This window comes from Allobosea sp. RIT-PG3_2 (genome assembly GCF_057321085.1).
Genome location: NZ_JBXWCA010000009.1, coordinates 171,021 through 227,692, shown reverse-complemented (window position 1 = coordinate 227,692; position 56,672 = coordinate 171,021). Strand labels below are relative to the sequence as shown.

General features: G+C 65.4%; 52 protein-coding genes (2 of these 52 cut by a window edge). 19 read left to right on the top strand and 33 right to left on the bottom strand.

Translation table 11 applies throughout. The features are described from left to right. From AC2FAN_RS22660 to AC2FAN_RS22635, 6 genes are all read right to left on the bottom strand, one after another. Positions 1-538 carry the 5' portion of a carbohydrate ABC transporter permease gene (locus AC2FAN_RS22660; protein ID WP_265054400.1) on the bottom strand. 329 nt of this gene lie to the left of the window's left edge, so only the first 538 of its 867 coding nucleotides appear in the window; it begins with the start codon at positions 536-538; its stop codon lies beyond the left edge, outside the window. Next, positions 535-1,413: a carbohydrate ABC transporter permease gene (locus AC2FAN_RS22655; RefSeq protein WP_485176419.1), complete on the bottom strand. Its 879-nt coding sequence runs from the start codon at positions 1,411-1,413 to the stop codon at positions 535-537. Before AC2FAN_RS22655 ends, AC2FAN_RS22660 begins: the two co-directional genes overlap by 4 nt. An 18-nt stretch (positions 1,414-1,431) precedes the next feature. After that, positions 1,432-2,724, bottom strand: a complete 1,293-nt coding sequence (locus tag AC2FAN_RS22650; RefSeq protein ID WP_485176418.1) for an ABC transporter substrate-binding protein — start codon at positions 2,722-2,724, stop codon at positions 1,432-1,434. 52 nt (positions 2,725-2,776) lie between these two features. Beyond that, positions 2,777-3,820: an ABC transporter ATP-binding protein gene (locus tag AC2FAN_RS22645; protein ID WP_485176417.1), complete on the bottom strand. Its 1,044-nt coding sequence runs from the start codon at positions 3,818-3,820 to the stop codon at positions 2,777-2,779. A 475-nt stretch (positions 3,821-4,295) separates the two neighbouring features. Further along, entirely contained in the window at positions 4,296-4,715 is a 420-nt protein-coding gene (locus tag AC2FAN_RS22640; RefSeq protein WP_485176416.1) for an MOSC domain-containing protein, read from the bottom strand. A gap of 374 nt (positions 4,716-5,089) precedes the next feature. Continuing rightward, positions 5,090-5,251 carry a hypothetical protein gene (locus AC2FAN_RS22635; RefSeq protein WP_320109567.1) on the bottom strand — a complete coding sequence of 54 codons (162 nt, stop codon included), beginning with the start codon at positions 5,249-5,251 and terminating at the stop codon, positions 5,090-5,092. 1,204 nt (positions 5,252-6,455) lie between these two features. On the opposite strand from AC2FAN_RS22635, the gene AC2FAN_RS22630 reads away from it, so the two are divergent. From AC2FAN_RS22630 to mddA, 8 genes are all read left to right on the top strand, one after another. Continuing rightward, positions 6,456-6,845: a c-type cytochrome gene (locus AC2FAN_RS22630; protein WP_265054886.1), complete on the top strand. Its 390-nt coding sequence runs from the start codon at positions 6,456-6,458 to the stop codon at positions 6,843-6,845. A 435-nt stretch (positions 6,846-7,280) separates the two neighbouring features. Then, the gene (locus AC2FAN_RS22625; protein WP_265054405.1) at positions 7,281-8,096 is read left to right on the top strand and encodes a cytochrome c oxidase subunit II; all 816 of its coding nucleotides are present in this window, start codon (positions 7,281-7,283) and stop codon (positions 8,094-8,096) included. Between the two features lie 62 nt (positions 8,097-8,158). Further along, positions 8,159-9,919, top strand: a complete 1,761-nt coding sequence (gene ctaD / locus AC2FAN_RS22620; RefSeq protein ID WP_485176415.1) for a cytochrome c oxidase subunit I — start codon at positions 8,159-8,161, stop codon at positions 9,917-9,919. A gap of 11 nt (positions 9,920-9,930) precedes the next feature. Next, positions 9,931-10,647, top strand: coding sequence for a cytochrome c oxidase subunit 3 family protein (locus tag AC2FAN_RS22615; protein WP_265054407.1), 717 nt, complete (start codon positions 9,931-9,933; stop codon positions 10,645-10,647). 13 nt (positions 10,648-10,660) lie between these two features. Beyond that, positions 10,661-11,383, top strand: a complete 723-nt coding sequence (locus tag AC2FAN_RS22610) for a heme-copper oxidase subunit III family protein (protein WP_476807368.1) — start codon at positions 10,661-10,663, stop codon at positions 11,381-11,383. 9 nt (positions 11,384-11,392) lie between these two features. Then, positions 11,393-11,728, top strand: a complete 336-nt coding sequence (locus AC2FAN_RS22605) for a cytochrome C oxidase subunit IV family protein (RefSeq protein WP_265054409.1) — start codon at positions 11,393-11,395, stop codon at positions 11,726-11,728. Between the two features lie 89 nt (positions 11,729-11,817). Continuing rightward, a complete protein-coding gene (locus tag AC2FAN_RS22600) occupies positions 11,818-12,381 on the top strand; it encodes a PRC-barrel domain-containing protein (RefSeq protein ID WP_485176414.1) in 564 nt (187 codons plus the stop codon). A 773-nt stretch (positions 12,382-13,154) separates the two neighbouring features. Beyond that, positions 13,155-13,949, top strand: a complete 795-nt coding sequence (gene mddA, locus AC2FAN_RS22595) for a methanethiol S-methyltransferase (RefSeq protein ID WP_265054411.1) — start codon at positions 13,155-13,157, stop codon at positions 13,947-13,949. Positions 13,950-14,045: 96 nt separating this feature from the next. Here the strand turns inward: mddA and AC2FAN_RS22590 are convergent, their stop codons facing one another. Beyond that, the gene (locus AC2FAN_RS22590) at positions 14,046-15,206 is read right to left on the bottom strand and encodes an MFS transporter (RefSeq protein WP_265054412.1); all 1,161 of its coding nucleotides are present in this window, start codon (positions 15,204-15,206) and stop codon (positions 14,046-14,048) included. A gap of 461 nt (positions 15,207-15,667) precedes the next feature. Here AC2FAN_RS22590 and AC2FAN_RS22585 point away from each other — a divergent pair, with 461 nt between their 5' ends. Beyond that, positions 15,668-16,480: a nickel-binding protein gene (locus AC2FAN_RS22585; protein ID WP_485176413.1), complete on the top strand. Its 813-nt coding sequence runs from the start codon at positions 15,668-15,670 to the stop codon at positions 16,478-16,480. Positions 16,481-17,015: 535 nt separating this feature from the next. Beyond that, positions 17,016-17,969, top strand: coding sequence for a LysR family transcriptional regulator (locus AC2FAN_RS22580; RefSeq protein ID WP_485176412.1), 954 nt, complete (start codon positions 17,016-17,018; stop codon positions 17,967-17,969). A gap of 16 nt (positions 17,970-17,985) precedes the next feature. Here AC2FAN_RS22580 and AC2FAN_RS22575 read toward each other — a convergent pair whose 3' ends face one another. From AC2FAN_RS22575 to AC2FAN_RS22510, 14 genes are all read right to left on the bottom strand, one after another. After that, positions 17,986-18,660, bottom strand: coding sequence for a DUF1028 domain-containing protein (locus tag AC2FAN_RS22575; RefSeq protein WP_485176411.1), 675 nt, complete (start codon positions 18,658-18,660; stop codon positions 17,986-17,988). A 14-nt stretch (positions 18,661-18,674) separates the two neighbouring features. Further along, the gene (locus AC2FAN_RS22570; protein ID WP_265054415.1) at positions 18,675-19,091 is read right to left on the bottom strand and encodes a RidA family protein; all 417 of its coding nucleotides are present in this window, start codon (positions 19,089-19,091) and stop codon (positions 18,675-18,677) included. A 76-nt stretch (positions 19,092-19,167) separates the two neighbouring features. Then, entirely contained in the window at positions 19,168-20,454 is a 1,287-nt protein-coding gene (locus AC2FAN_RS22565) for a flavin-containing monooxygenase (protein ID WP_485176410.1), read from the bottom strand. Between the two features lie 192 nt (positions 20,455-20,646). Further along, a complete protein-coding gene (locus AC2FAN_RS22560; RefSeq protein ID WP_485176409.1) occupies positions 20,647-22,335 on the bottom strand; it encodes a hypothetical protein in 1,689 nt (562 codons plus the stop codon). A 62-nt stretch (positions 22,336-22,397) separates the two neighbouring features. Next, on the bottom strand, positions 22,398-23,210 hold the full coding sequence (locus AC2FAN_RS22555; protein ID WP_485176408.1) for a phosphate/phosphite/phosphonate ABC transporter substrate-binding protein: 813 nt from the start codon (positions 23,208-23,210) through the stop codon (positions 22,398-22,400). Between the two features lies 1 nt (position 23,211). Further along, complete coding sequence (locus AC2FAN_RS22550) at positions 23,212-24,069, bottom strand: ABC transporter ATP-binding protein (RefSeq protein WP_485176407.1); 858 nt, start codon at positions 24,067-24,069, stop codon at positions 23,212-23,214. Then, the gene (locus AC2FAN_RS22545; protein WP_485176406.1) at positions 24,048-24,959 is read right to left on the bottom strand and encodes an ABC transporter ATP-binding protein; all 912 of its coding nucleotides are present in this window, start codon (positions 24,957-24,959) and stop codon (positions 24,048-24,050) included. The genes AC2FAN_RS22550 and AC2FAN_RS22545 overlap by 22 nt, the downstream gene beginning before the upstream one ends. After that, on the bottom strand, positions 24,959-25,801 hold the full coding sequence (locus tag AC2FAN_RS22540; RefSeq protein WP_485176405.1) for an ABC transporter permease: 843 nt from the start codon (positions 25,799-25,801) through the stop codon (positions 24,959-24,961). The genes AC2FAN_RS22545 and AC2FAN_RS22540 overlap by 1 nt, the downstream gene beginning before the upstream one ends. Before the next feature lie 3 nt (positions 25,802-25,804). Further along, entirely contained in the window at positions 25,805-26,818 is a 1,014-nt protein-coding gene (locus AC2FAN_RS22535; RefSeq protein WP_485176430.1) for an ABC transporter permease, read from the bottom strand. A 12-nt stretch (positions 26,819-26,830) separates the two neighbouring features. Beyond that, positions 26,831-28,984 (bottom strand): ABC transporter substrate-binding protein, encoded by a 2,154-nt coding sequence (locus tag AC2FAN_RS22530; protein WP_485176403.1) that lies wholly within the window; start codon positions 28,982-28,984, stop codon positions 26,831-26,833. 352 nt (positions 28,985-29,336) lie between these two features. Next, positions 29,337-29,855 (bottom strand): diacylglycerol kinase family protein, encoded by a 519-nt coding sequence (locus AC2FAN_RS22525; protein WP_485176402.1) that lies wholly within the window; start codon positions 29,853-29,855, stop codon positions 29,337-29,339. Between the two features lie 9 nt (positions 29,856-29,864). After that, positions 29,865-31,772: a linalool dehydratase/isomerase domain-containing protein gene (locus AC2FAN_RS22520; protein WP_485176401.1), complete on the bottom strand. Its 1,908-nt coding sequence runs from the start codon at positions 31,770-31,772 to the stop codon at positions 29,865-29,867. Further along, on the bottom strand, positions 31,769-32,137 hold the full coding sequence (locus tag AC2FAN_RS22515) for a winged helix-turn-helix domain-containing protein (RefSeq protein WP_485176400.1): 369 nt from the start codon (positions 32,135-32,137) through the stop codon (positions 31,769-31,771). Before AC2FAN_RS22515 ends, AC2FAN_RS22520 begins: the two co-directional genes overlap by 4 nt. Next, positions 32,121-32,612 (bottom strand): hypothetical protein, encoded by a 492-nt coding sequence (locus AC2FAN_RS22510; protein ID WP_485176399.1) that lies wholly within the window; start codon positions 32,610-32,612, stop codon positions 32,121-32,123. The genes AC2FAN_RS22515 and AC2FAN_RS22510 overlap by 17 nt, the downstream gene beginning before the upstream one ends. A gap of 279 nt (positions 32,613-32,891) precedes the next feature. Between AC2FAN_RS22510 and AC2FAN_RS22505 the strand changes: the two genes are divergently transcribed. Beyond that, the gene (locus tag AC2FAN_RS22505) at positions 32,892-33,104 is read left to right on the top strand and encodes a helix-turn-helix domain-containing protein (protein WP_485176398.1); all 213 of its coding nucleotides are present in this window, start codon (positions 32,892-32,894) and stop codon (positions 33,102-33,104) included. A gap of 326 nt (positions 33,105-33,430) precedes the next feature. Here the strand turns inward: AC2FAN_RS22505 and AC2FAN_RS22500 are convergent, their stop codons facing one another. The 4 genes from AC2FAN_RS22500 to AC2FAN_RS22485 form a co-directional block, all read right to left on the bottom strand. Then, complete coding sequence (locus AC2FAN_RS22500; RefSeq protein ID WP_265054417.1) at positions 33,431-34,312, bottom strand: cytochrome c1; 882 nt, start codon at positions 34,310-34,312, stop codon at positions 33,431-33,433. A gap of 7 nt (positions 34,313-34,319) precedes the next feature. Beyond that, positions 34,320-35,603, bottom strand: a complete 1,284-nt coding sequence (locus AC2FAN_RS22495) for a cytochrome b (RefSeq protein ID WP_265054418.1) — start codon at positions 35,601-35,603, stop codon at positions 34,320-34,322. Positions 35,604-35,656: 53 nt separating this feature from the next. Continuing rightward, positions 35,657-36,205, bottom strand: coding sequence for a ubiquinol-cytochrome c reductase iron-sulfur subunit (gene petA / locus AC2FAN_RS22490; protein WP_265054419.1), 549 nt, complete (start codon positions 36,203-36,205; stop codon positions 35,657-35,659). A 191-nt stretch (positions 36,206-36,396) separates the two neighbouring features. After that, a complete protein-coding gene (locus AC2FAN_RS22485) occupies positions 36,397-38,262 on the bottom strand; it encodes an ABC transporter ATP-binding protein (protein ID WP_265054420.1) in 1,866 nt (621 codons plus the stop codon). A gap of 116 nt (positions 38,263-38,378) precedes the next feature. On the opposite strand from AC2FAN_RS22485, the gene AC2FAN_RS22480 reads away from it, so the two are divergent. Together AC2FAN_RS22480 and hemF are read left to right on the top strand one after the other, a co-directional pair. Beyond that, the gene (locus AC2FAN_RS22480) at positions 38,379-38,876 is read left to right on the top strand and encodes a tRNA (cytidine(34)-2'-O)-methyltransferase (protein ID WP_485176397.1); all 498 of its coding nucleotides are present in this window, start codon (positions 38,379-38,381) and stop codon (positions 38,874-38,876) included. Continuing rightward, positions 38,854-39,780 carry an oxygen-dependent coproporphyrinogen oxidase gene (hemF, locus tag AC2FAN_RS22475; RefSeq protein ID WP_485176396.1) on the top strand — a complete coding sequence of 309 codons (927 nt, stop codon included), beginning with the start codon at positions 38,854-38,856 and terminating at the stop codon, positions 39,778-39,780. The genes AC2FAN_RS22480 and hemF overlap by 23 nt, the downstream gene beginning before the upstream one ends. Here the strand turns inward: hemF and AC2FAN_RS22470 are convergent. The 4 genes from AC2FAN_RS22470 to AC2FAN_RS22455 are packed head-to-tail and all read right to left on the bottom strand — an operon-like array spanning position 39,777 to position 42,556. Continuing rightward, positions 39,777-41,015 (bottom strand): CCA tRNA nucleotidyltransferase, encoded by a 1,239-nt coding sequence (locus AC2FAN_RS22470; protein WP_485176395.1) that lies wholly within the window; start codon positions 41,013-41,015, stop codon positions 39,777-39,779. The genes hemF and AC2FAN_RS22470 overlap by 4 nt on opposite strands. Further along, entirely contained in the window at positions 41,012-41,269 is a 258-nt protein-coding gene (locus tag AC2FAN_RS22465; RefSeq protein WP_265054424.1) for a DUF6111 family protein, read from the bottom strand. The genes AC2FAN_RS22470 and AC2FAN_RS22465 overlap by 4 nt, the downstream gene beginning before the upstream one ends. 46 nt (positions 41,270-41,315) lie before the next feature. Continuing rightward, positions 41,316-41,951: a CoA pyrophosphatase gene (locus tag AC2FAN_RS22460; RefSeq protein ID WP_485176394.1), complete on the bottom strand. Its 636-nt coding sequence runs from the start codon at positions 41,949-41,951 to the stop codon at positions 41,316-41,318. A 17-nt stretch (positions 41,952-41,968) separates the two neighbouring features. Next, positions 41,969-42,556 (bottom strand): DUF1285 domain-containing protein, encoded by a 588-nt coding sequence (locus tag AC2FAN_RS22455; RefSeq protein WP_485176392.1) that lies wholly within the window; start codon positions 42,554-42,556, stop codon positions 41,969-41,971. Between the two features lie 203 nt (positions 42,557-42,759). Between AC2FAN_RS22455 and AC2FAN_RS22450 the strand changes: the two genes are divergently transcribed. Genes AC2FAN_RS22450 through AC2FAN_RS22435 form a run of 4 tightly spaced genes read left to right on the top strand, consistent with a single transcriptional unit; the run spans position 42,760 to position 49,630 of the window. Next, positions 42,760-43,782, top strand: coding sequence for an AAA family ATPase (locus tag AC2FAN_RS22450; protein WP_265054427.1), 1,023 nt, complete (start codon positions 42,760-42,762; stop codon positions 43,780-43,782). Positions 43,783-43,786: 4 nt separating this feature from the next. Further along, the gene (locus tag AC2FAN_RS22445; RefSeq protein WP_265054428.1) at positions 43,787-44,704 is read left to right on the top strand and encodes a DUF58 domain-containing protein; all 918 of its coding nucleotides are present in this window, start codon (positions 43,787-43,789) and stop codon (positions 44,702-44,704) included. Positions 44,705-44,714: 10 nt separating this feature from the next. Next, complete coding sequence (locus tag AC2FAN_RS22440; RefSeq protein ID WP_485176390.1) at positions 44,715-47,537, top strand: DUF4159 domain-containing protein; 2,823 nt, start codon at positions 44,715-44,717, stop codon at positions 47,535-47,537. Between the two features lie 2 nt (positions 47,538-47,539). Beyond that, a complete protein-coding gene (locus AC2FAN_RS22435) occupies positions 47,540-49,630 on the top strand; it encodes a hypothetical protein (RefSeq protein WP_485176389.1) in 2,091 nt (696 codons plus the stop codon). A gap of 112 nt (positions 49,631-49,742) precedes the next feature. On the opposite strand, the gene AC2FAN_RS22430 is transcribed toward AC2FAN_RS22435, so the two are convergent. Then, complete coding sequence (locus AC2FAN_RS22430) at positions 49,743-50,249, bottom strand: GNAT family N-acetyltransferase (RefSeq protein ID WP_265054431.1); 507 nt, start codon at positions 50,247-50,249, stop codon at positions 49,743-49,745. Between the two features lie 304 nt (positions 50,250-50,553). Between AC2FAN_RS22430 and AC2FAN_RS22425 the strand changes: the two genes are divergently transcribed. Beyond that, positions 50,554-52,074, top strand: a complete 1,521-nt coding sequence (locus AC2FAN_RS22425; RefSeq protein ID WP_485176388.1) for an argininosuccinate lyase — start codon at positions 50,554-50,556, stop codon at positions 52,072-52,074. A gap of 33 nt (positions 52,075-52,107) precedes the next feature. Here the strand turns inward: AC2FAN_RS22425 and AC2FAN_RS22420 are convergent, their stop codons facing one another. Then, a complete protein-coding gene (locus tag AC2FAN_RS22420; RefSeq protein WP_476807218.1) occupies positions 52,108-52,617 on the bottom strand; it encodes an NUDIX domain-containing protein in 510 nt (169 codons plus the stop codon). A 329-nt stretch (positions 52,618-52,946) separates the two neighbouring features. Between AC2FAN_RS22420 and AC2FAN_RS22415 the strand changes: the two genes are divergently transcribed. After that, positions 52,947-53,840 carry a metallophosphoesterase family protein gene (locus AC2FAN_RS22415; protein WP_265054887.1) on the top strand — a complete coding sequence of 298 codons (894 nt, stop codon included), beginning with the start codon at positions 52,947-52,949 and terminating at the stop codon, positions 53,838-53,840. Between the two features lie 110 nt (positions 53,841-53,950). Here the strand turns inward: AC2FAN_RS22415 and AC2FAN_RS22410 are convergent, their stop codons facing one another. Beyond that, positions 53,951-54,697: an SDR family oxidoreductase gene (locus tag AC2FAN_RS22410; protein ID WP_265054888.1), complete on the bottom strand. Its 747-nt coding sequence runs from the start codon at positions 54,695-54,697 to the stop codon at positions 53,951-53,953. 196 nt (positions 54,698-54,893) lie between these two features. Further along, positions 54,894-56,672 carry the 3' portion of an ABC-F family ATP-binding cassette domain-containing protein gene (locus AC2FAN_RS22405; protein WP_265054434.1) on the bottom strand. 33 nt of this gene lie beyond the right edge of the window, so only the last 1,779 of its 1,812 coding nucleotides appear in the window; the start codon falls outside the window, past its right edge; it ends in the stop codon at positions 54,894-54,896.

Below are 56,672 nucleotides of genomic sequence, written 5' to 3'. Positions count from 1 at the left end.
GCTCCTTGGGTACGGTCTTGAACGTCTGCCTGAGCAGAAAGATGCCGAAGGCCGAGGCGATGTAGGGCAGCGCGATCGCGGGAATGGTGTCGATCAGGTTGACTTTGGCGAGCGTGCGGTAGTTCTCGACGATCAGCGCATCCGGCATGATCATCAGCTGGGCCAGGATCAGCGCGAAGGCAACGTCGCGCCCCCAGAAATCCTGCCGCGCTAGCGCATAAGCCGCGAGCGTCCCCAGCACAAGCTGGAAGGCGAGGATCATCGTCACCAGGATGAAGGTGTTGAGGAAATAGCGGGCGAAGGGCGCCGCCGCCCAGGCGCGGGCGAAATTGTCCAGCGTCAGCGGCGCGGTGAGAACGAAGCGCGTCGTATATTCGGCCGGGTGGAAGGCGGCCCAGACTGCATAGGCCAGCGGCAGGACCCAGAGCAGCGCGAGCAGGATCGCCCCGGTCGATTCCAGCGTCAGCGAGAGACCCTTCGGAGCGTAGGGGTCGGTGCGCGCCGCATGCGCGGCCGGCTGCGCGACGGGAGCGCTCATCGATAATGCGTCCTGCGCTCGAGGATGCCGTATTGGGCGAAGGCGACGAGCGCGAGCAGCGCCAGCAGCACACAGGTCAGCGTCGCCGCATAGGCCGTATCCCAGAAGCTGAAGCCGACCTGATAGATGTAGAACAGCAAAAGCGTGGTCGCGTTGTCGGGCCCGCCGCGCGTCATGACGAAGATATGGTCGACCATGCGGAAGGCGTTGATCACGGCGTTGATCAGCACGAACAGCGTCGTCGGCATCAGCAGCGGGAACTGGATCCGCCGAAAGTAAGTCCAGCGCGAGGCGCCCTCAATCGCGGCCGCCTCGCCCAGGCTCGGCGGCAGGGCCTGGAGCGCCGCGAGGTAGAAGATCATGAAGAAGCCGGCTTCCTTCCAGATCGCCACTATGGTGATGGCGGAAAGCGCCGTGTCCTGGGAACCCAGCCAGTTGGTGTTGCGCCCGCCGAAGAATCCGACGATCTGTTCCAGCAGCCCGTATTGCGGGGTGAAGAAGAACAGCCAGATATTGGCCACCGCGATCATCGGCAGGATCGTCGGCGTGAAGAAAGCCATTCGCACCCAGGTCCGCCCGACGATCTTGTCGTTGACCCAGACCGCCATCAGCAGTGCGAGCGCGATCGAGGCCGGAATCGTGCCGAGCGCGAACCAGAGATTGTTCGACATCGCCTTCCAGAAGATCGGGTCGGCGAGCATCTGCTCGTAGTTGTCGAGGCCGACGAAGCGCGCCGGGCGGCGCGCCTTGGCTGTCGAATGGAAGCTCTCGATCAGGCTCGCGACCGCCGGCCAATGCGTGAAGAGCACAAGGCAGGCCATGGCAGGCAGCAAAAGCAGCCAGCCGTGGACCGTGGCGGTCGCGCGGTTGTTCATCGCCAAAAGGTCTTGACCTCAGCGATACGGCTTCAGGATGCGCTCGGCCTCGGCCTGCGCGTCCTCCATCGCCTTCTGCGGCGCCTTGGTGCCGGTCAGCACCGCCTGCAACCCATCGTTCAGCGCCTTGGTGACGCGCTGGTTCTCATGGGTCGAGAGCTCGGCCACGGCATTGGGCAGTTGGTCGCGCGCCACCAGCGCCTGCGGGAAATCGGCGACGTATTTCTTCATCGCCTCCGTCTCGTAGGAGGCGGGTGTCACCGCCACATAGCCGGTTTCGATGCTCCATTGGGCCGCGCGCTCCGGCGTCGTGATCCAGCGCACGAACTTGACGGCGGCTTCCTGCTCGGCGGGCGTGGCCTTCTTGGACAGGTAGAAATTGCCGCCGCCCGTCGGACTGCCGAAGCGTTTGCCGGCCGGCAGCAGCCCGACGCCGAAGGGAAACTTGGCGTTGGCGCGCACATTGGTCAGGTTGCCGGTGGTGGTCCACATCATCGCGACCTTCTTCTCGAAGAAGTCCTTCGGCGTGGTGCCCCATTCGACGATGCCGGTCGGGTGCACCTTGTACTTCTGCGCGAGGTCGACCCAGTATTGCAGCGCCTCGACGACACCCGGATTGGCGAAGTCGGTCTTGTCGCCGGCGGCATTGGCGAGGATCGCGCCGGCCTGCGTCGAGAGGCCCTGGAACAGCCAGTAGGGGAAGCCTGAGGACGGGATCTGGATGCCCCATTGCGTGACATTGCCGGCAGCGTCGCGCTTGGTCAGCTTCTGCGCGAATTCGACCTGCTCGGCCCAGTTCTTCGGGGGCTTGTCGGGGTCGAGCCCGGCCTCCTTGAACAGCTCCTTGTTCCAGTACAGCACCACCGTCGAGCGCTGGAACGGAATGCCCCAGGTCTTGCCGCCGGACTGGCTGTTTTCCATGAAACCGGGGAAGAATGAGCCGAGCCACTTCTTGTCGTCGTCGCTCTTGATGAAGCTGTCGAAGGGCACGATGGCCTCTTCGTCGATTAGCGTGAACATGTCGGTCGAGAGCAGCACCGAGAGCACCGGCGGGGTGCCGCTCTTATGCGCGGTCAGCGCCTTGACGATGGTCTCCTGATAGGTGCCGGCATAGATCGGCTTGACCTTGATCGAGGGATTTTCCTTCTCGAAGCCGGCGGCATAGGCATCGATCAGCTTGGTGATCGGCCCGCCGACCGCGACCGGGTAGAAAAAGGAGATCTCCGTTGCCTGCTGCGCGAGGGCAAGGCCCGGCAGGGCCAGAGATCCCGCGAGCGCGGCAGCGCCGCCCAACACTTCACGCCTGTCCATTCTGTAGTCCTCCCCTGTGAGATGGCTCGCGCCCGACCCTTGTAAGCAGGTCCTAACCCCGAACCACTTTGCGCTCGGACGCCTGGTCGAACCAGTGCAGTCCCGATTGTGACAATGTGATGTAGACCTTTTCGCCCGGCTTCGTCCGCACCTTGCCGGGGCGCCGGACGATGAAGCCATGCCCGCCGATGCGGGTTTCAACCAGCGTATCGGCACCGAGATATTCCACCGCGACCACATCGGCCGCGATGCCGCTGTCGCCGAGTTCGGTCATCTCGGGGCGGATGCCGACGGCAAGCTTGGCCGGGTCGAGGCCCGGCGGCGGCGTCAACTGCCCCACACTACCGGCCGCCACAATGGCCGACAGCGGCACGACATTCATCGGCGGCGTTCCCACGAAGCGCGCGACGAAGATGCTCGCCGGATTCTCGTAGATCTCGTCGGGCGGCGCATCCTGTTCGATGCGGCCGTTGCGCATCAGCACGACCTGGTCGGCCATGGTCATCGCCTCGACCTGGTCATGCGTGACATAGACCATGGTGATCCCCAGCCGCTGTTGGAGCTCGCGAATCTCGCGGCGCATCTCGACCCGAAGCTGCGCATCCAGATTCGAAAGCGGCTCGTCCATCAGGCAGACGGGAGCCTCGGCGACTATCGCGCGCCCGAGCGCGACGCGTTGCTGCTGCCCACCCGACAGTTGTGAAGGCTTGCGGTCGAGCAGACCACCCAGCCCGAGAATATCGGCGGCCCGCGCCAGCCGCGCATCGCGCTCGGCGCGCGGGACCTTCCGCACCTGCAATCCGAAGGCGATGTTCTCCGCGACCGACAGATGCGGAAACAGCGCGTAGTTCTGGAACACCATCGCGATGCCGCGCTTCGATGGCTGGGCGTAGGTGACATCGCGCCCGCCGATCATGATCGCGCCGCTGCTGGTGTCCTCTAGCCCGGCGATCAGGCGTAGCGTCGTCGACTTTCCACAGCCGGACGGCCCCAGCAGCGCGACGAGCTTGCCGCCCTCCACGGCGAAGCTGACCTCGTCGACCGCCGCAGCGCCGCCCCAGGTTTTCGAAACGGCTTTCAGCTCAACAGAAACCATGCGCTATCCGGTTTGCCGCACCAAATGCCATCTTGGAGCCGGCACATGATCTGCTGTTCCCTCTTGACCAGGAGCATGAGGCCAAAACGCGCCAATGCACAAGGGCATGCCTATGCTCGGAAAGTAGCACGGCGGAGCTCCCGGACTGGGGTTTTACGTCAGAACTTTAACCCTCGTAGCGAGCAAAGCCCCACCCGCCGCCGCTGGTGTGCCGCCGGCCGATGCGCGCTTCGTTGCGCATTTCGATCGCTGATCAAAGGGTAACTTGCCTCCTGACCTTCACGAACCGACGCGTCGCTCAGTCCTGACAAGTCAACCAGCGGCGTGTCGTGCCCGGGGGTGAAGCTCAAGCTCATGTGCGTCGGCACGCCCGAAGACTGGCAGCCTTTCTCGAACCCTAGCAGCGACGTGGCACATACATTTCCGCAGCCACGTGCTCACTTCGGATAGGTGTGATCTGGTGTGCACTCGTAAGCTACCGGCGGAAATGGGCCGCGACAGCGGTTGGAAGCGAGGCTACGTCATCGCCGACGCCGATGGTTCCGCTTACGACAATGCGGGCTGTGATGCCGCCGAGTCCCCGCACTGCATTGTATCCGCCTACCCCCAAGATTTCTTCCATGCGAGAGCACGGATGACACTCTCCGGTCGTTTCCAAGACAGTGGAACCGATCTTGAATCGCTTCTCCTTGAGAGCGAGCAGATTGATGCCGCAGGTTACGACGTTGCGCCGCAAATCCTCGGGAAAAACTTGCGGGCGCCCGATGTGGCTCGCGATCGCGGCGAGGTGTTCGGCCTGAACCAAGGTCACTTGCCGCGCGCCTGCGGCCCGGACGTAGCGATCACCAATGATACCCTGCACCAGATCAAGATCCGCGCTTTGTACAGGAAGCATTGGCTCTCGGCGGCGCGGCCGGAGGCCAATCCAAATAACCTGCCCCGGTTTCACCGGGGCGTTCAAGAGTTGGGAAAGGGCAGACGAGGGATTGAGAGCCATAACGTCACGCCGAGCAAGCGAGTATCTGCCTCGCGTTTCTGGCGAGGAGCCGACGACGCTTCCGAATGGTGCCACTTCGCTTTCTCAAGGGACAATCCTTGTCGCTGTTCGAGATCGCTGACCACCAATTCATTCTTAGCACAAGCTGCTCGGCTCAAGACAGGCGGGCGCCAGTTGCCGACGTACCAAGGCCGCCGGAAGGCGGAACTCAGCCAACTGCAGGGCTCAGCAGACTAAGCAAACGCAACATAGGTGAATACCGGCTTCCAACTTCAGAAGCTGATCCTGATCTGAGCGCTTCCGCCGAGGCGTCTGGTGTTGGCGGAGAGCTCGCTGTCGAGGCGGACGCCAAGGGTGACCCGCTCACCGAGTCTGGCATTGAGCCCGGCCGCGAGCAGAGCGGCGTTGGTGGCGGGCCTCGTGCCTTGTGTCACGAAGCTCGCTCCGGGCAGCGCGATCAGGCCTACGGTGATCTCAGCATCCCGCTGGAAGCCGCGCCCAGGAGGCGCGATCTATCAATCCTTGTCGATCTTGCCTAGAAGTATCGCCCTTGTGGGCGTCAGCCCAGTCGCGGATCTCTGACGTGAGACGACTGAACTCCTGGCCCCTTCGGACCCCTCAAGTCCGTCGCTTAGCGCCGCCGCGCGCGAGGGCCGCACGATACTCGTCCTGTCATTGGACTGCTCCGACATCATGTGAGCTCAACCGGCCCCGCCGATTGTTCATCGAGCAATTCGGCCGCCGCCCGAATGAGCGCTTCCGGAGGCGTCATGTCTTCCTGCAGATGCCATTCGACAAAATCGCGGCCCTTACCGGATCGCTCCGCGAGGAGCGCAACCCAATCGCGTTCCGGGTTAGCGGAGGAACGCCTTCAGCCTGACCGGTTCGCAGTGAGTGATCCCGTCGGAGGAGTCGGTCGACTTCGAGAAGGCCGAAAGCGGGGCGTCAAGCCGAAGGCGGTGGTGGAGTTGCAGGGGCCTTGTTTAGGAGAGTTGCTCTTCACCACTCAGCCTCGCGCCGAGTGGTGAATTGATTCTGACAAGAAGGCATCGGCGAGTTGCAGGGATAGCACCTAACCGAACGTCGACGACCGGTCATGGCTCCCAACAGCATATGTTGAAGTGCCCGGTGCGCCGCCCACATTTGCCTGAGGTGCGAGCGCTTTCCGATCGAGTTTTGTCGCAACGAAAAGGGATAGCGGATTGATCGCGCCGCTGTACCGTCTGAGTGCCGACGAAGCTAGGGCCGACGGCGCGAAGACCCCAGCATCGCAGCGACGGCGGCCCTGGCGTTCCAGAGGCATGATCTCGCGCTTCAAAAGCTCGCCCTAATTGCCTACATAAACTCGGAAAATACTTTGTAGCCTATGGCGCCACCCTCTGATGTGGACGATGGCTACGGTGTTCCTTCCTGATAGCAGCCGGCTGACCGAGCGAGGCTACGGACGTGTTGCGCACGTTCGCCGCCCGTTGGGGCGGCGAACGAAATTGGCCCCATTTCGGACTCTGGGAGCGTCTGCTGTCGGGCACCTTGGATTGGAGGCAGGCCGGCAATGATGTAGACATATTGCGAAAGGTTGTGCGGCTTGACCGCCCGCCCGGCGGAAAGGTCGCTTCCGAATTCGAGGGAGAACCTTCGATGCTGCGCTCGACCTTGATGGCCTCGTTGATGCTTGCGGCCCTGTCCCATCCAGCCAAGGCGGCCGGCGAGCCCGCCGCGGGTGAGAAGGTCTTTCAAAAATGCCGTGCCTGCCACCAGATCGGGGAAACGGCGAAGAACGCCGTCGGGCCGAGATTGAACGGCCTCCTCGGTCGGCCGGCGGGATCGATCGAGGGCTACAGTTATTCGGCCGCCAATAAGAGCTCCGGCATCGTGTGGGACGAGCCCACGTTCCGGGATTACATCAAGGCGCCGCAGGTAAAGATCCCAAGCACCAAGATGGTGTTCCCGGGCCTAAAAACCGATCAGGAAATCGACGACATCGTTGCCTTCCTCAAGCAATTTGACGCTGACGGAAAGAAAAAATAGCCTTATCGGCGCTTGAAGCAGCCGTGACGACTCCGGGCTGCGATATCGGATCGATTGACAACTCCCGCGAGCAGGACGACAACATGAGGCGACTATGGGCTGGAGGCTTGAGTGTCCTGCGGCCTGGCTGAGAGCTTATGCGTCAGATGCGACGCGTGGTCGTCCAAGCGAACCATAGGTTCGGTGATGGCGAACAGGAAGCAAAACTTGCAGCCCGACGGTGCGTTCGCTCGAGCCCGCGCCCCACGGCAGTCATGTGCCTTCCCTAATGTTGTTGTCCTCGTCCGTTTTAAGCTGACGGCCCGATTCACCTCGGGCCGCAACACCGTTCTCATGTCGAAAGTGAGCGCGTTTACGTAGCGCCGCGGCGCGTTACTCATGCTGCGGCATTGCCTGATTCCTGTTCGTTGCCGCCCTCGGCAAGGATGAAAAGGGATGGGTATCGCGGTCGTCCTAGCTCTGGTCGTGATCGGCTCAGTGGTGTTCCACTTCCTGAGTCCGTGGTGGTGGACGCCGATCGCCTCCAACTGGGGCTATATCGACGATACCATCATCATCACGTTCTGGATTACCGGCGCCGTCTTTGCGGCTGTCGTGCTGTTCATGGCCTATTGCACCTTCCGCTTTCGCCACCGCGAGGGCAGCCGCGCCGCCTATGAGCCCGAGAACAAGAGGCTCGAATGGTGGCTCGCGATCGGCACCGGCGTCGGCGTCGCCGCCATGCTCGCGCCCGGCCTCATCGTCTGGCACCAGTTCGTCACGGTTCCGAAGGACGCCACCATGGTCGAGGTCATCGGCCAGCAGTGGCAATGGGCCTACCGGCTGCCGGGCGCCGATGGCAAACTCGGCGCCTCCGATGTCGCCCATATCACCCCGGAGAACCCGCTGGGCGTCGATCCGAAAGACCCGCACGGGCAGGACGACGTCGTCATCCAGGGTGACAACCTCCATCTCCAGCTCGGCAAGCCGGTGAAGATGCTGCTGCGCGCGGTGGATGTCGTGCACGATTTCTACGTGCCGGAGTTCCGCGCCAAGATGGACATGATCCCAGGCAGCGTCACCTATTACTGGTTCACGCCGACGCTGGCCGGCACTTTCGACGTGCTTTGCGCCGAGCTCTGCGGCACCGGCCACACCTTCATGCGCGGCAATGTCGTGGTCGAGCTGGAGGGCAAGTACCAGACTTGGCTGCAGCAGCAGAAAACCTTCGCCCAGCTTCAGGCGCCCGCCAGGGCGGAGGCGAAGAACTAGGGCTAGATGCGGGGCGAACCCCGGAACGGGACTTCGCCCCCGCGAGGAGTGGAGATGGTCCGATGGTCGACGTAATGCACGGCGCCCCTGAACCGCTACCGGCGGCCGAAGTCGACGATGTCGAACTCTATCACCCGCATAGCTGGATGACGAAGTACGTCTTCTCGCAGGATGCGAAGATCATCGCCATCCAATATTCCATGGTGGCACTGTCGATCGGCCTTGTCGCCCTGGTCCTGTCCTGGCTGATGCGGCTGCAGCTCGGCTTCCCGGGGACATTCTCTTTCATCGACCCGGATCGCTACTACCAGTTCATCACCATGCATGGGATGATCATGGTGATCTACTTGCTGACCGCCCTGTTCCTCGGCGGCTTCGGCAACTATCTCATTCCGCTGATGCTCGGCGCGCGGGACATGGTGTTCCCCTATTTGAACATGCTGAGCTTCTGGATCTACCTGCTCGCCGTGCTGGTTCTCGTCACCGGCTTCTTCGTGCCGGGCGGCCCGACTGGCGCGGGATGGACCCTCTATCCGCCGCAAGCGATCCTGGCCAACACGCCCGGCCAGCAATGGGGCATCGTCGTGTTGCTCGTCTCGCTCATCCTCTTCATCATCGGTTTCACGATGGGCGGGCTGAACTATGTCGTGACCATCCTGCAAGGGCGCGCCCGGGGCATGACGCTGATGCGCATGCCACTGACGATCTGGGGCATCTTCACGGCGACCGTCATGGCGCTGCTCGCCTTTCCCGCACTCTTCGTCGGCGCCGTGATGATGCTGCTCGACCGGCTGATCGGCACGAGCTTCTTCATGCCGGCCATCGTCGCGATGGGCGAGCGGCTGGCTTATAAGGGCGGCAGCCCGATCCTGTTCCAGCACCTGTTCTGGTTCTTCGGGCATCCGGAGGTCTACATCGTCGCGCTGCCGGCCTTCGGCATCGTCTCCGATCTGATCAGCACCCATGCGCGCAAGAACATCTTCGGCTACCGCATGATGGTGTGGGCGCTAGTGGCAATCGGCGCGCTCAGCTTCGTCGTCTGGGCGCACCACATGTACGTCAGCGGGATGCACCCCGCCTTCGGGTTCTTCTTCGCCACCACGACACTGATCATTGCGATCCCGACCGCGATCAAGGTCTATAACTGGGTGCTGACGCTCTGGCGCGGCGACATCCATTTCACAGTGCCGATGCTGTTCGCCCTCGGCTTCATCGTCACCTTCGTCAATGGCGGGCTCACCGGCCTGTTTCTCGGCAATGTCGTCGTCGACGTGCCGCTCTCCGATACGATGTTCGTCGTCGCCCATTTCCACATGGTGATGGGCGTCGCGCCGATCCTCGTGATCTTCGGCGCGATCTACCATTGGTATCCGAAGGTCACCGGGCGGATGCTCGATGACGCGCTCGGGAAGCTGCATTTCTGGATCACCTTCCTCGGGGCCTACCTGATTTTCTTCCCGATGCACTATATCGGGCTGATGGGCGTGCCGCGCCGCTATCACGAGATCGGCGAGATGGCCTTCATCCCGCCTTCGGTGGGGACGCTGAACGCCTTCATCACGATCGTCGCCCTGATCGTCGGCGCCGCCCAGCTCGTCTTCCTGTTCAACCTCGTCTGGAGCGTCAGGCACGGCCGGCCGGCCGGCGGCAATCCCTGGCGCGCGACCACGCTCGAATGGCAGACGCCGACGACGCCGCCGCCGCACGGCAATTGGGGCAAGACCCTGCCGGTGGTCTACCGCTGGGCCTATGATTACAGCGTGCCTGGCGCCGCGCAGGATTTCCTGCCGCAGAACCAGCCGCCGACCCCGCTGACCGCGTGAGGAGAGGCGCGATGGGCGTGGTCCTCGTCTTCATGGTCATCGTGGCAGCCTTCGCTGGCTGGTGGCTCTCGCGTCAACGCCTGGCTTCCAAGCCCTGGCTCGAGGTCGGAGTTATCGGCGATGCCGCGGAGCCGTCTTCGCCGGCGACGGCGAAGCTCGGCCTCGGCGCCTTCCTCGTCGTCGCCAGCTCGCTTTTTGCGCTGCTCGTGAGCGCCTACTCGATGCGCATGGGCATGGCGGATTGGCGCGCGCTGCCGATGCCGACCGTGCTCTGGTTCAGCACCGGACTTCTGATCCTCGCGAGCGTCGCGCTTTACATGGCGGTGATCGCCGCGCGCTGCGACGAGCTCGGCCATCTTCGCTCCAGCCTCGTTGCCGCGGGCGTGTGCTCGCTCGCCTTCCTTGCCGCTCAGGTGCTGGCGTGGCGCGAGCTTGCCGCCTCCGGCTATTTCACGGCGGCCAACCCCGCCAGCGCCTTCTTCTACCTGGTCACGGCGATTCATGGCGCGCATATGCTGGGCGGGCTCGTGGCGCTTTGCCGGACTTCCGCCGGAGTGTTCGCCGCACCGAAGGACATCGCCCCGAAGACGATGGGCGAGCTGACCCTCAGCGTCGAGCTCTGTGCCATCTACTGGCATTTCCTGCTGCTGGTCTGGCTCGTCCTGTTCAGCCTGCTGATGCGCTGGACGGACGATCTCATCGAGATCTGCCGCGGATTGCTGAGTTAGCGAGGAGAGGCCGATGAATGAGGTCGCGCCCACCACCCTGAATGCCAAGGTCGGTCGCGCCCCCGGCTGGCAGGGCATCGTGGCGGACTGGTCGTCCGATCAGCGGGCCTTCAAGAACGTCTCATGGGGGAAGGCCATGATGTGGATCTTCCTGCTCAGCGACACCTTCATCTTCGGCACGTTCCTCATCTCCTACATGACAGTGAGGATGTCGACGACCGTGCCCTGGCCCAATCCGAGCGAGGTCTTCGCTCTTGAGATCGCCGGCCACCACCTTCCGCTGATCCTGATCGCGATCATGACCTTCGTCCTGATCAGTAGTAGCGGCACGATGGCGATGGCGGTCAATTTCGGCTATCGCCGCGACCGTAGGAAGACGGCGATCCTGATGCTGGTGACCGCCGTGCTCGGCGCGACCTTCGTCGGCATGCAGGCCTTCGAATGGTCGAAGCTGATCTCGGAAGGCGTCCGCCCCTGGGGTAATCCCTGGGGCGCGGAGCAGTTCGGCTCCAGCTTCTTCATGATCACCGGCTTCCACGGCACCCATGTCACGATCGGCGTGATCTTCCTGATCATCATCGCCCGTAAGGTCTGGCGCGGCGATTTCGACCAGGAGCGGTGCGGGTTCTTCACCAGCCGGAAGGGACGCTACGAGATCGTCGAGATCACCGGGCTCTATTGGCACTTCGTCGATCTCGTCTGGGTGTTCATCTTCGCGCTGTTCTATCTCTGGTGAGTGGTCGACATGGCACAGGCCGCAGCTCATACCGACGCACAACAGCATCCGATCAGGCTTTATCTCGTGGTCTGGGCCTGGCTTTTCATCCTCAGCGCCTGCTCTTACCTGGTCGATTACTTCGGTCTCGTCGGCTATCTCAGATGGTCGCTGATCCTGATCTTCATGGCGCTCAAGGCCGGGCTGATCGTCGCCGTCTTCATGCACATGGCCTGGGAGCGACTGGCGCTGAGCTATGCGATCCTCGTCCCGCCGCTGGTTTTGTTGGTCTTCGTCGGAATCATGGTCTTCGAATCGAACTACACGCTCTTCACCCGGCTGGCGTTCTTCGTGGCCGGTTCATGACGGGCGGTCTGGAGGCTCGGTCACCATGGATGCCGCAGCCGGATGGCGCACCAGCCCACCAGGCTGTGTTTCAGTAGAGGGAGGCGCTCATGAGAACCTACTGCTTGTTCCAAGCGGTGAACTCCCGTGACCTACGCGGCTTCACCGAGGAGCCCACCGGCGCCAGCTTGCCTCAGGATCTTGGGCCGTGGACCCTCGTGCGGGAGATCCGACCCGACGCGGAATGGACCCCGAAAGTCAGCAGGGCGGTCGTTGCGGCCGGCATCATCGAGAATGGCTTCTATCTCTGGGGGCCGGTCGAGCGGCCAGCGGCAGCGCACCTGTTCATCGAAAGTGATCGCGTCGCAGGGACCGCCGTATTCGACCGCAAGTACGATCAGATCGGCACCATCAAGCGCTTGTTGATTGAGAAGGTCAGTGGTCGCGTATTCTTCGTCGATGTGACGTTTGGAGGATTTCTCGGCATTGGCAGCCACCACGTTACGATCCCATGGGAAAAGCTCGTCTACGACAAGGAGCTCGAGGGCTATCGCACCGACATCACCGAGGCCCAGGTCCGAGGCGCCGCGACCCTCTATGGGGACGGAAGAGTTTCACCAGACCAAAAACGTCAGCAGGAAATGAGGGACTATTGGAACGACCTTCCCCAATGACACGCCATTTTCCGACGACTTATCGCCAACGGGTAATTGTTGCGAATACGGTCTGAAGTAGAGGCGAGGATACGCTTCTGTCTCATTGACAGACACGGCGCGTCTAGGGTCTCTTTTCTCAACCGAAGCTCGCTACTATGTCGGGATACTGGAGCGTTTCAATCGCTGGCGGAACCGAAATCGTCGGTCTTCCGCCGATTGAGGCCTCCGATTCAGGTTTGCTGTGAAGGCCCGCTTTCAGGCGAGGACCCAGAGTCCGCTGGCGCCCGGCTGATACTGAGCTGTTCCGCCAAGAACGTTCCTTTTCGGTTGCGGCCGGTCTTTCAGCGCGCCGAACAGCTCATACGGCGTCACCGCTGGATGTGTGACCCACATCACATTCATTTCCCCCGAGGTGCGTATCCATAGCGCTGGATTGAACCCCGGAGCGTGCCGCATGCCCCCCACTTTCGATCACAAACTTGCGCTATTCCATCGCAATACCATTCAACAAATGCGGAGCGTTGGGCTATCGGCTTATCTTCTAAGAGAAGATGGCAGCGTCATACGCTTTAAGCCTGATGGACAAAGAGAATACATCGTTTCGGGATCAATTTTCGCCGCAAGATTGACTTCGGAAGCGCACGCGCTGGCGCAAACCTGAAGACTAAACATTGCAGATGACGCAGCTCCGAGTTCGATCGGCAATTGTGGCGTATCCAAGACTTCGACCACACCTTGCCGCGACGCAGGCCAACAACGCCATTCATCGCAACCGACCGGGGGACCCCGCCATGCGCAAGGCCACCATCCTGCTCTATGGCCTTCTGTCATACGCTTTCTTCTTCGCAACCTTTGTCTATGCGGTCGGCTTCGTCGGCGCACTTTTCGTGCCGAAGGGGATCGATGACGGACCGGCTACGCCGATCGTGCAGGCTGTCGTCATTAACCTCGCATTGCTGTCGCTTTTCGCGATCCAGCATAGCGTAATGGCTCGCCCTTGGTTCAAGCGCCGGTGGGGCGGTTGGATCGATCCAGCGCTTGAGCGGCCAACCTATGTCCTGCTCGCGACGGCTGCCCTTGCGCTCTTGATGTGGCAGTGGCGGCCTTTGCCGCAACTCGTTTGGAGCGTGACGGATACGAGGCTGTCGGCCGCTCTCACCGCGCTGTCCTTGTTCGGCTGGCTGCTCGTACTGCTTTCGACCTTCATGATCAGCCATTTCGAGTTGTTCGGGCTGAAGCAGGTGTTCATGCGGTTCTCCGGGCGCGGCATGCCCGCTGCCGAGTTCCGCACGCCGGGCCTCTACAAGCTTGTTCGGCATCCGATCTACCTCGGATTCATCATTGCCTTTTGGGCGACGCCCGTCATGAGCCAGGGTCATCTGCTCTTCGCGGCAGTCACGACCGCCTACATCCTGATCGGCATCATGCTGGAGGAGCGTGATCTGATTGCGCTCTTCGGCGACGACTACCGGCGTTACCGCGAGCGTGTCTCCATGCTTCTGCCGTTTTCGCGAAGAGGCGCCGTACGGCGCAGCAGTGTTCCATCAGCACCCGCACATGATGCGGGGCAAGAATGGCCGCGCTGACTGTAGATGCTCGCGCAGCTGGCTGGTCGTCGGCTCAGCCGCCCTCATGCTGGCTTGGTGATGAAGGATGGTTGCCTTGGGTCGGACTGGCCTTGGCTAAGCGGCCGGGGGCGTAACCGACATCGGTGGCCTTGAAGCGAGGCCGACGACGATGACGACAGAAGCCATCAGGCAGCTCACGACGATCAACGCCGTCGACAGCGAGACTGCGGTCATGACCGCGCTGGCGATGATGACACCGGTCGCGTTGGCGGTGCGGAGCAGCGCGAAGACCTCGGGCCGCTTTTTTGGCGGAGCAAGCGTGTCGAGGATCAGCGAGTAGTAGGTTCCCAACGGCGCGAGCACTGCACCGACCAGGATAGCCCCCGCCACGGTCACCGCCATTGATAGCTGAAGTGCGACGACGATGGCGCCAACCGTCATGACCGTCAGCTGGATCAGGACGGCACGCCGGCTCGCGATGCGATTTCTGACGCTGACCCAGATGCCGCCGGCCACCGACGCGACGCAAAGCGGGACGGTGAACAGGATTGCAAGAGCCGGGGCATAGCCAAATTGCAGGGCAAGCCCGACCGCGCCGATCTCCAGAGCTGCCACTGTCGAGCCGCCCGCCGCAGCGCACATCAGCCAGAGCAGGATCGACGGCGTAAGGACGGAGGCGTCCGGCGCGTGCACGTCTTCGGTCGGCGCCGATGGGGCGGTTGGAACGAGCAAAGCGGGAATGGCGCCCAAGCAGGACAAAGCGACGACGGCAAACGCGGGAGAAACCGTGCCGAGCCCGGAGGCGAGCACCGGTGCGAGAACGAACGTCACCTCGTTCAGCGTCGAAGAAATGCCCAGCGCCCGGGGCAATTTACCTGCCGGAGCAAGCTCGCTCAGCACGGCTCGCAGATATCCGAAGGCCGCGCCTGTCACCGCTCCTGCCAGAGCCGAGAATGCGACCAGCCAGATGAAGGGCGCAGCGTAATGCGTCATCAAGGCCACGGTCCCGAGCGCGACAGCCCGGAACAGAACGAGCGCTCGCAAATACGTTGTTGGGGCGAGGCTCCGACCCGCCCTCGTGAGGGGGATCGCGCCCAACACCTGGGCCAGCGTGAAGGCGAGGATCATCGCCGCGCCGCCGCTTGTGTCGCCCGTCAGCGCCAGCGCGACGAGGGCGAACGCGACCGGTCCCGCCGCCTGAGGTACAGCGAATGTCGCGGACGATACATACCAGCGAAACAGCGCCGCCGTACCTGATGTCGTGGAAGTCGCCATAGCCAACGCCAAAAGTAAGGGCCGGGCCGTTCCCGGACATTGCTAATCCCGTTTTGGGATCGAGGCCGTTACCTCGCGGCGCGTACTCGGCGATGTTCAATGCCCTGTCAACGCTCGCCAAGCTCCGATAGCCTGCTGCGGTTCCCGCGACGGCGGCTCGATGTCTGCTTTACGCAGTGGGTTGAACGTCTGCAAATGGCGCATTCCGCCTCGATCCTTGCCACCAGAGGCTAACGACTGGGCCGGGTGGCTAGCGGACATATGGGGAGAGCCGAGTTCATATCCGCCGAGCTTCGTATCAGGATAGTCGCACTCGTCAGCGGAAAACTCGGAGCCGGCGATCGAGAGCTGCCCGATATCGCCGAACAACACAAGAAAGAGCCCCTCGCTCGGCTTTTGTGTATTAATGAGGCAGCTGGTCCAGTTCTAACCTTTGGCCGGGTGTGGAAACGGAGAGAAAAATGCCCATTTTTCTTGATCGGCATGACTTGCGAGGTCTCTCCGCCGCCGATATCGCCGAGGCTCATCGCAAGGACTTGGAAGTGCAGGAGCGCTATGGCGTACGGTTCCTGACGTACTGGTTCGACGAAGCACGGGGTACAGGCTTCTGCCTCATCGATGCACCTGACATCCGTGCAGCAATGCGGGTGCATGACGAGGCCCACGGAGATTTAGCCAAAGATATAATCGAGGTAGATATTTCTGCAGTCGAAGCCTTCCTTGGTCGCGTCTCGGACCCACCTCCGAAGGGGGATAGCCCCCACGCGATGTTTGATCCGGCCCTACGAGTCATAATGTTCACCGACATAGTCGACTCGACCGGCATGACCGCGAGATTAGGTGACCTCCAGGCAGTTGAGATGACCAGGGCCCACGATTCCTTGGTACGCCGCGCGCTGAAGGACAAAGGGGGGCGCGAGGTCAAGCACACCGGGGACGGGATTATGGCTTCTTTCGATGAGGCCGCTGTAGCCGTGGATTGCGCCCGTACAATTCAGCAGGCCTTTGATGCCTTCAATCTCGCGAGCAAGGAGAAGTTGCGGGTGCGGATCGGGTTAGACGCGGGCGAACCCGTAGCCGACAGCAATGACTTGTTCGGTGCGACAGTTCAAACGGCGGCTCGCCTATGTCAGATAGCAGAACCCGACACCATTGTCGTGTCGGGGACAGTATCCGAATTGGTTCCGAATCGATTCAGCCTCATTTCACTTGGTGATAAAGCCTTGAAAGGCTTCATGCATCCCATCGCCGCGTTCGAGGTACCGTGGCGCTGAGATTGCATGTTTGCGATGATATCGCATCGCAACTGTGTGCTGAAAGTCAAAAATGGTGAAAGGGCTCGTCCTGTCGATGAGGAATGTCAGGTTTCGGGCTGCGAGCCAGTGTCCGAAAGTGGCGCGTCTCGCCCGTTTCAGCGACGGGTGTTAGTGGCCCACCCTTGGGTCACTCTCTGGAGTGTCCGCAGCCGCGTTTTCGAACTGCCTGTCCGCCGGAGTTCCGGTGATAGATGGTTGAGCTGGTCCGATCCGGCGGACGTCTGGGGAGCTGTCGCGGGAGTTCGAGCCGACCGCGTGCCCATCGCGAACTGGGCTCGTCAAGCAGACCGCGATGTTGGCCAGATCATGGGCCGGGACCTCTCGATCCTGCCCACCGAGGCGTTGAGCGGGCTCGGCATCGGCTTCGTCTCCGAAGGACGGCGCCTCTGCCGCTATCTCGTTGTGCGGCCGGCTGGACGAGATGCTCGCTTGCCGTCCGCCACCTGCGCCGCCGTGCTTTGCCAACGGCGCTACTCATGCTCTATGTGCCGCCATGCGCTTTTCGCTACGTCAGTTGGAATATTTCATCGCAGCCGGCGAAACGGGCAGCATCACTCTGGCCTCTGAACTCGTCCATATTTCTCAACCCTCGATCTCGACGGCGATCTTGCATCTCGAGCGCGAGCTGAAAGCGCAGCTCTTCGTCCGCCACCATGCCCAGGGCCTGTCGCTCACCCCTGTCGGACGTGCGCTTCTCGCCGAGGCCAAGCGCGTGGTCGCGCAGGCGGAGAGCCTCTACACCGTCGCCGACGAGACCAGCGGCCTGGTGCGCGGCACGCTGTCTCTCGGCTGCATGGTGACGCTGGCTCCCATGCTGGTCCCGGAATTGTCCCAGGGCTTCGTCTCGGCCTTTCCCGATACGACGATCCGCCATGTCGAGGGCCATCAGGAAGACCTGCTCCGGGGGCTGCGGCGGTCGGAGACCGACCTCGCCCTGACCTATGACCTCCAGATTCCGGAGGACATCGCGTTCTCGCAGCTCGTCAGCCTGCCGCCCTACATCGTCGTCGCCGAAACGCACCCTCTCGCGCGGCAGAGCGCCATGACGCTGGAAGAGCTTGCGGATCAGCCGCTGGTGCTGCTCGATCTGCCCCTGAGCCGGGAGTATTTTTTCGCGCTGTTCATGGCCAAGGGGATCACGCCGACGATCGCTGCCCGCTCGGCGCATCCGGATGTCGTCCGCGCGATGGTCGCCAACGGCGCCGGCTACGGGCTATTCAACGTCCGCCCGCGATCGGACCAAGCGCTCGATGGCCGGAGGCTGGTCTCGATCCGGCTCGCCGGGGAGCACCGCCCGATGACGATCGGAGTTGCGACGCTGCGCAGCTTGGCGAAGTCGAAGCTCGTCGAAGCGTTCCAGGCCTATTGCCAAGCCCGTATCTCGCGCTCGTACATTCCGGGGATGATCGCGCCGGCCATGACCGAGCGCACCCGGATCGACGGCTGAGCCGCCGGAAGGCCGCTCACTCGTCGCCCGGTACGCCGTAGGACGGCGCCTCCCGCGGATCGAGCGCGCGCTGAATATAGGCCTCGATCTGCGGCTTGTAGACCTCCCAGGCCTTCGCAACCGTCTCGATGGGGCAGTCTTCCGTCCAGTCGCAGCGCAGATCGGCGATCGGCCAGCTGAGCTTGTCGACGATTTTGAGCCCCGCCGAACGGACCGGCCCGGCCTCGCCGCCCGCCGCGAGGCCTGTGCGCATGGCGGCTATCAGCCGGTCGCCCAGATGGCAGGAGCTTGCGAGGAAGCCGTCGACGATCGCCTGCGGAACGCCGTCATTGGCCAGGAGATTGCCGCCCGAGGCGACGTTCTCGGCCTGCGCCGACGTCCAGATGCCCAGCGATCGGGGGCCGGAATGGATCGCCGTCATCCCGTTCCGGTCGACCGCCAGCACCTGCCGGTATTCGATGAACCGGCCGCGTTTCCGGATCTCGGCGATGGCTTCCGCCGCGCTCCGGCCTTCTTCCATCAGGTCGAGCGCCAGGGGACCCAGGGTCGGGTCCGTGACGTTCTGCGAGGCCACCGCTCCAACCCCGGCGCGTGCATAGGAGCAGCGCGCGGCGACCGCAGGCGAGGAAGACGAGACCGCGACGCCGAACATGCCGGTCCGTGCGCATCGGGCGACGAGGGAAAAGGTCATCGGCCTGTGAGCTCCTAATCCGGAATGACGGCCGTGCCGTCGATCTCGACCAGCCATTCCGGCCGGGCCAGCGCCTGCACGACGAGGCCGGTCGAAACCGGGTGCACGCCTTTGATGTATTCGCCCATGGTGCGGTAGACCGCCTCGCGGTGGCGCACATCCGTCAGGTAGACGACCACCTTGACCAGGTGCTCCATCCTGCCGCCGGCTTCCTCGATGAGCTGCCTGATGTTCTGCATGACCTTGTGGGTCTGCTCGACCGGGTCATGGCTGTCGATGTTGACGGCGTCGTCGAGGTTCTGCGGACACTGGCCGCGCAGCCAGACGATGCGGCCGCCCCGGGTCACGACGGCTTGCGCCAGGTCGTTGTCGAGCTTCTGCTCCGGGTAGGTTTCCTTGGTGTTGAACTTGCGGATGCGGGTATGTGCCATGTGGCCTCCTTGGTCGGACCATGCTCGACGCGAACGGCCAGGGGCCGCGCGACGAACTCAAGTTCCTGTTCGACGCTCACGCGCTCTCGAGTTCGCGCTGCATGGCAGCGTGATAGGCTGCGTAGTTGCGCTGGATCGTGATCTGGTCCGCCAGATACTTGGCGTCGTGCCACACGCCCCAGATGAAGCTCGACCCTCGGCGCGACTGCCAGGGCAGCCCCAGGAAGTACACGCCGGGCTCTGACGAGACGCCGCGCTGATGCCGCGGACGGCCGTTTTCGTCGAAAGCGTCGACCTCCATCCAGCTGTAGTCGGAGGAGAAGCCCGTCGCCCAGATGATCGTGCTGATCCCGGCCTGCGTCAGATCGAGCGAGGCGATGGGATTTGTCACGCAATCGGAATCCGCGACCACGGCGCGCGCCTCCGGTTCTTCCGGCAGGTCGAGGCCGTTGCGGGCGACGTAGGCATCGGCCTCGTCCAGCAAGGCATGAAGATTCGCGTCGCCGCGCCCGAGATTCTCGACGAGATCGGGGGCAAAGCCGACCACGCCATTCTCGCAGGCTTGCGTCCGCCCGACGAGGAGCATTCCCCGTGCCGCCAGGCGCCGGAAATCGATCGTGTGACCGCCATTCGCCCCGCTGACCGCGATCGTGACGTGCTCCGTTCCGGGCTCCCGCGCAGAAGCGTCCCATTTACCGAGAACGCCCAGCCACCAGCAGAAGTCGCGGCCGCGATAGGCGCGCGGCGGGCGATCATGCGGGCCGACGGACAGGTAGACGCGCCGCCCCGACTCCAGCAATTCCTCGGCGATCTGCGTCCCCGAAGAGCCCGACCCGACCACCAGCACGGCGCCCTCGGGAAGCTGGCCGGGATTGCGGTAAGCGGTGGAGTGCATCTGCAACATCCCCGTTTCCGGCGGAACCACGGCTGGAATAATCGGGCGCTGGAAGGGGCCGGTCGCGACCACGATCCGGTTGGCCTCCATCATTCCTGCCGACGTCTCGACGCGGAATCCGGGCCGGCCGGCAATCCGCTCGACATGCCGGACTTCGACGCCGCAGCGGATGGGTGCCGCAATCTTCCTGGCGTAGGCGACGAAATAGTCTGCAACCGTTTCCTTCGACGGGAAGTCATTGGGGCCGACCTGGTCATCCACATCGGAAAACGCGAGGCCCGGAAACCGATCGTGCCAGGCTGGCCCGTTCGCGGCCAGTGTGTCCCATCGTTCGGAACGCCAGCGTTCGGCGATGCGGCTCCTCTCGAGAACGACATGAGGGACGCCGGCCCGGTCCAGATGCTCGCTCATCGCGATTCCAGCCTGACCGGCGCCGATGACGAGCGTGTCGATCTGCTCAACTGACATTATCCGCCTCCCGCCGAATCTGGAGAATTTCTTTGGGAGAAATCCCAATCCCGGCATTGGTCTACCGGCGGCATCAGCACTGTAAAAATACGAAATCTTGCTGTGGTGATTAGGATTTTCCTAAACGGACCGGTTCGAGCAGCCGGCGCCGACCCCACGCCGCGTCGGGCACCGGGGCAAGATGTCCAGGCCTTATGCGGAACAGCAGCAGAAGGGTTGTACCGTCGTCAGGCGGCACAGGCATGACGAGGTGATCGGCACGTCGGCCTTGGACAGCGCAAGCGCAAGCTTCGCCTCCAGAGCCGGAAGCTCGGCCTCCTCGCCGCGCCGCCGGAGGCATTCCACGAGGCCATGGAGAGCCCAGACATTGTCCGGATGCTGCGTGCAGCGCTGCACCCTGCCGCTCAGGCCGAGATCGTCGCGATAGACCGCCTCGGCCTCGACGACATGGCCCTGCTCCATCAGCAGCGCGGCCAGCGCGTGGCGCGGCGGGTGCATCCAGGCCCAGGGCTCGGTGTAGCCGAGATTGTCGTCGCGGCGCACCGCTTCGCGCAGATGGACATAGGCCTCTTCGTGATCGCCCTTGTGATAGGCGAGTTCGCCATCGAGCATGGCCTGCCCGACCGACAGCGTGTTCCGCGCATAGTTGCTGAGATACCGGTGCGTTTCCGAGATGCGCTCGTAGCTCTCCCGGAATAGCCGGCGCTCTTCCTCGGCGCGAGCGAAGTCCTTGAGCGTGGCGAAGGCGATGCCGCGCGCATAGTGATGCATCGGGATCGAGGCCCGGAAGATCGCGGGATCGCCGGGGAAAGGCTCCGCGATGATGTCGTGCCAGCGCCCGAACCGGACGAGCACATGCATCTTCATCGAGTAGTAGCCTTCCGTCGTCATGGCGAGCTTCGGCCGGCCCTGCACACCGAGGATGTCCGGCGTCAGGATCTCGCGGATCCTGTCGGCGGCGGCCAGCGCCGGCGCGTACTGCCCCATGAACATGCAGGTGAACATCATCAGATGAAGGTCATGGCAGCGCGCCGTGACGTAGAAATTGAACGAGCCGGCATAGCCGGCATAGATGTCGTCGGCGGCGATCGCCTTCTCGCTGGCGATCCTGGCGCGCTCGTAGTCGCCGCACAGCACATAGATGTGTCCGGGCATGTGATTCAGATGGCCGGCATCGGGGCAGAGGGTCGCGAGCGCATCGGCCGAGCGCATCGCCCGTTCCGGCTCGTTGGACATCTCGAGCGTGTGGATGTGGAGGTGGACGGCCGCCGGATGCTGCGGCCGCCCGGCTTCCTCGTTCAGCCGGATCGAGCGCTCGATCACCGCCAGCGCTTCCAGCGTGTCGGCGTTGCGGGAGGGCAGACCGGTCTTCACGTCCCACAGCCGGCGCGGCGTGCGGGTGATGAGCGCCTCGGCCAGCAGCGCCATGACGTCGTGGTCGTCCGGAAAGGCATGGTGCACGCGGCGCATGGCGCAGGCGTAGTCGTCGTCCCACCGGTCATATTCCTCGGGCGCGACGGCGTGAGGTTTCTGGAAACGCTTCGCCAGCGCTTCCGCCAGATGGCGCTCCGCATCCTCTCGCCCCTGGCTGAGGGCCAGGGCGCGCTGGATATGCTCGAACGCGATCTTCGAGACGGCGTTCGCCTCGGACTCTCCGAGGTCGCGCCAGACCAGATTGTAGAAGGGGCCGCAACCGTAGGCGACGCCCCAATGGGCCATCACGCAATCGGGGTCGAGTTCCAGCGCCCTGCGGAAGCACTTCACGCCCTCTTCCTGGTTGAAGCCGAAGCACCAGTTGAGACCGAGGTTAAACCAGCGCTGTGCTTCGGGCGAAGCCGTCACGATCTTGCGCGTATGCGCGCCAAGGTCGAAGCGGTCCATGGTCAGGGGCTCCTGTCGCGGAAGGTGGCCATGCATGGGCGATGCCGATGTCGGGTTCGGCCTCATGCCAATGTCGGGTAGCCCAGCTCGGCGGCCTCGCGCTCATAGACGAGGAGCCGGGCATAGGCGGCCGGGTCGGCCGGCGTGATCGTGCGGATGCGCAGGGCGTCGAGCGCCGGACGCCGTGCCGGATCCTGCGCGAGGCGCAGCAGGGCCTCGCGCAGGATCGCGACCGTCTCGGGAGGTGTCGCGGCGGCGGTCACGAAGGGGATCGCCGGGCTTTCGGGCGTCTCAGTGAGCACGCGCAGCGATGCGACGGCCTCCGGGCGATGATCCTGTAGGAAGACATAGGTCAGGCAATCGATCGAGGCGGCGTCCAGCTCGCCCGACACGACACGCTCGATGCTCGCGGGGTGGGTCCCCGTCTCGACGACGGCCCCGAAGAAGGGCCGGCCGCCGGCGATCCTGGCGAGCAGAAGACGCGGCAGGTTCATGCCCGAGTTCGAATGCAGACTGTTGAGGGCGAAAGTGGCGCCCCGCAGATCGGCGAGCTCCCGGAAGCGCGAATCCTCCCGCACCAGGATGAAGGCCCGGTGGGTCGCGAAGCCGCAGCCGGGAGCATCGTAGGTCGGCACGCCCAGCAGCTGGAACTGGCCGCCATAGATCGTCTGGAGCGGATAGCCGCAAGTCTGCGAGAACAGGACCTCGGAACCGATCGCGTCGGGCACCGCCGGCCGGGAGAACAGCAGCTCCTTCGGCGGGTCGGAAAGACCGGCCTGCCGCAGCTCCTGCGCGAGCGCATCCCAGAACGCCGCGTTGCGGCCTGCCATTTCCGGCAGGTTGTACATCGGCAGGCTGGCGGTCGGCATCGTCATCTCAGTCTCCGCGAACGCCGGCCGTGGCAGCGGTTCGTGCCTCGTTTCGGCCATGTGAGGATCCCGTCTGGCCGATGCGCGGCACCGCCGACAGCAGCGCGCGCCCGTATTCGGTGCCGGGATTTTCGAAGACGGACAGCGTCGGACCTTGTTCGACCACGCGCCCCCGCCGCATGATGATGACGTCCTCGCACATCAGCCGGACGACTTCGATGTCATGGCTGATGAACAGATAGGCCAGCCCCAGCTCGGTGCGAAGCTGATGAAGCAGCTTCAGGATGGCAGCCTGGACAGAGACGTCGAGCGCGGCGGTGGGTTCGTCGAGGATCAGCAGGCGCGGCTGGGAGGCGAGCGCCCGCGCGATGCCGACGCGGGCCTTCTGCCCACCCGAGAGCTGGTGCGGATAGCGATCGAGCAGGTCGGGATTGAGCGCGACACTCTCTGCCAGCGCCTCGACCCTCCGGCGGATCGCCGCTGAGCCCGACAGGCCGACGAGCCGGCGCAGCGGATCGGCGATCGCTGCGGCGGCGGTCAGATGCGGCGTCAGGTTCTCCGCGGTATCCTGAAAGACGTGCTGCAGCGCCCGGCGCACCGGCCTGCGCACGAAGGCGGAGGGCGACACCGCCGCGATGTCCGTGCCTTCGAAGACGATGCTCCCGCTGGTCGCTTCGACGAGCCGCGAGATCATCCTGGCGAGCGTGCTCTTGCCGGAGCCGCTCTCGCCGACGATGCCGAGGCTGGCCCCAGCGCTGAGGGAGAAATCGATGCCCTCGACCGCGACGACCGGCGGCGCGCGCCAGCCGCGCCCGGGGAAGGATTTCGTCAGCCCCGAGACGGTCAGCATAGCGGATGCCTGCATGCGACGAGATGGTCCGGAGCGGGCGTGATGACGGGCGGCGGCGCCTCGTCGCAATCGGCCTCATGCCGGGTGCAGCGGGAGGCAAAACGGCAGGGCGGGAGGGAGCCGGCGAGATCAGGCAGCAAACCGGGCACCGTCCGCAGGTCCTGCGCGGTCGCGCAATTCTGCGGAATCGATGCGAGAAGCTGCGCGGCGTAAGGATGAAGCGGGCTGCGCGTCAGCGCCTCCGCGGGGGCGCTCTCCACGATCTGGCCGGCGTGCATCACGAGGATGCGGTCGCAGTGCGCGGCGGCGAGCGCGAGGTTGTGGGTGACGAGCAGGGTCGCCATGCCGCGCCGCGCGGACAGGTCGTCGATGAGGGCCATGACGGCGGCCTCGGTCGTGACGTCCAGGCCCGTGGTGGCCTCGTCCGCGATCAGCAGTTCCGGCTCGCAGCCCAGCGCCAGCGCGATCCCGATACGCTGGCACTGACCGCCGGACAATTCGAACGGGTAGTGGCCCGCGCGGGCGGGATCGATGCGGACGCTTTCCAGCAGCGGACGGACCCTGTCGGCACCCGCGACATTCGCGATCTGCCGCCCCACGGTCATGATTGGGTTGAGGCTGGCGCGCGGATTCTGGAAAATCTGGGCGATGGCGGCGCGCGAGGAACGCCGTTCGCGGATGGTCTCGATCGGCCTGCCATGCCAGCGGATCTCGCCCTCGACGACACGCGCGGCGGAATCGAGGAGCCCGCTGACGGCATATGACAGCACGGACTTGCCGGAGCCGCTCTCGCCGACCAGGCCGACGATCTCGCCAGGCGCGATGGTCAGCCCGACCCGGTCGAGCGCCCTGACGATGCCGCGCTGCGTCGGGAAATGGATCGAGAGCTTGTCGACCTCGAGCATCAGCGCCGCTCCCGCGCATCGACGATGTTGCGCATGCCGTCGCCGACCAGGTTGAGCGACAGCACCACAAGGACCAGCGCGAGACCCGGAAACAGCGCCACCCACCATTCGCCGGTGATGATGAAGCTCGCGCCCTCGGCCATCATGATGCCCCACTCCGGTGTCGGCGGGCGGATGCCCAGGCCGATGAACGACAGCGCCGCCGCGTTGAGCATCGCCCATCCCATCGTCAAGGTCATCTGGATGGCGAGTTGGGGTATCGCGGTGGGAAAGAGATGGACGGCGAGGATGCGGAAGGGGCCGTTGCCGCTGACGCGCGCGGCCTCGACGAAACCCATCTCGCGACGCTGCCTCATCTCCGCTCGCACCGAGCGCGCATAGAAGGGCACGTTCACGATCGCCGTCGCATAGACGATGTTGCCGACGCTGTTGCCGAGCGCGGCGACGATGCCCATCGCCAGCAGGAACAGCGGAAACGCCATGATGGTGTCGATCAGCCACATGGCGAGGCGGTCCGTCCAGCCGCCGAAGAAGCCGGCCACCGCGCCGATCGCGCTGCCGACGACGAGAGCGAGCGCAACCGCCGAGATGGCGACGAGCAGGTCCAGCCGGCTCGCATAGACGATGCGGATGCAGATATCGCGGCCGACATGGTCCGTGCCGCACGGAAACCGCCAGCTCGGCGGGCGCAGCGCGAGGGCTGGGTCGGTGGCGAGCGGATCGCCGGGGAGCAGCGCGGGGCCAAGCAGGGCCACGAGGCAGACGAACAGGAGGAAGCCCAGCGTGACGGCGGTCAGCGGGTCGCGGCGCAATCCGTCCTGAAGGGTGGCGACGAACTGCATGGGCTACCCTGCGACCCTGACGCGGACGTCGACGACTCCGTAGAGAACGTCGATGAGCGTGTTGACGAGAATGTAGAGGATCGCGACCGAGAGGACGAAGCCCTGCACTGCCGCGTAATCCGAAGCCACCAGCGCCTCGATGGCATAGGATCCGACGCCGGGCCAAGAGAAGACCTTCTCGACCACCACGTTCGCGCTGATCAGGAACGAGAACACGAGGCCGGCCGTCGTCAGAACCGGCAGCAGCGCGTTGCCCAGCGCATAGACGTAGACCAGCCGCCAACGCTTCATGTCGTAGGAACGGGCGGCCCTGATGAAATCATCCGTGAGCACCGCCAGCATCGCGCCGCGCGTGATGCGCGTGAGCGGTCCGATGCCGGCCATGGCGAGGGCGATCGCCGGCAGGACGAGATGGGCCGCGCCGTCGCGGAAGCCGTCCCAGTCGCGGCTGAGCAATGCATCGATCAGCACGAAGCCCGTCCGCTCTACCGGCGGGAAGCCCATGGGATCGAGCCGCCCGAGCGGCGCCGGAGCGATGCCGAGCAGGTAGTAGAAGACGAAGACGAGCAGCAGGCCGGAGAAGAAGGCCGGCATCGACAGCGTTACCGTGGAGAGCAGCCTTGCGAGATGGTCGAGGATGCTACCCCTGTGCAGCGCGCCGGCTACGCCGAGCGGAATCGCGACGAGCAGCGCCAGTGCCAGCGAGATGCAGGTCAGTTCGAGCGTCGCCGGCATCCGCGCTGCGAGGTCGCTGAGGACCGGCCGGCCCGTCACCAGCGAGCGCCCGAGGTCGCCGCGGGAGAGATCGGCCAGATAGGCGACGAACTGCTCCCACAGCGGCCGGTCCAGCAGCAATGCCTTGCGGATGTCGGCGATGGCTTCCGGCGTAGGCGCCGCGCCCGCGAAATAGACCGCGGGATCGCCCGGCAGCAGCCGCGTCAGGACGAATGACACGACCACGACGCCGAAGAGAGTCGGGACGGCGAGAGCCGAACGCCGCAGCAGGAGCCAGACGATGCGGGCCAAGGGTCAGGCTTTCGCGAGGCTTCGCGCATCGACCTGCCGATGGAACATGTAAACATATCCCTTGACGGCCGGCTGCACGACGACATCCAGGTTCGGTTGGTAGAGAGGGATGTAGGGAACCTCGTTCATGGCCAGCTTGACGAACTGCTTGACCAGCGCCTCGTAGGAGGCGCCGTCGCGTTCCTGCCGGGCGGCATCGAGCAGCCTGTCCATCTCCGGGTTCTTGTAGCTCGCGATGTTCCAGACCGTGTTCTGGCCGTGCCAGATCCAGCGAAAGAAGAAGTCCGGCCCGTCGAACCAGGCTCCGAAGGTGTCGAGCGCCAAAGGCCAGTTCTTCTGGCTGCGCCGTGCGAAGAAGTCCGGAATCTTCTCGAGCGTGAGCTTGACGCCGAGCTTCCCCAGAGCGTCCTGGATCACGAGCGCCGCCGGCTCGTCGACTGTAGCCGCGCCCGCGTCGAAGAAGAGCTTCGTCTCGAAACCGCCGGACAGGCCAGCCTCGGCCAGAAGCGCCTTCGCCTTGTCGGGATCGTGGCTGTAGGGGAAGGCCTGCGGCCAGGAGGCATCGGCCGGCGCGCCGGGGGCGCCGTACATCGGCTTGCCGCGGCCGAAAACCGCGCTCTCCAGCACCTTTTCATAGGGAATGGCGTAGGCGATGGCCTGGCGGACCCTGACATCGTCGAACGGCTTGATGACCGTCGACAGGGCGAGATATTTCAATGTGTTGGCCTGAGGTGCCGACTCCACGCCGAGCTTCTTCGCCGCGATGATGTCGGCGACGTCGCGCGGCGGCAGATCGGTCACCACATCGGCATCGCCGCGATCGATGAGGGCGCGCCGCGTGCCTGCCGCCGCCACCGTCCGGTACAGGACACGCTCGGCCTTCGGCACCGTGCCGCCCTTCCAGCCATCGAAACGCGTCAGCACGACCTGCTCGCCCGGCTTGAACGACTCGACCTTGTAGGCGCCAGAACCGGCCGAATTGATCTTCGTCCATTCCAGCGCCCAGGGATCGGCGGCCGTCGCGTTCTTCTTGCAGAGTTCGCTGTTGTAGATGCTGGGCACGACGATCGCGAGGCTCGGCAGCGTCAGCTTGTCCGGGCGCAGGAACTTCACCCGGAAGCTGTGGTCGTCCACCACCTCGAACTGGCTCACATCGGTGAGCGACGCCTGCTCCATCTGCCGCTGGGGGAAACCGCCCACGGAAACGAAGCGGTCGAACGACCACTTCACGTCGCGCGCGGTGACGGGCGCACCGTCGTGGAAGGTCGCATTGCGGCGCAGCTTGAAGAGAACGGCGGAATTGTCGGGCGCGATTTCCCAGCTTTCTGCGATCTGTGGCTCCAGCTTGGAATAATCGTAGCTCTGGACACCGTTCGGCAGCGTCTTCACGCCGAACTGGATCAACCGGTCATAGATCATCATGCAGAGCCCGTAGGATCCGCGGTTCGCGCCGGCGGTATGGGTATCGAGGCTGTTCGAATTCAGTTCGGACGCGATCAGGATCGAGCCGGACCGGCCTTGGGAAAAAGCCGGCTGCCCGACGAGTGACGCTGTGCCGAGCGCTGCAAAATGCATGAATGTCCGGCGATCCATCCTGCCTGCTCCATCGAAAAATCGGAAATGATGCAGCTTCGAGACGAAGCTGCATCGCATGCGCAACTGCGAATCCGTCACCCTGTCAATCGGGCTTCGTAAGGTAAGATTTAAATTCCAGGTTCGCTGCCTGCATTGGTCCATCACATGCGCAGATTTATACAGAACGAAATTCTGTTCCACGGCTTCAAATAATGCGATACAACTTAAGAGAGCAGAATAGATCAAAGCGACATCACCGATAGAATGATGATATCGCCTTGGCGGAACGCTCGAATTCAGGAACCCATGCGGCGCTGATACGATCGCGACTCGGTTTCCTGAAAATGCAGAGAGCGCCGGAACATCGCGAGGCGATCGATAGGCGGCACCGAGACGACGGGGAAGATTGGCCAGCCGGAAGAACAGGTCCTCGCGGAAGCACCATTCACTGACCTCACGGCACAGATCGCAATTGGTCACAGCGATGATGCGCATGTCGACCTGCCCGCGCGCTCCTCGCCGAGGCGCTGGATCTCGCAGCGGGGGCCGATCAATCGACACCGGCGGATGCTCCGGCAGCATCCGGGCGGCCCCGCGTGTCCCGGGACGATCAGCGAAGGGCTGGCAGAACTGGCGCTTGCATATGATTTATGACGTTACAACGTCACAATCATAAATTCGTGGGCATTCAGAGATGCAGCCTGCCTATGATCGGATTGCGGACTACGCCGCTGTGGTGATCGGATCTGGAGCTGCTGGCGAGCATCCGGCTACCGCGAGTTTTCGGGGTCCGCTTTCGGGCAAAGTTCCACAGTCCGCTTCTAGCGCTGTTTGCCCGGTATAGAACCTCTGCACGAGAGGAATCAGCGACAGCGTGATCAGGACCACTGCTTGACCTCTGCGCGGCACGGACGGCAACTAATTGTCGATTCCTTCAGCGCATCGCAACGCGGCAGATCACATCGGGAACGAACATGAGCTTTGGCAAAAAATGAGGGGCAAAGATCGTCGTTCCGACCAATCCAGCAAAGCACGCTGAGATAAGGACAGCCGCGGCTGCGGCATCTTTCGCGGCCTTGATGGCAGCGTGATGCTCAAGAGTCACGGCGTTGCAGGCTTGCTCGATCGCGGTGTTGATCACCTCGACCACCAGGACGAGCGCGATCGCCAGTCCGAGCCAACGCCATTCCGCGAGATCGAGTCCGACCCATAGCCCCATCGCGACGACGATGCCCGCGAAAGCAAGATGAATCCACATGTTCGGCTCGCTGCGGACAACGAAAGACACTCCTTCGGCTGCGTGGCGAAAGCTGTCAGCTCGATTGCGGGCGCGGATCGGTCCGCCTGGTGATGTCGTCGGAGCCGGACGCCACGCGAGCGGGCTTGATCTCAGGACCAGTATCGGACGTGATACCAGGGCGAGCAAAATGGCGATGACGGTGCAACAGACCATGGAAGCCCCTCAGATTTTTGGTTCGAGGCTAAGGACGGTGCGTTCGGCGAGGGCAATCTGCAGGACCGCGCGCCCCTCGGCGTCGCTCTTCAGCGTTGGTAAGCTTGGTTGCCCCGTCGAGTACGCACGATCGGGAAGAAGACCGCCAAACGCAAGGGTCACCGAGCACGCTCCGTCGCCCGGGTGCAGGACAAGCTCCATGCTTTGGCCATTCGATCTGGCCTTGGCAATCAGCACGGCTGGGTAGGGAGCTGCGACAAGCCGAGGGCCAGCGCACGCCGTGCTGGCTTCGACGAGATCACGAAGCCCGTTCGTCCGTCCGCACCTAGCGAGAAGCTCGCATGAGTGGGCCCAAAGCGAAGATTTCTCCCGATGAATGGCACCACGATCCGATCGCGAGCGGCATTCGTCCTCCAATCGCGCCAAGCACTCGGCTGCGATGTGCTGATCACCGAGCTCGACCGCGGCGGCTGACGTCGCGGCGTAGCCGGCTGCTCGGCTGAAGCCGTAGTTTCCGACGTCGACCGGCCAGAACAGATGCCTCCAGTCTCCTACATCGAGCCGCTCACGCACCCGCGCCCAATGCTCTTCCGCTCGTTTCGGCGACAAGGCATTCAGAAATAGACAGGGGAAGGCCTGCATGACGATCCCGCCAGGGGCCGGCGGCGCGATACCTGTCAACGCGGAGCGAAACGCGATGAAACTGCCGTCCGGGGCTGTTGCTTCCCGGTCCAGGCTACGAAGGAACCGGTCGGCGAGACCGGGCCAGTGATCTGTGCCCGCGCGCGCATCCATCGCGCGCAGCCCTGCCATCGTGATGATGTTGCACAGGGGGTAAATCCAATTGGGCTCGCAAGCGAGCAGACCGTAGGGGGCCCCTGCATATTGCCTGGCCAATGCAGTCGCGATGTCGCCCGGTGCGTAGCGCCGCCAAGTGGCGCCCCGATCATGGAGGGTAAGATCGTCGAAGGAACCGCCAATCCCGATCTGCAGCGCCGTGAAACCCGAATACATGATGTTCTGCCGGGGTACGGGATCCGCACCGAGGCGAAAATTGCCCCACGCATTCTCGAGCCGCCAGTAACGCCACAAACGGCGATCACCGATTTTGGTTAGAAGGGACTTTTGCGCCTGCAAGAAATAGGCGTCAGCGGCAGGAGCGTAGTTGGCCCGTGCCATCGCGAGGGCGTACGCTATAAAGTTGACCTGATAGCGGACCGCCGCGGTCTGAAACTGATCGCGCCATTCGAAGCCGTCGAAGCGTTCGACCGGCTGCAATGCCCGATCGAGGAGGACGCGCAGCCGCTGCAGTGTCTCCAGCGATAGCTCGTCACAGCCCGGTGCGGATGCAGGAACTCGGATGGCTTTCGGTATGCTTGTGCTCGTCTGCGTTTTCCGCGGCCGACGCCATCCGATTATGCTCGCGGTGGCCGCAAGAGCCGGCACCAGCACGAATTGCCAGCCCCCTGACACCTGGCCGCTATCGAGTGCGAATAACTCGGGCCGTGCCGAAGCCACTGCCAAAAGAGCCCAGGTCGCAATCGGCGCGACCAGATTGCCGGTTGCAAACCACACAATCAGGGCGGCAAAGAACAGTACGAGACCCGCAGAAGTCCAGCCCACAGCAAAGAGAAACTGGTCACCCGCCGCCCATTGGAGAAAGCCCACTCCTGGCGCCATGACTCCGAGCGCTATGGCTGCCGGCTTCGAACTAAGCGGGACGACAAGATAAGCAAGGGAGAGCGTTGCGACGACTGTGGCATAGGCGATCGCAAGCTGCCTTTGCTGCCGAACATATTGCGGCAACGATTCATCCCTAAATGCAAATAACTTTACAATGCAAAGCGATAAGGCAAAAATGGAGATGGCTGCTTGTCGGACAAGAAATCCCTTCGGCTTGTCTGGCTTGGAGCTCATGCGAGCTTCTCCTGCGGCTTCATTCCCTTGCGGTGTTGCTCGGCGCGCCTGGCGCTGCGGAGCACGTGTTCGAGAACGCCCAGATAGTCGGAAAAACGCCTGCGACCTTCGTCGGTAAGCCGACAGGTCGTCAGCGGCCGTCGACCTTCGAAGCCCTTGGTGATGGTCAGCATGCCAGCCTCTTCCAGGATCTGGACGTGCCGGCTGAGGTTGCCGTCCGTCAGGCCGCACAGATCCCGAAGTTCGATGAAACTCAGGCCCTTCGGATGATCCGCCAGCGATGTGAGGATGCTCAATCGCGCCTTTTCGTGAAGCACGCGATCCAGCCCCTCGAAGGCGAAGGGCGCTTCAGTGCTCTTGATCAAGGTCGTCCTCTTTGGATGCGGCGTGAAGGATGCCGGCCACCAGCAACTGGCCTAAGCCGAAAGGAAGGCCCATCAGCCATCGGTTGGCGATATCTGCGTCAGCGCTGAGCAAGAGGGTCGCAGCGCCCGCGGCGAAATAGAATAGGGCGGCCCAGACCATCTGTCGTGGCAGATTGCCAAGAACGGCGAAAATCCCGACGCCGATCAGGATCTGCCACAGACCGGGCAGCAGGCGTGCATGCTCCGGCATCCGTAACAGCACGACCACGCCGGCAATGGCTCCGGCGGCCGCGGCGGGCAGAAACCGGTGGAACGTCAAGGTGAGGAGCCGGTCCGCCATCGTCGGGTGGAGCTTGCGCGATCTGAGGATCGCTTCCGCGCCGATCATGCAGACACAGAGTCCGGCCAGGAGAACCCAGGCAACCAGCCGGTCATCACCTAGAGACGTCTGCCAGACGACCAGGGCCAAAGCCATCAACCCAGTCGCCGCCACGATATGTGGGGCAAGCCCTCGGAACCGGGAGCTAGCGGCCAATTGCCCGCGAAGGCGGACGATGTCGTCAAGAGCGGAGTCTAGATCGCGCATGTCGGCCATGTATCGCAGAATTCTTTGCGATGTAAAGTTATTTACTTTGGAGCCGCTGGCGCGACATTTCAATCCGAAGCTCCAGGAACTTTGGCGCTTTCTCAACCAAGCACCAGACTTTCCCTGCTCCGATGGCTGCCCGGCCGCCTATCTCGATCTGTCTATCGGATGGAAATCCGAGAGGTCCTGGCGGCTAATCTAAGGCGATGCCGCCGGCTAGCCGGGTTGTCGCAGGAGGAACTCGAACATCGGGCGGATATCGATAGGACGTACATAAGCTCCCTCGAGCGCTGCCAATATGCAGCAAGCATCGACGTCATCGGTCGGCTAGCCAAAGAGTTGGGAGTGAAGGCTGCCGACCTTGTGAGGCGCTCCGGCTAGATCATCAGGCCCTAAGCCCATCTGCCGCGATCTAGCGACGGTGCGTTCCTTGGATCGTTGTGAAACAAGCTATTTTGAGTTCGGTCCCGGTACCCCGTTGCCCCGATCGTCGATCACAATCGGAGCTATGCTTGCAGCATTTTGAGCGTGCTGGCGTGCCTGACAGCCTAAACAATCGCCCGCCAACTGACGTGAACGCGGCGGACCGGTGGCGGCGCGGCTGCGCCGCCACCTACTGTGAGTGTCTGTGCTCGCGAAAATGACTTAAGCCAACAGGGTCACCTGATCACAAGCATGAGGGGCTTTACGCATAGGAGCGACGCTGCTCAGTGAGCCGGCGAGCCGTCCGGCATGCGCGACCACACCTTCTTCTTGGTGTAGTAGAGCAGCCCCGCGAAGATCACGAGGAAGATCATCACCTGCATGCCCAGGCGCTTGCGCGCCTCGAGATGCGGCTCCGCCATCCAGACCATGAAGGCCGAGACGTCGCGGGCATACTGATCGACCGTCTCCGGCACCGGCGACTTGCCGTCCGGCCCCTTCGGATACTCGACCTGCCCGTCCGAGAGCGGCTTCGGCATCGCGATCAGATGGCCGGGCATGTACTCGTTGTAGTTCTGCCCCGGCAGGAGCGCCGGGAAGCCGGCCGGCGGCTCCTTGTAGCCGACGAGCAGGGCGTGGATGTAGTCCGGCCCCTGCTCCTGATACTGGGTGAAGATGTCGAACACGAAGGTCGGGAAACCGCGCGTATAGGTGCGGGCCTTGGCCAGGACCGAGAAATCCGGGGGATAGGCGCCGCCATTGGCCGCGCGCGCCGCCTGCTCGTTCGGGAACGGCGACGGGAAGCGGTCGGCCGCCCGGCCCGGCCGGTCGAACATCTCGCCGGTTTCGTTGGGGCCGTCCTTGATCTGATAGGTCGCGGCCAGCGCTGCGACCTGGCCGGGCGTGAATTCGGGGCCGCCCGGCTGCGACAGGTTGCGGAAGGCCGCCAGGCTGGCGCCATGGCAGCTCGCGCAGACTTCCTTGTAGACCTTGAAGCCGCGCTGAAGCTGCGCGCGATCGAACTTGCCGAAAGGTCCGGCGAAGGACCAGTTCAGCGCCGGCGGCCTGGGTCCGCCCTCGGCTGCCTGCGCCGCCGGCTGGAACAGCGCCAGCGACAGGCCGGCGGCAAGCCCGGTGAGGGCGAGACGAAACGATGTTCTGCTCATGGTTCCGTCAGCCCTTGACGTTCGGTTCGGCAGCGGTGGCGGTCGCGATGCGCACCGCCGAACCACCCTTGGCGGAGGCCAGCACGGAATCGGCGATCGAGGTCGGCAGCGCCTTCGGCCGCTCGAACAGGCCGACGACGAACAGCGCGACGAAGAAGCCGAAATACAGCACGGTGAAGATCTGGGAGGCGATGACGTAGCCGCCTTCCGCCGGCATGGCGCCGAGATAGCCCAGGCCGATGCACACCACGAGGAAGGCCCAGAAGAGCTGGCGCGCGATCGGCCGGTAGCTCATCGACTTCACCTTGGAGGTGTCGATCCAGGGCAGGAAGGCGAGCACGACGATCGCCGCGCCCATCGCCATCACGCCGCCGAGCTTGTCGGGAATGGCGCGCAGGATCGCGTAGAACGGCAGGAAGTACCATTCCGGCACGATGTGCGCCGGCGTCGAGGCCGGGTTCGCCGGGATGTAGTTGTCGGCATGGCCCATGAAGTTCGGCTGGTAGAACACGAACCACGAGAACACGATCATGAACACGACCATGCCGAGGATGTCCTTGACGGTCGCATAGGGCGTGAACGGCACGGTGTCCTTCGCGACGTTCTTCACCTCGACGCCCGACGGATTGTTCTGGCCGACGACGTGCAGCGCCCAGATGTGCAGGATCACCACGCCGAAGATCATGAAGGGCAGCAGGTAGTGCAGCGAGAAGAAGCGGTTCAGCGTCGGGTTGTCGACCGAGTAGCCGCCCCACAGGAAGGTCACGATCGTCTCGCCGATCACCGGCAGCGCCGAGAACAGGTTGGTGATGACGGTCGCGCCCCAGAAGGACATCTGCCCCCAGGGCAGCACGTAGCCCATGAAGGCCGTCGCCATCATCAGCACGAAGATCACCACGCCGAGGATCCAGAGCACCTCGCGCGGCGCCTTGTAAGAGCCGTAATAAAGCCCGCGGAAGATGTGCACGTAGACGGCGACGAAGAACATCGAGGCGCCGTTGGAGTGCAGATAGCGCAGCAGCCAGCCATAGTTCACGTCGCGCATGATGTGCTCGACCGAATTGAAGGCCAGCAGCGAATTGGCGGTGTAATGCATCGCCAGGATGATGCCGGTGACGATCTGCGCCACGAGCATGAACACGAGGATGCCGCCGAAGGTCCAGAGATAGTTGAGGTTGCGCGGGACCGGGTAGGACACCGCCGAGTCATGCGCGAGGCGGATGATCGGCAGACGCGCATCGAGCCAGCGCTCGATGCCGGTCTTCGGGACGTAGGAACTGTGACCACTCATGAAGAATGCCTCAAGGCTGTCTCATCTTGGCGGGAAAGCGTCGAGCGCATTGCTCAGCCGATCTTGATCTTGGTGTCCGCGGTGAAGGCGTAAGGCGGAACCGGCAGGTTGAGCGGTGCCGGGCCCCTGCGGATGCGGCCGGAGGAATCGTAGTGCGAGCCGTGGCACGGGCAGAACCAGCCGTCATAGTCGCCCTTGGACTCGCCGGGCGCGGTGCCCAACGGAATGCAGCCGAGATGGGTGCAGTTGCCGAAGACGACGAGGAACTGTTCGTGGCCGGCCTTGGTGCGCTGCTGGTCGGTCTGCGGGTCGCGCAGCGTCGCGACGTCGACGGCCAGGGCCTCGTCGATCTCCTTCTTGGTGCGGTGGCGCACGAAGATCGGCTTGCCGCGCCAGAACAGCTTGATCGCCTGGCCTTCCGCGATCGGCGCCAGATCGACGTCGACAGGCGCGCCGGCGGCGACGGTCTGCGCATCGGGGGCGAGCTGGCTGATCAGCGGCACGACAACGGCACCGAGGCCGACGGCGCCAAAGGCGCCGGTCGCAAGCATCAGGAAATCGCGGCGGGTTGTTCCGGTCGATGTATCGGTCGCGTTCGCCACGATCCAATCCTCTTACACGTCTTGCGAGCTGTAACAGCTCGAAATTGTCGCCTGTCGCCCTCATAGGGGCGCGCCGCTGCCGCCGCAATGCGGCGGTGCGTCACCATCGGCTCTTTGACATGCAGATTGGACGAAGTCTACTGTCGCGAACGTCCCGCCCATGCATGGCGCACAGACCTCTGGCGGGGACTTCAGACCGCGAGCTTTTCCGGATCGGCGGCGGCAAGGAAGCCGCCCGATTGCCGTGCCCATAGCCGGGCATAGAGCCCGCCGCTCCCGATCAGCTCCTCATGGCTGCCGGTGTCGACGATACGGCCCTTGTCGAGCACGATCAGGCGGTCCAGCGCCGCGATGGTCGAGAGGCGGTGCGCGATCGCGATCACGGTCTTGCCCTGCATCAGCGCGGTGAGCTGCTGCTGGATCGCCGCCTCGACCTCCGAATCCAGGGCTGAGGTCGCCTCGTCGAGAATCAGGATCGGCGCGTCCTTGAGCAGCACGCGGGCAATGGCGATGCGCTGGCGCTGGCCGCCCGAAAGCTTCACGCCGCGTTCGCCGACGCGCGAATCGAAACCCTGCCGTCCATCCTGGTCGCCGAGCCCGAGGATGAACTCGTGCGCCGCCGCCTGCCGCGCCGCGGCGACGATCTCGGCCTCGCTGGCGCCGATGCGGCCATAGGCGATGTTGTCGCCGATCGAGCGGTGCAGCAGCGAATTATCCTGCGTCACCATGCCGATCTGGGCGCGTAAGGAGTCCTGCGTGACATGGGCGATGTCCTGGCCGTCAATCAGGATGCGCCCGCCCTCGAGCGGGTAGAGCCTCAGCAGCAGGTTCACCAGCGTCGACTTGCCGGCGCCCGAAGGGCCGACGAGCCCGATCCGCTCGCCGGGCTTGATCGCAAGGTCGAGCCCTTCGAACAGCCCGCCACCCCTGCCGTAGTTGAAGCGGATCTTCTCGAAGCTGATCGCCCCCTTGTCGACGACCAGCGGCACGGCTTCCGGCGCATCGGGCAGGTCGTGCGGCTTCGCGATCGTCTCCATGCTCTCCTGCACCGAGCCGATATTCTCGAAGATGCCGCGCACGAGGTGGATCAGCCAGCCCGACATCTGCACCAGCCTGAGCACGAGGCCGATCGCGGCAGCGACCGCGCCCGGCGTCATCTCGCCCTGGCTCCACAGCAGCAGCGCGAGCCAGGCGGTCGCGACGACGAGCAGGCTGTTCATCGTCTGCAGGATGACGCTGACGCCGGTGATCAGCCGCGACAGGTTGAGGAAGGAGGCGTTCCACCGCGTCAACGAGTCGCGCACGGCCGAGCGTTCCGCGTCGCTGCGGGCGAAGAGCTTCACCGTCAGGATGTTGGTGTAGGAATCGACGATGCGTCCGGTCGTGCTCGACCGTCCGAACGAATTCGCCTCCGAGCGCGCCTTGGCGCGCGGCACGAAATAGATCAGCAGCGCGATATAGGCCGCGAGCCAGGCGATGACCGGCATTGCCAGCCAGATGCTGGTCCTGCCGAAGAAGCCGATTGCCACGGTCGCGAACACGAGCGCGTACCAGAGGTCGTCGATGACCTCGATCGTCGCGCCGCGGATCGACTGTCCCGCCTGGATGACGCGGGCCGACAGCCGCCCGGCGAAATCGTTCTGGAAATAACCCAGCGCGTGGCCGAGCGTGTAGACGTGGTTGCGCCAGCGGATTTGGTTGGTGATCTGCGGCACCACGACTTGGTCGACGATGGCGTGGTTGGCGAAATAGATCAGCGGCCGGACGACTACGAGCAGGAAGGCCGCGCTGGCGAGCACCCAGCCATGGTCGCGGAAGATCGTCTCCGGCGACTGGGTCGAGAGCAGATCGACGAACCAGCCGACCATCAGATACATCGCCGCCTCGATGCCGCTGAAGCCGAGGCCGGTGATCATGATCGCCGCCATCCAGCCCTTCACACCCTTGATGTGGTGCCACATGAAGGGCCAGACGCCACGCGGCGGCGTCTCCCGCTCGTCGAAGGGAGCGAAGACGTCGATTCGGCTTTCGAGCCAGCGGAAGAGCGGGGCAAACATGTCCGCCCTCCTCTGGGTCGGCATGACGACGGAATTGAGACCGCGATATGGGCGCGTTTCGGGGCGATCGCCAGTGTTCTTGACGCATGTCGGCTCGCCACCGCATGACAGCAGACATGTTGCGTCTCGCTCTCTTCCAGCCGGACATCCCGCAGAACGCGGGCACGATGATCCGCATGGCGGCCTGCCTCGGCATTGCCGTCGACATCGTCGAGCCCGCCGCCTTCGATGTCTCGGACCGGCATTTCCGCCGCTCGGGCATGGATTATCTCGAACGCGCCGCCATCGCCCGGCATGATTCCTTCGCGGCTTTCGACAGCTGGCGTCGCGAGAACGGCCACCGCCTCGTCCTCGCCGAAACGGACGGAGCGATCCCCTTGCCGGATTTCGTCTTCCAGCCCGGCGACGTCGTGCTGGTCGGCCGCGAATCGGCCGGCGTGACGGCCGAGGTGCAAGCGGCGGCCGAGACGAGCCTGCACATTCCGATGCGGACGGGTTTGCGCTCGCTCAATGTCGCGCTGGCCGCTGCGATGGTAATGGGCGAGGCGTTGCGACAGACAGGCGGCTTCCCGCGCCGCGATGGACCGGACCATGAGCACACCCAAGCCCGTTGAGAATCCGCCCGCCGACCCGGCCGTCGTCGAGGCGATGAAGCCCCGCGCCGCGGCGTGGTTCGAAAGCCTGCGCGACCGTATCTGCGCCGCCTTCGAGGCGGTCGAGGACGAGGCGGGCGGCCCCTTCCCCGCCGAGGCCGACCAGCCCGGCCGCTTCGTCCGCACGCCCTGGCAGCGCACCAATCATGACGGCGCACCCGGCGGCGGCGGCGTGATGTCGATCATGAAGGGCCGGATCTTCGAGAAGGTCGGCGTCCACGTCTCGACCGTGCATGGCAGCTTCCACCCCGACTTCGCCGGGCAGATCCCCGGCGCCTCCGAGGATCCGCGGTTCCACGCCACCGGCATCTCGCTGATCGCCCATCCCTGGAATCCGCATGCGCCGACCGTGCACATGAACACGCGCTTCGTCGTCACCACGAAGCCGTGGTTCGGCGGCGGCGCCGACCTGACGCCGGTCCTCGTTGCGAGGCGCAATCAGGAAGACCCGGATTCGAGCGAGTTCCACGCGGCGATGCGCCGCCCCTGCGAGAGCTTCCCCGCCGTGGCGGACTATCCGCGCTTCAAGCAGTGGTGCGACGACTATTTCTTCCTGAAGCACCGCAACGAGCCGCGCGGCATCGGCGGCATCTTCTACGACTATGTCTGGACAGGCGACCCGGAAGCCGATTTCGCCTTCACCAGGGCTGTAGGCGAGGCATTTCTCGACATCTATCCCAACCTCCTCTGCCGCAATATCGGCAAGCCCTGGAGCGAGGCCGAGCGTCACGAGCAGCAGGTTCGCCGCGGCCGCTATGTCGAGTTCAACCTGCTCTACGACCGCGGCACGATCTTCGGGCTGAAGACCGGCGGCAATGTCGATTCGATCCTGTCCTCGATGCCACCGACGGTGCGCTGGCCCTAAGCCAACGCCTGCCGGCTCACGGCGTCGAGCAACTCGAACTGCGCCTGCCGCTCGGCCGGACACCCCGCCTTGATCCACAGCCGGCGCGTCTCCGTCAGGACCCGCCCGATCTCCTCGCCTTTCGGTACATCGCGGGCCAGCACGTCCTGCCCTCGCGGCAGGAATGGCGGCGTAGCTCCCAGCTGGCCGATGAGGCTCCGGACATGACGGCCGGCTTCATCGCCCGCCATGGCATTGAGCAGCACGAGGGCCGCGGCAGCCGCGTCGTCTCCGGCACGATCGGCAACCAAGCGAAAGCATGCGAGCGAGGGTAGTTCGCCCCGGCCGCCGAGCGCTTCCAAAGCAAGCGCGATCCGCTCGATCCGGTCGAACTCGTCGTTCGACAGCCGCAGCCGGTCGCGCAATCGCGGCGCATCCTCGGCGACCGAAACGGCCAAGGCCGCCAGCCGGAACGCCGGGTGGACACCTTCGCCGTCCTCTCGCGCCACGGCTGCGAAACGGGCAAGGTGCGGCACCGCGCCGATCACCGGCATCAACAGCCCGGCGCCTGCCATCGCATCGAACGTGGCCGCAGCCCCAGGCGCGACCAGCAGCTTCATCAATTCGGCGCGGACCCGTTCCCGCGACAGCCCCTCGAGCCCCCCGCGGCCCGCGATGCAGGCGCGCAAGCCCTCGGCATCGGGCGCACCCACGCCATAGCGCGCATGAAACCGGAAGAAGCGGAGGATCCGCAGATAGTCCTCGCGAATGCGCGTTTGCGCCTCGCCGATGAAGCGCACGCGCCGGGCGACGAGATCGGCGAGCCCGGTGCTGTAATCGTGGAGCCCGCCATCCCGGTCGAGCCCCAGCGCATTGATCGTGAAGTCGCGCCGCAGCGCATCCTCAGCGAAATCGCGCCCGAAGACGACCTTGGCGCGCCGCCCATCGGTTTCGACGTCGCGCCGCAGCGTCGTCACCTCGAAGGTCGCACCGCCCGATATCAGCGTGACCGTGCCGTGCTCGATGCCGGTCGGCACAGCCTTGAAACCGGCCTTCCGGCCGCGCCTGATCGTTTCCTCGGGCAGGGCGGTGGTGGCGAGGTCGATATCGCTGGCAGCCTCTCCCAGCAGGAGATTGCGCACCGCGCCGCCGACGATGCGGGTTTCCTCGCCCTCGCCGTTCAGCGCGCTCAGCAGCCGGACCAGAACCGGCTCGGCCAGAAAGCGCGCGATGGCGCTTTCACGCTCGGGTTTCATTTAAAGCGGCCCGGCACGAGCACGCCATTCTCCATATGCGGCGGCTCATAGGCGCCCTGGCTGCGCGGCGCGAAGAATCCGCCATACGCGAAGACCGCGATCGAGAGCAGCAGGCCGACGACGGCGAGCCAGAAGGCATGCCGGCTCCAGTGCTCGACATCGAAGGGGTTGCGCCTCTTGATGACGAGATAGCCCGCGAAAATGCAGAAGGGCAGGACGAAGAGCAGTACCTCTTCGATGATCGCGCGCAGCATCGGCTTCGTCGTTCCCCGGTGCGCTTTCGGCGCAGAGACATGAATTCTAACCGGCCAGCCGCTCGTAGAGATTGCGGATCATGCCGGCGGTCGCACCCCAGATATAGCGACCCTCGAACGGCATCGCATAGTAGGTGCGGAAATGTCCCTTCCACTCCCGCCCTTCCCGCTTGTGATTGGCGGGGTCGAGCAGGAAGGAGAGCGGCGTCTCGAAGGCCTCGTCGACCTCGTGACGGTTGATCGTCAGCGAGAAGGGCGGCTCGACCAGCGCGACGACGGGCACGATGCGATATCCGGTCCCGGTCAGATATGCATCGAGAAAGCCGAGCGTGCGGATGCGCTCCCGCGGCAGGCCGATCTCTTCTTCCGTTTCGCGCAAGGCGGTGACGACCGGTGAGCCATCGATGGCATCGACGCGTCCCCCGGGGAAGGCGACCTGCGCAGAATGGTTGCGCAGCGCTGCGGCGCGCTGGGTCAGCAGCACCGTCGGCCCCGTCTCGCGCGGCACGATCCCGATCAACACGGCGGCCGCCACCGCGCGCTTCTCGTCGGGAATCGGCACGGGCTGGGGCTGGTTCTCATGGTCGCCGCGTGGACGCGCGATCACCTCGCCGAGCAAGGGCGGCTCGGCGCGCAGGCGCTCGCGCGCCAGCTTTGCGAAGGCCTCCGTGCTGAGGTTCAAGGCGTGGCCGTTGGTCGTCAAATCTCGATGCCTTCGATCTCGCTCGCCGGCAGCGCCGGGTAAAAATGCCCGGCGGCGGCGATGCCGAACATCGCCTCCCCTTCGGCCTCCCGCACCTCGCCGAGCGCCAGCAGGTCATAGGTGACCGCCCGCGTCAGCCGGGCCCAGAGGCCGTGCCGAACATGGACATAGGGTTTCAGCCCGTCCTTTGCAGCCCGCTCGAAACGCAAGGGATGCTCGGGCCCGACGCAGAGCAGGTCGTCGACCTGCGTCCGGAAGGCGATTCCCCTGCCGTCGCCCTCGCCGTCCAGCTGCATCTCGACAGCCTGGAACGGCGCGTCCTCGACCGTGATCCCGACTTTCTCGACCGGGGTCACGAGAAAGTAATCGTCGCCCTCGCGCTTCAGCACCGAGGAAAACAGCTTCACCAGAGCCGGCCGGCCGATCGGCGTGCCCAGATAGAACCAGGTGCCGTCGGCGGCGATACGCATGTCGAGATCGCCGCAAAAAGGCGGGTTCCAGCGCTCGACAGGCGGCAATCCGCGCATCTTGCCGCCGCCTATCGCGGCCATCAGCCGATCCATCGCATTGCCCGGAGCCGTCATCGAAAGGCCCGTCCCCGCCTGCTGCGGCACATTGGTTGCATCGTGTTTCTGCCTTGAACTCCACATAATCGTGAAGCCGAGATGATGTGTACCGTCCCATTCGGCGCTTGAGCCGCCGGGGTGGCCCGTCCACAGTCAACGGCGGAACACATCGATCGGTTCGCATAGGGGCGCAACGGCCCGCGACAGTGAAGGAGACCGACATGGCGGTACAGGCCCGCGCGAGCGAGAGCAATTCCCCGATCGATCTCGACAGCGGCATCGTCGAGGCGGCCGAAGCCGCGCTCGGTGCCATCGGCGCGGCGCGCAAGGAAATCGGCCAGGTCATCTTCGGCCAGCAGAAGGTCGTCGATCTCTCTCTCGTCACGCTGCTCGCGGGCGGCCACGGCCTGCTCGTCGGCGTGCCCGGCCTCGCCAAGACCAAGCTCGTCGAGGCGATGGGCACGGTGCTGGGGCTCGCGGCGCGGCGCGTTCAGTTCACGCCCGACCTGATGCCCTCCGACATCCTCGGCTCCGAGGTTCTCGACGAGAGCGCCGATGGCAAGCGCCATTTCCGCTTCATCAAGGGCCCGGTCTTCGCCCAGCTCCTGATGGCGGACGAGATCAACCGCGCCTCGCCCCGCACCCAGTCCGCCCTGCTGCAGGCGATGCAGGAGCACCACGTCACCGTGGCCGGCGAGCGCTACGACCTGCCCGCGCCCTTCCATGTGCTGGCGACGCAGAACCCGATCGAGCAGGAGGGCACCTATCCCCTGCCCGAAGCCCAGCTCGACCGCTTCCTGCTGGAGATCGATGTCGGCTATCCCGACCGCGAGGCCGAGCGCCGCATCCTGCTCGAAACCACCGGCGCCACCGAATACAAGCCGTCCCAGGCGATGACGGCGGAGACGCTGATGTCGATCCAGCGCCTGGTTCGCCGCCTGCCGGTCGGCGAGGCCGTCGTCGATGCGATCCTCGACCTCGTCCGCTCCGCCCGCCCCGGCGAAGGCGACGCCGCCGTCACCGAGAAGCTCGCCTGGGGTCCCGGCCCGCGCGCCAGCCAGTCGCTGACGCTCGCGGTGCGGGCCCGCGCATTGGTCGAGGGCCGGCTCGCGCCCTCGGTGGACGATGTCGCCGCCCTCGCTTTGCCCGTGCTGAAGCACCGTATCGCCCTGACCTTCGCCGCTCGCGCCGATGGCGAGACGGTCGAGCGCGTCATCGGCAGGCTCGTGGAACGGCTGGGATAGGTCGATGCTGCGCACGCGCGTCCTGGGTTCGAGCGAACGGAAGCCGGCCAAGCCGATCCTGACGGAGTCGCTCGACCTCGCCGCGCGCTTGCCGCGCCTGATCCTCGAGGCCCGCCGCGTCTCCGCCAGCATCCACGGCATCCACGGCCGGCGCCGCTCCGGGCCGGGCGAAACCTTCTGGCAGTACCGACCGCTCGTCGCCGGCGAATCGGCTTCGCGCATCGACTGGCGCCGTTCGGCGCGGGACGGCCATCTCTTCGTCCGCGAGCGCGAATGGGAGGCTTCCCACTCGATCTGGCTCTGGATCGACCGCTCGCCATCGATGGGTTTCGCCTCCTCATTGGCGATGGCCTCGAAGATCGACCGTGCGCTGGTCACCGGCTTCGCCCTGGCCGAAGCGATGGTCGAGGGTGGCGAGCGCGTCGGCCATCTCGGCCTGACGCGGGCGCTTGCCTCGCGCCGCATCGTCGAGTTGCTGGCCCAGGCCATCGTCGCCGACAGCCGCGGCGGCGACGCCGATCTGCCGCCGGGCGGGCCGCTGCCGCGGCTGGCCGACGCCATCATCATCACCGACGGGCTTTCACCCTCCTCCTCGCTGGCGCAGCGCATCGCGACCATGGCGTCATCAGGCGCGCGCGGGCATGTCCTGCTGATCGCCGATCCGATCGAGGAAACCTTCCCCTTCACCGGCCAGGCCGAGCTCTTCGACCTCGAGGACGGCTTGACGCTGCGCGTCGGCGACGCCGGCTCCTGGGGCGAAGAGTATCGCCAGCGCCTCGCTGCCCATCGCGAAGCGATCGCGGAGGCCTGCCGCAAGGCCGGCTGGACCTTGACGCTCCACCGCACCGATCGTCCCGCCAGCGAAGCCGTGCTGCGGATCGCCAGCCTCGTCGCCGCCTCGCGCGGCGCGTCGGGCTTCTAGGGGACCCGCCATGTTCAGCGCCCTCCCCTTGAGTTTCTCCGCCCCGCTCGCCCTGGCAGCGCTCGCGCTGCTGCCGGCCCTCTGGCTGATCCTGCGCGTGACGCCGCCGCGCCCGCGCCGCATCGATTTCCCGCCGCTCAAGATCATGGCGGACCTCGTCGCCAAGCGGGAATTGCCGGCCCATACGCCCTGGTGGCTGCTTGCCATGCGCATGACGGCGGCTGCGCTCGCCATCCTCGCGGTCGCCGGCCCGATCTGGAATCCGGCGCGTGAAGGCGCACCGCTGCGCGGCCCGGTCCTCCTGCTCGTCGATAACGGCTTCGGCGCCGCCGCCGACTGGCCCGAGCGCATCGCCGTCGCCGAATCGCGCATCGCTGCCGCGACGCGCGAAGGCCGCCCCGTCGCCATCCTCGGCCTCGCCGAGGCTCCGGCAGCCATCACGCTCGCGGAACCCCGCGCCGCCCTCGATCGGCTGCGGGCTTTGGCGCTTCAACCTCACGCGCCCGACCGCGCCGCCCATCTGCCGCGCGTCGAGGCCTTCCTGCAGACCGCGCCCGAGGCCGAGATCGTCTGGATATCCGATGGCCTCGCGATGGCGGACGATGGCAGCTTCCAGGCGCGGCTGAAGCAGATTGCCGATGCGCGCCGCCTCTCGATCCATGCCGGGCCGCCCGGCCAGCTCGCGCTCGCCGCGCCCGACAATCTCGCCGGTGCTCTCAGCGTGAAGGTCCTGCGCCCGACGGCGAGTGCTCCCGCGACCGGACAGGTCCGTGCGCTCGACCTTAAAGGCCTGCCGCTCGGCGATGTGCCCTTCATCTTCGAAGGCTCCAATCTGCAGACGACAGCGCGGCTGACCCTGCCCATCGAGGTCCGCAACGCCGTTTCGCGCCTGGAGATCGTCGGCGAGAACAGCGCCGGCGCGGTGGCCCTGCTCGATGATCGCGCGAAACGCCGCCGCGTCGGCATCGTCTCGGGTTCCACCGCCGATACCGCCCAGCCCCTGCTGTCGCCGACCTATTACATCTCGCGCGCGCTCCAGCCCTTCGCCGAGGTGCGCGAGCCGCGCCAGGGCTCGACCGATCCGGTCGGAGAGCTTCTCGCGCAGAACCTCTCGGTGCTCGTGCTCGCCGATATCGGCGCGCTCGACCGCGACACCAGCGCCAAGGTCTCGGATTTCGTCACCCGCGGTGGCGTGCTGCTGCGCTTCGCCGGCGCGCGCCTTGCCGCCTCGTCCGACGACCTGACGCCGGTTCGCCTGCGCCGGGGCGGCCGGACGCTGGGCGGCGGGCTGTCCTGGGAGACGCCGCGTAAGCTCGCGCCCTTCACCCGGGAGAGCCCCTTCTTCGGCTTGATCATCAATGACGACATCCGCGTCACCCGCCAGATCCTGGCCGAGCCGGAGCCGAACCTCTCGCGCAAGACCTGGGCTGCGCTGGAGGACGGCACGCCGGTCGTCACCGGCGAGCGCCGCGGCGACGGCCTCATCGCCATGGTCCATGTCACCGCCGACACGACCTGGTCGAACCTGCCGCTCTCGGTCCTCTTCGTGGATATGCTGCGCAGGGTCGTGAACCTCGCCGGCACGGGGCCCGCCGCCGATGCGCAGAGCGACGAGACTCGCGTGGAGACGCTGTCGCCGACCCGCGTGCTCGACGGAAGCGGCCGCTTCCGCACCCCGCCGGCGACGAGCCAGCCCGTTGCCCGCAACTATGCCGGCCGCGCCACCTTGGCCCACCCGCCCGGCCTCTACGGCCCCACCGACGGCTCGCTTGCCGTCAATGCGCTGACGCCGAACGATACACTCGCAGCCCTGGACCTCGCCGGCCTCGGCGCGCCGATCCTGCCGATCGACGAGCCCGTCGCGCGCGATGCCCGCCCGCCGCTGCTGGTGCTCGCCTTGCTGCTGCTGATCGTGGATACGCTGGCGACGCTCTGGCTCGGCGGACGGCTCAATCTCGGCCGCGTCCGCAAGGCGGCTGCGCCGGCCGCGATCCTCCTGGCCCTGACATTTGCCGGCGGCCTCCTGCCCGACATCGCCCGCGCCCAGCCCGCCCCGGCCGCGCCCGCCGATAATCGCCCGCCGATCCCGCGCGAACTCCTCGCCAATGGCGCCGTGACGCGGCTCGCCTATGTCGTCACCGGCGACAGGGCCGTCGACGACATGTCGAAGGCCGGCCTCGCCGGCCTGAACACCGTGCTCGGCGCGCGCACGGCGCTGGAGCCCGGCGATGCCGTCGGGGTCAATGTCGAGCGCGACGAACTCGCCTTTTTCCCGGTGCTCTACTGGCCGATCGTCGCGGGCCGGCCGATCCCCTCGGCCGAGACGCTGCGCAAGCTCGAAGCCTATATGAAGGGTGGCGGCCTCGTGATCTTCGACACGCGCGACGCCATGAGCGCGCGGCCGGGCGGCGGCACCACGCCCGAGGGCGACCAGCTCAAGCGCATGCTGCAGACGCTCGACATCCCGGAGCTCGAGCCGCTGCCGCGCGACCACGTCCTGACCAAGACCTTCTACATCCTCGACGAGCTCATCGGCCGCTACGACACGGGCACGACCTGGGTCGAGACGCTTCCGCCGGCGGACAATGACGGCCGCCGCCCGGCGCGCGCCGGCGACAATGTCTCGCCCATCATCATCACCGCCAACGACCTCGCCTCGGCCTGGGCCATCGACAAGCGCGGCGAAGGGCTGGTGCCGCTTTCCGGCGCCGATCCGCGCCAGCGCGAGATGGCGCTTCGCGCCGGCATCAACCTCGTGATGTACGCCCTCACCGGCAACTACAAGGCCGACCAGGTCCACGTCCCGGCCCTGCTCGAACGCCTGGGACAATGACCATGTGGAGCGTCTCCTTCGCCCCGCTGGTGCCGCTGCCGCTGCTGATCGGCCTTGCCGTTCTCGCCGCGCTGGCCGCCGGCGCGGCCATCGTCCTGGCCGGGCGCAGCGCCATCCTGCGGGCGCTGGCGCTGATCGTGCTGACCGTCGCGCTGGCCGATCCCTCGCTGGTCTTCGAGGATCGCGAGCCGGTCAAGGACGTCGTCTCGGTGGTGGTCGACCGTTCGGCCTCGAACCGCCTCGCCGATCGCTCCGCTCAGACCGACGCCGCGGTGGCGGAGGTCGAGCGGCAATTGCGCGGCATTCCCAATGTCGAGCCGCGGATCGTCGAGCTGCGCGACGCGCAAGGCACCAGCGACGGCACCCGCCTGTTCGAGGCGCTCGCATCGAGCCTCGCCGACGTCCCCTCCGAGCGTGTCGCCGGCGCCATCGCCATCACAGACGGCCTCGCCCACGACACGCCGGCCAATGCCGAGGCTCTGGGCCTGCGCGCGCCCCTGCATGTCCTGACCACCGGCCGCAACGCCGAGATCGACCGCCGCATTATGCTGGTCGATTCGCCCCGCTTCGGCATCGTCGGCAAGGATCAGGTCATCCGCCTGCGGGTCGTCGACAAGAACGGTTCGAGCCGCGCCGGCCTCACCATCCGCCGCGACGGCGAGATCGTCGCCCGCCGCGACGTCGCCACCGGCCAGATCGTGCAGGTTCCCATTCGCATCGACCGTGGCGGGCCGAACGTCGTCGAGATCGAGGCCGCGCCGCTCGACAACGAGCTGACGCTCGCCAACAATCGAGCCGTCATCACCATCGAAGGCGTGCGCGACAAGCTGCGCGTGCTGCTGGTCTCGGGCGAGCCGCATCCGGGCGAGCGCACCTGGCGCAACCTCCTCAAGGCCGACGCCAATGTCGATCTCGTCCATTTCACCATCCTGCGCCCGCCGGAGAAGCAGGACGGCACGCCGATCAACGAGCTCTCGCTGATCGCCTTCCCGACGCGCGAGCTGTTCCAGGTCAAGATCAAGGAATTCGACCTGATCATCTTCGACCGCTACGCCAACCAGTCGATCCTGCCGCTGCTCTATTTCGAGAACATCGTCCGCTATGTCCGCGACGGCGGCGCACTCCTGGTCGCCGCCGGCCCGGAATATGCGGGATCGCAGACGCTCGCCCGCACACCGCTCGGCCAGATCCTGCCGGCCGTGCCGGATGGCAGCGTCATCGACGAGGCCTATCGCGCCCAGGTCAGCGAGCCCGGCAAGCGCCACCCCGTCACCCGCGACCTGCCGGGTTCGGAAGTCTCGCCGCCGCGCTGGGGCGAATGGCTGCGCATGGTCGGCGCGCAGGCCCGCGCCGGCGCTGCCCCCGTGATGACCGGCCCCGGCGAACGGCCACTGCTGATGCTGGCGCGCGAGCAGAAGGGGCGCGTCGCGCTCTTCCTCTCCGATCACGCCTGGCTCTGGGCCCGCGGCTTCCGCGATGGCGGCCCCTATCTCGACCTGCTGCGCCGCCTGAGCCATTGGCTGATGAAGGAGCCGGAGCTTGAGGAGGAGGCGCTGCGCGCCACCGCCCGCGGCGGCACCGTCGAGGTCGAGCGGCAGACGCTGAGCGACAATCCCACCCCCATCACCATCACCGGCCCCGACGGCCAGTCGCGGACGATCCCGCTCGAGCCGGGTCGCCCCGGCCTGTTCACCGCGCGTATCCCGACCGGCGATCAGGGCCTCTACCGGCTGACCTCCGACAATCTCACCGCCTTCGCCAGCGTCGGCCCCGAGAACCCGCGCGAGCTGATGGAGGTGGTCAGCGACCCCGCCGCCCTCCAGTCGCTGGCGCAATCGACCGGCGGCTCCTCGCGCCGCATCGGCCAGGAGAGCGGCTCCGGCGTCAGCCTGCCGCGCATCGTGCCGGTGCGCTCCGGCAGTCAGTTCGCCGGCAACGACTGGATCGGGCTGAGGATCAGCGATTCCGGCATCGTTCGCGGCGTGCAGATCTCGCCGCTCTTCGTCGGGCTGCTCGGCCTCGCGATCCTGTTCGGCGCCCTCGTCGCCGGCTGGCTGGGGGAAAGCGGGCGCCGCTTCAAGCGTCAGGCCTGAGGCCCCGCCGTCATTCTCGGGCGAAGCACAGCTTCGACCCGAGAATCTCTGGACGAGAAGCCACTGGTTTCCGAGATGCTCGGGTCAAGCCCGAGCATGACGCCGGTTGGGTTCACCCCACCCGCGCCGACGTCACCGCACCGCGGCGCTGCTTCAGCACGCCTTCGACCAGCTCCAGCGCCAGGAAGCGCGCCGGATCGGCCGGGCCGGGCAGCACGAGCTGGCCGAGAGGCAGGACCTTGAAGCCGAAACGGGCGTAGTAAGGCGCATCGCCGATCAGCATGATCAGGTCGTAACCGGCCTCGCGCGAGGCCTCGATCGAACGGTCCATCAGCGCAGCCCCGATTCCCCGGCCTTCGAAGGCGGGGTCGACCGTCAGCGGCCCGAGCATCAGCGCCTTGTGGCCGCCCGCGACGACCGGCGTCACCTTGATCGAGCCGACGAGAAAGGTGCCGACATGCGCGGCGAAGGACAGCGCCGGATCGGGCGGCACGCCCTCTCGCAAGCGGAAAGCCGTGCGAGCGAAGCGGCCGGGCCCGAAGGCGCGCTCATGCAGGCGCTCGATGGCGGCGGCGTCCACGGGCAATTCGTGGCGGATGGTCAAAGGCAGGGATGTCATGACGTTAACGCGAGGCAAGAAGCGGATCGGCGAAACGAAGGCAGGCGCGTATGGGCGCAATGCCAGGCAGGCGCTTTCAGCGCGCCGGTCGTCGCAGGTCTCGGAGGCTTTGCCCGTTCGTCATGGGCTGCGCCTCTAGCAGAGCTTCCGGCCGGCGTCCATCCGTCTCGCGCCAGCGCATCGCCGCCTTGCCGGCGATGGCGGATTGGTTTCAATTCACGACGTGAACGGCGGGGGGAATAACCGGTCGCTTTCGACGAGCGACAAGGCATCGGACAGGTGCCGCTTCACAACGGAGGAAACCATGCCGACACGCCTGTGGCACGCCGCCATCCTTCTGGCGGCGAGCGCCCTGCCCGCCCATGCCCAGCAGCAGACCCTGCCGAAAGAATCCGTCAGGGACGAGTTCTTCTGGCTCGGCGAGATCAACAAGGCGAGCACCGTCATCAATACCGAGCAGGGCCTGCTCGACCGCACGCTCGCGCCCAAGCTTGCACAGGGCATCGCCAAGGTGATCGCCGCCGGCAACCAGCCGGGCGCCAAGCGCCCCTCGACCGTCATCACCTTCGAGCCGCTGATGATCAAGGAGGCCGGCGTCGAGGTCACGCTGATCCATGCCGGGCGCTCCAGCCAGGATATGCATGCGACCTACCGCGCCGCGATGCTGCGTGACCGGATGCTGACGCTGGCCGACCAGCTCAACAGGACGACGCGAACGATGGTGGAGCTCGCCGCCACGCATCGGGAGACGATCGTCCCCAACTACACCAACGGCGTCGCGGCCCAGCCCAACAGCTACGGCCACTATCTCCTCGGCCTTGCGGCGGGGCTCGATCGCGATGCCCAGCGCATCCGCGAAACCTATGCCCGCGTCGACCGCTCGCCGATGGGCACGACCGTCCTCAACGGCACGAGCTGGCCCCTCGATCGCCAGCGCATGGCCGATTATCTCGGCTTCGGTGCCCTCGTCGACAATGCCTATGACGCCTCGCAGATCGCCGCCGCCGACCTGCCCGTCGAGACCGGCGGCATCGTGACCGGCATCGCGCTCCATATCGGCGGCTTCATCGAGGACGTGATGACGCAATATGCGCAGTCGCGGCCCTGGATCCTGCTGCGCGAGGGCGGAGGCAACACCTATGTCTCCAGCGCCATGCCGCAGAAGCGCAATCCCGGCCTGCTGAACGGCACGCGGGAGGAGGCCTCGACGGCGCTCTCGCTCGCGATGGGGCCCATCTTCAAGGCGCATAACATCCCGCCCGGCATGCCCGACGCCAAGGATGCCAAGGCCAACAGCGCCATGATCGACAGTGCCGCCAAGACCCTGCAGGGGCTCGACCGCATCCTGAAGGCGCTGGTCATCGATCCCGACCGTGCTCTGGAGGAGCTCAACAGCGACTGGACCGCCTCGCAGGAGCTCGCCGACGTTCTGATGCGGCAGTACAAGCTGCCTTTCCGCGCCGGGCACCACTTCGCCTCCGAGGTGGTCGACTACGCCAAGGACAAGGGCATCAAGCCGACCGACTTTCCCTATGCGCAGGCGCAGGCGATCTATCGCAAGGCGGCGGTGGAGATGAGCCTGCCGGTGGCGGAGCTGCCGATGAGCGAGGCCGAGTTCCGCGCGACGCTGGACCCGGTCGCGATCGTGAAGAACCGTGCGACCTCCGGTGGTCCACAGCCTGCCGAGATGGACCGCATGCTGGCGGGCGCGAAGCAGCGCCTCGATCAGCAGGATGCCTGGATCAAGGACAGGCGTACACGGATCGCGACGGCTCTGGCGAAGCTCGACGCCGATTTCGGCAAGCTGGCGAAAAGTGCGGAATGAGTCGCGCGATCCCGCGCCAGCCGACGCTCGCGATCACCACTCGGCCGCGGGGAGCTTGCCCGCGGCGATCTCGTCCAGCCGCCGCCGCGTGGCCGGCGTCGTCCCTTCCGGCAGATCGTCGAGCCGGAAAAAACCGGCTTCCGCGATCTCCCGATCCGGCTGCTTGACCTGCTCGACCTTGAACGCGCGGATGACATAGACGGCGATATGGTCGCGCCGCGAAATCCGGCGATTGAAGAACAGCCCGTACAGCACGGGCCGCTCCGTCGCCGCGATTCCGGCCTCTTCCGACAGTTCGCGCTCCAGCGACTCCGCCGCCGTCTCGCCGACCTCGACGCCGCCGCCGGGAAAATGCCAGCCCGGAACATAGGTGTGGCGGATCAGGAAGACCTCGTCGCTATCGTTCAGCACCACGGCGCGCACGCCGAAGGTCACGCCGCGCGCGAACCGAAAATAGAGATGGAGAAGCCGGGTCAGCAGTCGCTGCCGGATCGTCCGGGGCGTTTCCGGATCGGCAGAGCCGGAGTGCGTCGGCGGTTGCATCGGAGATTTCTCAAGCCCGAGTTAATTGTCTATGCAAAAAGCGCATAACGGATCGTCCAGCAACTTGGTTGTTCTGTCACAAACGCGCCCCAAATAAGGATCACACCGCCGCATCACCGCTGGGGACTATCGTCATGTTGCTCTCTTTCATCATCGCCCGCCTGAGGGCCAAGCCTGCCTATGTCTGGAAGCCCGCTGTCACGCTGACCGATTCGCGTATCGTGTCGGAACTGACCGGCTACGCCAACTGAGGCTGTCCGCATCCGCCAGTCGAGGCGCGTCAACAGCGCGCTTGACTGACGGCACGTGGGAAGGGCAAGCGCTTGAGCGTGTTCAAGCTCGCGCATCTGTCGGACCCGCATCTCGGCCCGCTGGCCGGGTTTTCGCTGCATCAGCTCTTTGGTAAGCGCGCGACAGGTTACGTCAACTGGCGCCGCAAGCGCCGGCACGCCCATGACATGGAGATTCTGGCGCGGATCGTCGCCGATATCCATGCGCAGCAGCCGGACCATGTCGCCTGCACAGGCGATGTCGCCCATATCGGCCTGCCGAACGAATTCAAGACCGCCATCGCCTTCCTCGACACTCTCGGCCCGCGCGAGACGGTCAGCTTCGTCCCCGGCAATCACGACACCTATGCGCGCTCCTCGCTGAAACCGCTGGCCGGGCTGCTCGCTCCCTGGATTTCCGATGACGAAGGCCGCGCCGGCTATCCCTGGTATCGCCGCCGCGGGCCCGTCGCGCTGATCGGCGTCAACAGCGGCGTGCCGACCATGCCGCTGATGGCGACGGGCCGCGTCGGCAGCGAACAGATGAAGCGCATCGAGGCGTTGCTGGATCGCGCGCGCGACGAGGGTTTGATCCGCGTCGTGTTGATCCATCACCCGCCCTATGTCGGCGGCGCCAAGCGCGGACGCGAACTGGTCGACGCCGCTGCCTTCGAGGCCATGCTGAAGCGCAAGGGCGCCGACCTCGTCATCCACGGCCATAACCACAGCTTCTCGCTGGCCTGGCGCCCAGGCCCGGGCCATGACGTGCCGATCGTCGGCGTGCCCTCGGCCTCTCTCGGCCCGCGCGGCCATGGCGAGCTCGGAACCTGGCATCTGTTCCGTATCGAAGGTGATGCGACCGCGCCCCGGATCACGCTGGAACAGCGCGGCTTCGAGCCCCATGGCACGGTCATGCTCCGCCAGGAGATCGCACTGCTCGGCGAGCGGGTCTGACGGTCAGGCCGTCGTTTCCGCGCCCCGCTTCCCTTCTCCCCTTGCGGGAGAAGGGAGAGGCCCTGCGCTCAACCGGGCAGCCGTGGGTCGAACCCGAGCACGACGCTTGTTCAGATGCAGCGTCCGCCGTCGACGGCCAGCACCGAGCCCGTCACCATGTCCGCCTCGTCCGAGCACAGGAACAGCGCCGCATTGGCGATGTCCTGCGGCGTCGAGAAGCGGCCCCACGGAATCGTCGCCGTGAAGGCCTTGCGCCGCTCGGGCGTGTCCTCACCCATGAAGGTCGCGAGCAGCGGCGTCTCGCCCGCCACCGGCGCGATGGCGTTGACACGGATCTTGTCGGGCGCGAGTTCGACCGCCATCGACTGCGAGATCAGGTTCGCCGCGCCCTTCGAGCCGTTGTACCAGGTCAGGCCGGGACGCGGGCGCAGGCCCGCCGTCGAGCCGATATTGAGGATGACGCCGCCGCCATGCTCGCGGAAATGCGGCACGGTCGCCCGCGCCATCAGGTAGATCGACTTCACGTTGACCGCGAAGATCCGGTCGAACTCCTCTTCCGTCACCTCGGTCATCGGCTTGTTGCGATGGGTGGTGCCGGCATTGTTCACGACGATGTCGAGCCGCCCGACCTTGGCGAGGATCTTCTCCACCGCCTTGTCGACGCTCTTGGCCTTGCCGACGTCGCAGGTCACGGCGAAGGCCTTGCGCCCGATGGCCCTGGCCGCCTCCTTCGCCTTGTCGCCGTTGATGTCGAGCACCGCGACGCGCGCGCCCTCGCGCACGAAGGTCTCCGCGATGCCGAATCCGAACCCTTGCGCCGCGCCGGTCACCAGCGCCGTCTTGCCCTTCAGTCTCATGGTCATTCCTCGCGATCTCGATTGCCACGATGTTTGAAACGATTGAGCAGGTCCGTAAATGCGTTTTGATGCGCAGCTGGATACGGAATTCGTATGGGCACCGTCATTCTCAAGCGAGCGCAGACCCGGGAATCTCGTGACGAGAGAAGGCTGGTCTCCGTCATGCTCGGGTCAAGCCCAAGCATGACGGCGGGAACTACGCCCCGATCTCCTCGCGCAGCATCTCCAGCTCCAGCCAGCGCTCCTCGGCATCGGCAATCTCGCGCGCAACCTCTTCCAGACGCGTGGTCGCCCTGGCGAAGAGCTTGGGATCGCGCGTGTAAAGATCGCCCGCCATGGCGGTGTTGAGCTTGGCGGCCTCGGCCTGCAGCGTCTCGATCTTCTTGGGCAGCGTTTCCAGCGCATGCTTCTCGTTGAAGGAGAGCTTGCGCCTGGAGGCCGAGGCGGCCGACGCCGGAGCGCCTGCAGGCTTCGGCGCAGAAGCCGGCGCCCTCTCAACCACTTTCGCCTTGGCGCCGACACCGCGTCCGCGCTGCGCCAGCATGTCGGAATAGCCGCCGGCGAACTCGGTCCAGACTCCGTCGCCATCCGAGATCAGTACGGCAGAGACGACACGATCGATGAAATCGCGATCATGGCTGACGAGCAGCACCGTGCCCTGATAATCCGCCAGCAGTTCCTGCAGCAGGTCGAGGGTTTCGAGGTCGAGGTCGTTGGTCGGCTCGTCCAGCACCAGGAGGTTGGATGGCTTGGCGAGCGCGCGCGCCAGCATCAGCCGGCCGCGCTCGCCGCCCGACAGCGCACCGACCGGCGTGCCGCGCTGGATGGGCTGGAACAGGAAGTCTTTCATATAGGCGATGACGTGGCGCGGCTGGCCGCCGACCATGACCTGATCGGAGCCGCCGCCGGTCAGCGCATCGCCGAGCGGCGTCGCCGGATCGAGGCTCTCGCGGCGCTGGTCGAGCGTCACCATCTCAAGCGCCGTGCCGAGCTTCACCTTGCCGGAATCGGGCTTGAGCGCCCCGGTCAGCAAATTGATCAGCGTGGTCTTTCCGGCCCCGTTGGGACCGACGATGCCGATCCTGTCGCCGCGCGCGACGCGCAGCGACAGGTTCTTGACCACGACATTGTCGCCATAGGCCTTGGCGACGTCGATGGCCTCGATGACGAGCTTGCCGGAGGTCTGCGCCTCGCTCGCCTCCAGCCGGACGTTGCCGACCGCGCTGCGGGCCGTGCGGCGCTGGTCGCGCATGGCGTGGAGTTCGCCGAGCCGGCGCTGGTTGCGCGTGCGCCGGGCGCTGACGCCATAGCGCAGCCAGTCCTCCTCGCGCGCGATCTTGCGGTCAAGCTTGTGGCGGTCGAGCTCTTCCTGGGCGAGCACCTCGTCGCGCCATGCCTCGAACTCACCGAAGCCCTTGTCCATGCGCCTTGTCAGGCCGCGGTCCAGCCAGATCGTCGCGCGCGACAGCGAGGTCAGGAAGCGCCGGTCATGGCTGATCAGCACCATGGCGGAGCGAAGCGACTTAAGCTCCTGCTCCAGCCACTCGATCACGGGCAGGTCGAGATGGTTGGTCGGCTCGTCGAGCAGCAGGATGTCCGGCTCCGGCGCCAGCACCCGCGCCAGCGCCGTCCGGCGCGATTCGCCGCCGGACATGGTGGCGGGGTCCTCCTCGCCGGTCAGGCCGAGTTCGGTGATCAGATATTGCGCACGATAGGCGTCGTCGCCCGGCCCGAGGCCCGCCTCGACATAGGCGAGCGAGGTCTTGTAGCCGGTGAAGTCCGGCTCCTGCGGCAGATAGCGGATGGTCGAGCCGGGCTGGACGAAACGGTCGGCATGGTCGGGCTCGACGAGCCCCGCCGCGATCTTGAGCAGGGTCGACTTGCCCGAGCCGTTGCGGCCTACCAGGCAGACGCGCTCGCCTGCCGAGACCGCGATCTCCGCGGCTTCGAGCAGCGGCTGTCCGCCGAAGGTGAG

Coding starts and splice junctions, on each gene's coding strand:
- AC2FAN_RS22640 (WP_485176416.1), bottom strand. CDS start 4,715: ATGCTTCCTGTACAAAGCGCGGATCTTGATCTGGTGCAGGGTATCATT.
- AC2FAN_RS22570 (WP_265054415.1), bottom strand. CDS start 19,091: ATGGCACATACCCGCATCCGCAAGTTCAACACCAAGGAAACCTACCCG.
- AC2FAN_RS22560 (WP_485176409.1), bottom strand. CDS start 22,335: ATGGACCGCTTCGACCTTGGCGCGCATACGCGCAAGATCGTGACGGCT.
- AC2FAN_RS22505 (WP_485176398.1), top strand. CDS start 32,892: ATGGAAATCCGAGAGGTCCTGGCGGCTAATCTAAGGCGATGCCGCCGG.
- mddA (WP_265054411.1), top strand. CDS start 13,155: ATGCGCAAGGCCACCATCCTGCTCTATGGCCTTCTGTCATACGCTTTC.
- AC2FAN_RS22550 (WP_485176407.1), bottom strand. CDS start 24,069: ATGCAGGCATCCGCTATGCTGACCGTCTCGGGGCTGACGAAATCCTTC.
- AC2FAN_RS22555 (WP_485176408.1), bottom strand. CDS start 23,210: ATGACGATGCCGACCGCCAGCCTGCCGATGTACAACCTGCCGGAAATG.
- AC2FAN_RS22655 (WP_485176419.1), bottom strand. CDS start 1,413: ATGAACAACCGCGCGACCGCCACGGTCCACGGCTGGCTGCTTTTGCTG.
- AC2FAN_RS22600 (WP_485176414.1), top strand. CDS start 11,818: ATGAGAACCTACTGCTTGTTCCAAGCGGTGAACTCCCGTGACCTACGC.
- AC2FAN_RS22585 (WP_485176413.1), top strand. CDS start 15,668: ATGCCCATTTTTCTTGATCGGCATGACTTGCGAGGTCTCTCCGCCGCC.
- AC2FAN_RS22530 (WP_485176403.1), bottom strand. CDS start 28,984: ATGCTGCCGGAGCATCCGCCGGTGTCGATTGATCGGCCCCCGCTGCGA.
- AC2FAN_RS22650 (WP_485176418.1), bottom strand. CDS start 2,724: ATGGACAGGCGTGAAGTGTTGGGCGGCGCTGCCGCGCTCGCGGGATCT.
- AC2FAN_RS22435 (WP_485176389.1), top strand. CDS start 47,540: ATGTGGAGCGTCTCCTTCGCCCCGCTGGTGCCGCTGCCGCTGCTGATC.
- AC2FAN_RS22470 (WP_485176395.1), bottom strand. CDS start 41,015: ATGAAACCCGAGCGTGAAAGCGCCATCGCGCGCTTTCTGGCCGAGCCG.
- AC2FAN_RS22605 (WP_265054409.1), top strand. CDS start 11,393: ATGGCACAGGCCGCAGCTCATACCGACGCACAACAGCATCCGATCAGG.
- AC2FAN_RS22510 (WP_485176399.1), bottom strand. CDS start 32,612: ATGGCTTTGGCCCTGGTCGTCTGGCAGACGTCTCTAGGTGATGACCGG.
- AC2FAN_RS22410 (WP_265054888.1), bottom strand. CDS start 54,697: ATGAGACTGAAGGGCAAGACGGCGCTGGTGACCGGCGCGGCGCAAGGG.
- AC2FAN_RS22495 (WP_265054418.1), bottom strand. CDS start 35,603: ATGAGTGGTCACAGTTCCTACGTCCCGAAGACCGGCATCGAGCGCTGG.
- AC2FAN_RS22615 (WP_265054407.1), top strand. CDS start 9,931: ATGGGCGTGGTCCTCGTCTTCATGGTCATCGTGGCAGCCTTCGCTGGC.
- AC2FAN_RS22565 (WP_485176410.1), bottom strand. CDS start 20,454: ATGTCAGTTGAGCAGATCGACACGCTCGTCATCGGCGCCGGTCAGGCT.
- AC2FAN_RS22645 (WP_485176417.1), bottom strand. CDS start 3,820: ATGGTTTCTGTTGAGCTGAAAGCCGTTTCGAAAACCTGGGGCGGCGCT.
- AC2FAN_RS22625 (WP_265054405.1), top strand. CDS start 7,281: ATGGGTATCGCGGTCGTCCTAGCTCTGGTCGTGATCGGCTCAGTGGTG.
- AC2FAN_RS22525 (WP_485176402.1), bottom strand. CDS start 29,855: ATGGTCTGTTGCACCGTCATCGCCATTTTGCTCGCCCTGGTATCACGT.
- AC2FAN_RS22425 (WP_485176388.1), top strand. CDS start 50,554: ATGCCGACACGCCTGTGGCACGCCGCCATCCTTCTGGCGGCGAGCGCC.
- AC2FAN_RS22545 (WP_485176406.1), bottom strand. CDS start 24,959: ATGCTCGAGGTCGACAAGCTCTCGATCCATTTCCCGACGCAGCGCGGC.
- hemF (WP_485176396.1), top strand. CDS start 38,854: ATGAGCACACCCAAGCCCGTTGAGAATCCGCCCGCCGACCCGGCCGTC.
- AC2FAN_RS22630 (WP_265054886.1), top strand. CDS start 6,456: ATGCTGCGCTCGACCTTGATGGCCTCGTTGATGCTTGCGGCCCTGTCC.
- AC2FAN_RS22430 (WP_265054431.1), bottom strand. CDS start 50,249: ATGACATCCCTGCCTTTGACCATCCGCCACGAATTGCCCGTGGACGCC.
- AC2FAN_RS22455 (WP_485176392.1), bottom strand. CDS start 42,556: ATGACGGCTCCGGGCAATGCGATGGATCGGCTGATGGCCGCGATAGGC.
- AC2FAN_RS22540 (WP_485176405.1), bottom strand. CDS start 25,801: ATGCAGTTCGTCGCCACCCTTCAGGACGGATTGCGCCGCGACCCGCTG.
- AC2FAN_RS22500 (WP_265054417.1), bottom strand. CDS start 34,312: ATGAGCAGAACATCGTTTCGTCTCGCCCTCACCGGGCTTGCCGCCGGC.
- AC2FAN_RS22610 (WP_476807368.1), top strand. CDS start 10,661: ATGAATGAGGTCGCGCCCACCACCCTGAATGCCAAGGTCGGTCGCGCC.
- AC2FAN_RS22450 (WP_265054427.1), top strand. CDS start 42,760: ATGGCGGTACAGGCCCGCGCGAGCGAGAGCAATTCCCCGATCGATCTC.
- AC2FAN_RS22465 (WP_265054424.1), bottom strand. CDS start 41,269: ATGCTGCGCGCGATCATCGAAGAGGTACTGCTCTTCGTCCTGCCCTTC.
- AC2FAN_RS22520 (WP_485176401.1), bottom strand. CDS start 31,772: ATGAGCTCCAAGCCAGACAAGCCGAAGGGATTTCTTGTCCGACAAGCA.
- AC2FAN_RS22575 (WP_485176411.1), bottom strand. CDS start 18,660: ATGACCTTTTCCCTCGTCGCCCGATGCGCACGGACCGGCATGTTCGGC.
- AC2FAN_RS22580 (WP_485176412.1), top strand. CDS start 17,016: ATGCGCTTTTCGCTACGTCAGTTGGAATATTTCATCGCAGCCGGCGAA.
- AC2FAN_RS22440 (WP_485176390.1), top strand. CDS start 44,715: ATGTTCAGCGCCCTCCCCTTGAGTTTCTCCGCCCCGCTCGCCCTGGCA.
- AC2FAN_RS22420 (WP_476807218.1), bottom strand. CDS start 52,617: ATGCAACCGCCGACGCACTCCGGCTCTGCCGATCCGGAAACGCCCCGG.
- AC2FAN_RS22445 (WP_265054428.1), top strand. CDS start 43,787: ATGCTGCGCACGCGCGTCCTGGGTTCGAGCGAACGGAAGCCGGCCAAG.
- AC2FAN_RS22480 (WP_485176397.1), top strand. CDS start 38,379: ATGTTGCGTCTCGCTCTCTTCCAGCCGGACATCCCGCAGAACGCGGGC.
- AC2FAN_RS22590 (WP_265054412.1), bottom strand. CDS start 15,206: ATGGCGACTTCCACGACATCAGGTACGGCGGCGCTGTTTCGCTGGTAT.
- AC2FAN_RS22485 (WP_265054420.1), bottom strand. CDS start 38,262: ATGTTTGCCCCGCTCTTCCGCTGGCTCGAAAGCCGAATCGACGTCTTC.
- ctaD (WP_485176415.1), top strand. CDS start 8,159: ATGGTCGACGTAATGCACGGCGCCCCTGAACCGCTACCGGCGGCCGAA.